Origin of the sequence: Alistipes sp. An54 (assembly GCF_002159375.1) — a bacterium.
GTDB classification, from domain to species: Bacteria; Bacteroidota; Bacteroidia; order Bacteroidales; family Rikenellaceae; genus Alistipes; species Alistipes megaguti.
On sequence record NZ_NFIA01000015.1, the window covers coordinates 1 to 57,671 of the forward strand.

The 57,671-nt window shown below is 58.9% G+C and carries 42 protein-coding genes, 1 tRNA gene and 1 pseudogene (1 of these 44 running past the window's edge); 10 read left to right on the forward strand and 34 right to left on the reverse strand.

The window, feature by feature from the left end; translation table 11 throughout:
- Positions 1-230, forward strand: a 230-nt coding sequence (locus B5G09_RS14215) for a hypothetical protein (protein ID WP_206384444.1), incomplete at its 5' end; no start/stop codon positions are given.
- Here B5G09_RS14215 and B5G09_RS11740 read toward each other — a convergent pair.
- Positions 206-508, reverse strand: a complete 303-nt coding sequence (locus B5G09_RS11740) for a hypothetical protein (protein WP_087405307.1) — start codon at positions 506-508, stop codon at positions 206-208. The genes B5G09_RS14215 and B5G09_RS11740 overlap by 25 nt on opposite strands.
- 106 nt (positions 509-614) lie before the next feature.
- Here B5G09_RS11740 and B5G09_RS14220 point away from each other — a divergent pair, with 106 nt between their 5' ends.
- On the forward strand, positions 615-827 hold the full coding sequence (locus B5G09_RS14220) for a hypothetical protein (protein WP_206384445.1): 213 nt from the start codon (positions 615-617) through the stop codon (positions 825-827).
- Positions 821-1,270 (forward strand): hypothetical protein, encoded by a 450-nt coding sequence (locus tag B5G09_RS14105; protein ID WP_087405309.1) that lies wholly within the window; start codon positions 821-823, stop codon positions 1,268-1,270. Before B5G09_RS14220 ends, B5G09_RS14105 begins: the two co-directional genes overlap by 7 nt.
- On the opposite strand, the gene B5G09_RS11755 is transcribed toward B5G09_RS14105, so the two are convergent.
- From B5G09_RS11755 to B5G09_RS11830, 16 genes and pseudogenes are all read right to left on the reverse strand, one after another.
- Positions 1,234-2,808: a BACON domain-containing protein gene (locus tag B5G09_RS11755; protein ID WP_087405310.1), complete on the reverse strand. Its 1,575-nt coding sequence runs from the start codon at positions 2,806-2,808 to the stop codon at positions 1,234-1,236. The two genes, B5G09_RS14105 and B5G09_RS11755, sit on opposite strands and share 37 nt — an antisense overlap.
- Before the next feature lie 39 nt (positions 2,809-2,847).
- A complete protein-coding gene (locus B5G09_RS11760; RefSeq protein ID WP_162608272.1) occupies positions 2,848-4,254 on the reverse strand; it encodes a DUF1735 domain-containing protein in 1,407 nt (468 codons plus the stop codon).
- 29 nt (positions 4,255-4,283) lie between these two features.
- Positions 4,284-5,522, reverse strand: coding sequence for a DUF1735 and LamG domain-containing protein (locus B5G09_RS11765; RefSeq protein WP_087405312.1), 1,239 nt, complete (start codon positions 5,520-5,522; stop codon positions 4,284-4,286).
- A 5-nt stretch (positions 5,523-5,527) separates the two neighbouring features.
- The gene (locus B5G09_RS11770) at positions 5,528-6,583 is read right to left on the reverse strand and encodes a glycoside hydrolase family 18 (protein WP_087405313.1); all 1,056 of its coding nucleotides are present in this window, start codon (positions 6,581-6,583) and stop codon (positions 5,528-5,530) included.
- 17 nt (positions 6,584-6,600) lie between these two features.
- Positions 6,601-8,172, reverse strand: a complete 1,572-nt coding sequence (locus B5G09_RS11775) for a RagB/SusD family nutrient uptake outer membrane protein (RefSeq protein ID WP_275531978.1) — start codon at positions 8,170-8,172, stop codon at positions 6,601-6,603.
- A 9-nt stretch (positions 8,173-8,181) separates the two neighbouring features.
- A complete protein-coding gene (locus B5G09_RS11780; RefSeq protein WP_087405315.1) occupies positions 8,182-11,532 on the reverse strand; it encodes a SusC/RagA family TonB-linked outer membrane protein in 3,351 nt (1,116 codons plus the stop codon).
- Positions 11,533-11,768: 236 nt separating this feature from the next.
- Positions 11,769-12,800 (reverse strand): FecR domain-containing protein, encoded by a 1,032-nt coding sequence (locus tag B5G09_RS11785; protein WP_087311301.1) that lies wholly within the window; start codon positions 12,798-12,800, stop codon positions 11,769-11,771.
- Positions 12,801-12,872: 72 nt separating this feature from the next.
- Positions 12,873-13,466, reverse strand: coding sequence for an RNA polymerase sigma-70 factor (locus B5G09_RS14110; RefSeq protein ID WP_162608273.1), 594 nt, complete (start codon positions 13,464-13,466; stop codon positions 12,873-12,875).
- A 164-nt stretch (positions 13,467-13,630) separates the two neighbouring features.
- Entirely contained in the window at positions 13,631-15,112 is a 1,482-nt protein-coding gene (locus tag B5G09_RS11795; RefSeq protein WP_087405316.1) for a BACON domain-containing carbohydrate-binding protein, read from the reverse strand.
- Positions 15,113-15,137: 25 nt separating this feature from the next.
- A complete protein-coding gene (locus B5G09_RS11800) occupies positions 15,138-16,571 on the reverse strand; it encodes a DUF1735 domain-containing protein (RefSeq protein ID WP_087405317.1) in 1,434 nt (477 codons plus the stop codon).
- A gap of 30 nt (positions 16,572-16,601) precedes the next feature.
- Complete coding sequence (locus B5G09_RS11805; RefSeq protein WP_087405318.1) at positions 16,602-17,792, reverse strand: LamG-like jellyroll fold domain-containing protein; 1,191 nt, start codon at positions 17,790-17,792, stop codon at positions 16,602-16,604.
- 8 nt (positions 17,793-17,800) lie between these two features.
- Positions 17,801-18,895: a glycoside hydrolase family 18 gene (locus B5G09_RS11810; RefSeq protein ID WP_087405319.1), complete on the reverse strand. Its 1,095-nt coding sequence runs from the start codon at positions 18,893-18,895 to the stop codon at positions 17,801-17,803.
- Positions 18,896-18,907: 12 nt separating this feature from the next.
- Positions 18,908-20,476: a SusD/RagB family nutrient-binding outer membrane lipoprotein gene (locus B5G09_RS11815; RefSeq protein WP_087405320.1), complete on the reverse strand. Its 1,569-nt coding sequence runs from the start codon at positions 20,474-20,476 to the stop codon at positions 18,908-18,910.
- Positions 20,477-20,488: 12 nt separating this feature from the next.
- Positions 20,489-23,777: pseudogene (locus tag B5G09_RS11820) on the reverse strand (SusC/RagA family TonB-linked outer membrane protein).
- Positions 23,778-24,047: 270 nt separating this feature from the next.
- Positions 24,048-24,995: a FecR domain-containing protein gene (locus tag B5G09_RS11825; RefSeq protein WP_087405321.1), complete on the reverse strand. Its 948-nt coding sequence runs from the start codon at positions 24,993-24,995 to the stop codon at positions 24,048-24,050.
- Between the two features lie 142 nt (positions 24,996-25,137).
- Positions 25,138-25,755 (reverse strand): sigma-70 family RNA polymerase sigma factor, encoded by a 618-nt coding sequence (locus B5G09_RS11830; RefSeq protein WP_162608274.1) that lies wholly within the window; start codon positions 25,753-25,755, stop codon positions 25,138-25,140.
- Positions 25,756-25,935: 180 nt separating this feature from the next.
- On the opposite strand from B5G09_RS11830, the gene B5G09_RS11835 reads away from it, so the two are divergent.
- Positions 25,936-26,532: a YqiA/YcfP family alpha/beta fold hydrolase gene (locus B5G09_RS11835; RefSeq protein WP_087405323.1), complete on the forward strand. Its 597-nt coding sequence runs from the start codon at positions 25,936-25,938 to the stop codon at positions 26,530-26,532.
- A gap of 195 nt (positions 26,533-26,727) precedes the next feature.
- Here the strand turns inward: B5G09_RS11835 and B5G09_RS11840 are convergent, their stop codons facing one another.
- From B5G09_RS11840 to B5G09_RS11885, 10 genes are all read right to left on the reverse strand, one after another.
- Positions 26,728-28,971 carry a GH92 family glycosyl hydrolase gene (locus tag B5G09_RS11840; RefSeq protein ID WP_162608275.1) on the reverse strand — a complete coding sequence of 748 codons (2,244 nt, stop codon included), beginning with the start codon at positions 28,969-28,971 and terminating at the stop codon, positions 26,728-26,730.
- Between the two features lie 8 nt (positions 28,972-28,979).
- On the reverse strand, positions 28,980-30,485 hold the full coding sequence (locus B5G09_RS11845; protein WP_162608276.1) for a glycosyl hydrolase family 28 protein: 1,506 nt from the start codon (positions 30,483-30,485) through the stop codon (positions 28,980-28,982).
- A 60-nt stretch (positions 30,486-30,545) separates the two neighbouring features.
- Positions 30,546-31,964 (reverse strand): hypothetical protein, encoded by a 1,419-nt coding sequence (locus B5G09_RS11850; protein WP_143256549.1) that lies wholly within the window; start codon positions 31,962-31,964, stop codon positions 30,546-30,548.
- Positions 31,965-31,972: 8 nt separating this feature from the next.
- Positions 31,973-33,082, reverse strand: coding sequence for a hypothetical protein (locus B5G09_RS14115; RefSeq protein WP_162608277.1), 1,110 nt, complete (start codon positions 33,080-33,082; stop codon positions 31,973-31,975).
- 12 nt (positions 33,083-33,094) lie between these two features.
- Positions 33,095-34,174: a hypothetical protein gene (locus B5G09_RS11860; protein ID WP_143256552.1), complete on the reverse strand. Its 1,080-nt coding sequence runs from the start codon at positions 34,172-34,174 to the stop codon at positions 33,095-33,097.
- Between the two features lie 12 nt (positions 34,175-34,186).
- A complete protein-coding gene (locus tag B5G09_RS11865) occupies positions 34,187-37,315 on the reverse strand; it encodes a hypothetical protein (RefSeq protein ID WP_087405329.1) in 3,129 nt (1,042 codons plus the stop codon).
- Between the two features lie 44 nt (positions 37,316-37,359).
- A complete protein-coding gene (locus B5G09_RS11870; protein ID WP_162608278.1) occupies positions 37,360-39,021 on the reverse strand; it encodes a RagB/SusD family nutrient uptake outer membrane protein in 1,662 nt (553 codons plus the stop codon).
- A 35-nt stretch (positions 39,022-39,056) separates the two neighbouring features.
- Positions 39,057-42,341 carry a TonB-dependent receptor gene (locus B5G09_RS11875; protein ID WP_162608279.1) on the reverse strand — a complete coding sequence of 1,095 codons (3,285 nt, stop codon included), beginning with the start codon at positions 42,339-42,341 and terminating at the stop codon, positions 39,057-39,059.
- Positions 42,342-42,572: 231 nt separating this feature from the next.
- The gene (locus B5G09_RS11880) at positions 42,573-43,577 is read right to left on the reverse strand and encodes a FecR family protein (protein ID WP_087405332.1); all 1,005 of its coding nucleotides are present in this window, start codon (positions 43,575-43,577) and stop codon (positions 42,573-42,575) included.
- A 90-nt stretch (positions 43,578-43,667) separates the two neighbouring features.
- Positions 43,668-44,297 carry a sigma-70 family RNA polymerase sigma factor gene (locus B5G09_RS11885; protein WP_206384446.1) on the reverse strand — a complete coding sequence of 210 codons (630 nt, stop codon included), beginning with the start codon at positions 44,295-44,297 and terminating at the stop codon, positions 43,668-43,670.
- 188 nt (positions 44,298-44,485) lie between these two features.
- Between B5G09_RS11885 and B5G09_RS11890 the strand changes: the two genes are divergently transcribed.
- On the forward strand, positions 44,486-47,461 hold the full coding sequence (locus tag B5G09_RS11890; protein WP_087405334.1) for a sialate O-acetylesterase: 2,976 nt from the start codon (positions 44,486-44,488) through the stop codon (positions 47,459-47,461).
- Positions 47,462-48,372: 911 nt separating this feature from the next.
- A complete protein-coding gene (locus B5G09_RS11900) occupies positions 48,373-48,762 on the forward strand; it encodes a hypothetical protein (RefSeq protein WP_087405336.1) in 390 nt (129 codons plus the stop codon).
- Positions 48,763-49,087: 325 nt separating this feature from the next.
- Here B5G09_RS11900 and B5G09_RS11905 read toward each other — a convergent pair.
- The 7 genes from B5G09_RS11905 to B5G09_RS11935 form a co-directional block, all read right to left on the reverse strand.
- A tRNA-Ser gene (locus B5G09_RS11905) sits at positions 49,088-49,175 on the reverse strand.
- Positions 49,176-49,340: 165 nt separating this feature from the next.
- On the reverse strand, positions 49,341-49,955 hold the full coding sequence (locus tag B5G09_RS11910; RefSeq protein ID WP_087311287.1) for a flavodoxin family protein: 615 nt from the start codon (positions 49,953-49,955) through the stop codon (positions 49,341-49,343).
- Between the two features lie 226 nt (positions 49,956-50,181).
- Positions 50,182-50,382 carry a hypothetical protein gene (locus B5G09_RS11915; RefSeq protein ID WP_241147666.1) on the reverse strand — a complete coding sequence of 67 codons (201 nt, stop codon included), beginning with the start codon at positions 50,380-50,382 and terminating at the stop codon, positions 50,182-50,184.
- Between the two features lie 119 nt (positions 50,383-50,501).
- The gene (locus B5G09_RS11920; protein ID WP_239403304.1) at positions 50,502-50,969 is read right to left on the reverse strand and encodes a hypothetical protein; all 468 of its coding nucleotides are present in this window, start codon (positions 50,967-50,969) and stop codon (positions 50,502-50,504) included.
- Positions 50,966-51,475 (reverse strand): hypothetical protein, encoded by a 510-nt coding sequence (locus B5G09_RS11925; protein WP_087405338.1) that lies wholly within the window; start codon positions 51,473-51,475, stop codon positions 50,966-50,968. The genes B5G09_RS11920 and B5G09_RS11925 overlap by 4 nt, the downstream gene beginning before the upstream one ends.
- The gene (gene ubiE / locus B5G09_RS11930) at positions 51,472-52,188 is read right to left on the reverse strand and encodes a bifunctional demethylmenaquinone methyltransferase/2-methoxy-6-polyprenyl-1,4-benzoquinol methylase UbiE (RefSeq protein ID WP_087405339.1); all 717 of its coding nucleotides are present in this window, start codon (positions 52,186-52,188) and stop codon (positions 51,472-51,474) included. Before ubiE ends, B5G09_RS11925 begins: the two co-directional genes overlap by 4 nt.
- Positions 52,185-53,429, reverse strand: a complete 1,245-nt coding sequence (locus tag B5G09_RS11935; RefSeq protein ID WP_087405340.1) for an FtsX-like permease family protein — start codon at positions 53,427-53,429, stop codon at positions 52,185-52,187. The genes ubiE and B5G09_RS11935 overlap by 4 nt, the downstream gene beginning before the upstream one ends.
- A 77-nt stretch (positions 53,430-53,506) precedes the next feature.
- Here B5G09_RS11935 and B5G09_RS11940 point away from each other — a divergent pair, with 77 nt between their 5' ends.
- The 4 genes in view from B5G09_RS11940 to B5G09_RS11955 are tightly spaced (at most 12 nt apart) and all read left to right on the forward strand, a layout consistent with a single transcriptional unit that may run on beyond the window.
- On the forward strand, positions 53,507-54,256 hold the full coding sequence (locus B5G09_RS11940) for an SDR family NAD(P)-dependent oxidoreductase (protein WP_087311282.1): 750 nt from the start codon (positions 53,507-53,509) through the stop codon (positions 54,254-54,256).
- 12 nt (positions 54,257-54,268) lie between these two features.
- Positions 54,269-55,033 carry a zinc metallopeptidase gene (locus B5G09_RS11945; protein ID WP_087311281.1) on the forward strand — a complete coding sequence of 255 codons (765 nt, stop codon included), beginning with the start codon at positions 54,269-54,271 and terminating at the stop codon, positions 55,031-55,033.
- Positions 55,034-55,042: 9 nt separating this feature from the next.
- Entirely contained in the window at positions 55,043-56,677 is a 1,635-nt protein-coding gene (locus B5G09_RS11950; RefSeq protein ID WP_087405341.1) for a hypothetical protein, read from the forward strand.
- Positions 56,674-57,671, forward strand: partial view of an MBOAT family protein gene (locus tag B5G09_RS11955; protein WP_087311279.1) — the 5' portion only. It continues 508 nt past the right edge of the window; only the first 998 of its 1,506 coding nucleotides appear in the window; its start codon is at positions 56,674-56,676; its stop codon lies beyond the right edge, outside the window. The genes B5G09_RS11950 and B5G09_RS11955 overlap by 4 nt, the downstream gene beginning before the upstream one ends.

A 57,671-nucleotide genomic window follows, 5' to 3' on the forward strand; every position in this document is an offset into this window, starting at 1 on the left:
GTATAAAATGTTTTGTTAAATCTTTAGCTCAAATCTCAAAGGTATTGTTTGAAATCACTCTTTTTCAAGAGTGGAAAACTTTAGCTGCTCAATCACTTCAAAGAACGCTGTTCGTATATCGCTATATGAACATTTCCTTATTCCTCCGGGGTTCCGATCGCTTCTCTCAGCCCTCCTTCGCCCCTGGACCGACCGCCGTTTTTTTTCAGCGGAAAGTGGTGCAAAGATAAACACTTTTTTTGAAACCTCCAAATCTTTTTTCAAGATTTCTTTTCGATTCGAAAACTTCCAGAACCCTCTCACTCGCATCTCGGTCATCGCTGACCTCCTTGCGGGCTGCAAAGGTAACAACCTTTTCCGAATCTTCCAAATCTTTTCGAAAGATCTTCTCAAAACGTCTCAGAACCTCGTCACTTCGGTCGAAATCCCGCGGCTGCAACCGCCGTCTCTCTCTCAAAGCGGGTGCAAAGATAAACACTTTTTCCCGTCCCCTCCAAATATTTTCCACACTTTTTTTGCCCCTCTTTTCGCCCAAATCGCAAACTCCACTATCCGTCAGGCAGTTACTTATGAAAATTTTTTAATATCTTTACCCGGACTAAACCTCGCAGAAAATGAAACGGACACTTATATATATAGCGACCTTGTGCGCGGCTTTTGCCTGCACGGCATCAGAGCCCGAAATCCGGACCGGCGATCTGTTGTTTGAGGTCGGCGCCACATCGGAGATGAGCGGAGCAATCACCGCCGCAACCGGAGACGACACCCAGGACATCAACCCCCTGCAGGCGCTCTCGCCAACGAAAACGAGTCGATCGACGTGCTGAAGGATGCTTCGGCCACGGCCATCTACGGGTCGCGCGATGCCAATGATGTGATCATCGTCAAGGCCAAGGGCGGCCATCGCGGAGAACAGACCTCGGTGGAGTTCGGCTACACGGTGAGCATCGCCAATCCGGTCAAGACCTACCGGCCGCTCAACAACGCCGAATACCTCGCCTTCCAAAGCGAAACGCTCCGCGGCGCCGCAGCCGCCCTGAAGGAGCAGGACCGGGAGGTGCAGCCGCCCCTCGTGGAGGGCTCCGTGCAGGAGGATCTTCACAGGCAGCTGGAGGGGGGGGGAGCAGATGGACTGGACGCCGCGTTGTCCCGGAGACAAAAGGGCCGGCAGCAAAAGCTGCCGGCCCTTTCCGTACTTCCGGAGAGTCACTCCGGGATTTCACCCGCCGGGCATCAACGCACGATGATCTGGAGCGTCGATGTCGGGTAGTTGCTGTCCTGAATAGTGATCGAACCGCCGTCGATGGCCTCCTTCTGCTCCTGCGTCACATAGAGGGTCTTCAGGTAGTAGCTGTGGAGCATGATGGTGGTGATGTTCGGGCAGCCCGTCACGTCGAGCCACTGCACCTTGAAGTAGGAGGAGGCGAAGGGCGTATCCAGTTCGATGGTCTGCACATTGGTTCCCGACACGGTCAGCGACTGGCTGAAGACCTTGTACGACGGATCATAGAACGTGGAGTCGAAATAAACATACCCGTCGGTGATCGGAGCATCGCCCAGAATAAGTTTCTCAAGCGGGTTGTTTGTCAAATACGACTTCTTTTTATTATCGTACGAGGTATAGAAAAGTTTCATGAAATTCGGATTACCGCTCAGGTCAAGCTCCGTGATATTGTTGGAACCGATTCCATCGGCGCTCAGATCGACCAGATTCTTAAACGCCTCAATACCCTGCAAAGATCCGATACCCTTCCTGTAGAGTGAGGGGAGCGTCGTTGCATTCTGCCCCTTCTCGGTAATCTGGCACTCGTCGCCCGAGATGAGCGTCACGTAGCCGTTGTCGATCAGGATCTGACGGAACGCCGCATCGGGGAAGTGCACACCCTGGGGCTTTTCGCCCTGGTTGACAAAGACCTCGACCAGTAGCGACTCGTCCTCGGGCGAAGTGATGCGGATGGTTCCGTTGCGGAAGGTCTCCGAGGTCGACTCGACGCGGAAGTTGAGCGTCTGCTCGACCAGATCGCCCGTATGGTCGGGATCGGACAGCAAGACGATCCACTCGTCGGACTCGACCGCCAGTTCGACGTTGCTGCGAAGCTGAAAGCCGATCTCCTGTCCCTCGACAGGCACCGCGAAGGTACTCTCGCCGATGAGTTCGAGCACCAGATTCTTGTGCTGGGTGATGACGGCCGTCCGCTCGTCACCTTCGGCGTTGGAGAGGATCAGACGCGCCTCACGCGCACGTCCCGTGGTGTTGGGATCGACCATAAAGTAAAGGAACGAAGGCTGCAGTTCGCTGCGCGAGGCCGCCGTCACGGCCGGATGCATCCAGTCGACCTCCTCCTCGAAGCGGCAGGAGGTCTGGCTCGACGACCACATCTTCACCCGCACATCCCCGCCTTCGGGTCCGAGTTCGAGGGTCCCCTCCCCCTCCAGATCGAGGACCGAACCGCCCAGCTGCGTGACGGTGAGGCGCTCTTCGCGGCTGCCGCACATGAAGGTAAAGGTTACGCTCCGCGACTCGAGCGACTCGTTGGGCTGCACCGTAAAGTTCACCTCGTCGCCATCCACGCCCTCCACGGCCGAGGGTTCGCACCACAACTGCCTTCCGGCGAGGCGCCATTCTCCGCTGCTTGCGACCGTCACGCGGCCGGCAGACTCGCCGCTCACCTCTCCGTCGGCCTCGAAGAGCAGCGTTCCGGTCGAGAGCGAAAGGGAGGCCACCGCCGTCGGTTCGTCGGTTCCGTTATCGTCGCCGCATCCGGTCCAGGCCACTGCGGCCAACAACATCCAAAATATCCTTTTCATCTTGCATTCCGTTTATAATTTAGACATTCCGGGCATCGGTTACCAATCCTTGGCGTGCGACTTGCCCGACCACACGACCTCATCGTCGTAAATATACTTGGCCACATCGCCCAGCGGCGTCTTCTGGCCGTTTCCGGCCTTGAGGTTGTAGACCATCTGCAGGCCATATCCCTCCCGGCGGTTGTATTGGATATTCTCAGGATTCGACTCTCCCTCATAGGTCATGTCGAGCGATCCGACACCCCACTGGCTGCGGGTCATGCCGAGGTGGAGCACGTCGTAGAGGGCGCCGTAGTCGGTATAGGCATAGTCGATGAAGTCTCCGGGGCGCACGCCGTCGATCATCATGTTGAAGCCCCTGCCGTCGCGGCCCATCGCCTGGCCGATCTGATAGACCGTCACCAGTTTGTCGGGCATCAGCCGCTTGACCTCGTAGAGCAGCCGCGCATAGGGAGCCGCTCCGTATTCGACGCATCCCGGGCGGATCGGGAACTGGCTGTAGCTCGAATACTCGTCGTCGAAGTCTACGCCGTCGAGGCCGTAGCTCTCGACGATCGCCCGCAGCTCCTCGGCGAAGAGACGCGCGGCCTCGTCCGAAAGGTTGGCCACTCCCGTACCGTCGCCGTTTCCGAGGATCGTCAGGCTCACCCGCATGCCGGCATCCTGCAGCGGCTGGATGTACTTGTCGCGGTTGGCAAGGATGTGCTGCACGTTGGGGTTGAGCACCACGCCGACACGTCCCTCCTCCTCGATCCAGTTGATGTTGGCGGCGAAGAGGTTGACAATGTCGAAGAGCGGTTTGTCATTGCGTTTGCAGCTCCATTCGAGGGCGTTCAGCGGGTTGTTCCCGTTGACCTCCACATAGCAGACCGTGATCATACCCGTATCCTTCTGCGTCGAGGGTCGTTCGCCGAGGACCTTCACCCAGAAGATACAGGAGTCTTCGGATTCGGAGATCCCGACGCCATCGGTCTCGGAGGTCAGCCTCAGGGGCAGGCCGTAGGTCGTGCCGACGGCCAGGTCGTCCGACGGGTCGACCCACACCTGCAGCGGATCGGAGAGGGTGGTCTGCGGGCCCACGAGCAGCGCTCCGTCGGCTTCGAGGCGGACGGCCGAGGTCGGCACGGCATCGAAATCGGTGGCATTTGCCTCGTTGTATTCCTCCAGGAGCGTTTCGTCGTAGACGAGTTTCAGGTCGACGGCCTGCCCGGCGGCGGCGCTCAATACCACGCGCACCTCGCCCGTAACGGGTTCGGTCCGCAGTTCGAGCGTGGCCCCGGCAGCCCCGGCGGGGTTATAGAGTGCGCAGATGTTCTTCCCGACGATCTCCATACGCCCCTCGTCGACCGAGCTGGGGATGATCTCGTCGCTCGTACATGCGGCCAGGGCCAACCCTGCGCCGCAGCCGAGCCACAGATTCCAGATGATATTTTTCTTGCAGTTCATAGCGAAACAATCCATTTTAGGTCCATCAATCAGTTTTCATCGGCACCGCCTTCGGGAGTGCCTGCAGCCTCGGGCAGCGACACGGAAGTCCACTTCAGCGCAGCATGGGCCTTTCCGCTGTTGCCGTTTCCGGTGTGGTCGCGGATGGTCTCCCCGGTAGCCTCGTCAAATTTCCAGTAGGCGACCAGCCCCTCGCTCTCGGGATCCACCTCGTAGACGTTGGCGGCAATCTCCTCCTGCGAGCGGACGACGTTCCAGACGCGGCACTCGGTGATGTCGCCGTCGAGTTCGCGGCCCGAGGTGTAGGAGTAACCGATGTTGAATCCGTAGACCTCCCTGCTGGGGTTGACGTAGGGGGTTCCCAGATTGACCGCCTTGAACGTATTGCCGCTCTTGTCGATGGCCACCTGCCCGTCGATGTAGAGGATCATGCGTCCGGAGGCGACGTCGCACGTCAGGGCGATATGGGTCCACTTCTCGGCGGGGATCAGACAGGTCGCCGCCTCGCTGAAGTTGCTCGTTCCGTAGGGGGTCGGCAGGACGACCTGCAGCTGGTTGGGAGCCAGCCCGTTGTCGCTGATACGGATCAGGCAGTGTCCCTCGATGCCCATGACGGTCTTGATGCCGGCGTCGAGCACCGTGCTGCGGCAGCGGATGAGCGCCTCGAGGGTGAAGGCCTCCAGGTTGTCGAGGACCTTGCAGGAGGCGGACTCGCCGTCGAGCACCTCGTCGAAGGCGATGTAGTTGCCCTCGGAGAGCGTGGCCACGACGTTGATGATGGCGGCGCCCTGCAGCACGTAGTAGACCGTGCGGGCGCTTGCGAGCCGGGCCAGTCCGTCCGACGAACTCATCGAGACGGGCAGCACGTGAAGCGCTTCGGTGTCGAGGCGGTCGAGGTCGTGGAAACGGACCGTGACCTGCTCCGAGCGGTTCGTTCCGGCAGCGATGAGGGCTTCGGCCCCCTCGATCTCGTAGAAGTCGGCGGGGAGCATCGCGGCCGACGCCCCGTACCGGCGGTTGTAGTCCGCCACGCGGCTCTCGTCGGCGGCAAAGAGGAGCGTCACGTCGCGGTCGACGGGTTTGGGCGTCGTGGCGTAGAACGAGCGTTCGTCGGAGAGCGTGGTCTGCTTGACGAAGATCGTCGAGACCTCGGAGCTCTGCTCGATGGAGACGCGGTTTTCGAAATCGCCGAACGGTGCGGGTTTGTCATCGCAGGCCGCCAGGACGAGCAGCAGCGCCAGCGGCGCAAGTATTTTCATGGATTTCATGGAATTCAGTTTTTGGGCGAAGGATTAAGCATGTCGATGGCCTCCTTGGTGTATCGGTAGATCATCGAGGAGTTGAAATAGTCGTACTGCACGTTCATGATGCCGATACCGTTCTTGTCGACCTCGCCCGGGAGGAGCATCCACTCGGCGAGGGCCCCGACGGCGCGGACCGAGGCTCCGGAGGCGTCGGTGACATATCCGAAATCGGTCGAAGCGGGCTTGACGGCCGAGACGAGCCATACGAAGCGGTCGGTGGGCACACCGGTGTCGCACATCCGCCGGGCCAGCGTACCGAAGTCGTAGACCGTCGCGGCGGTCAGGCAGCGGACCACCAGCCAGTCGCAGTCCTCCAGCACCGACTTGTCGGTCAGGTTCTGGGGATTTCCCTCGAAGAGGAGCAGTTTGTCGGGATGCTGCTCCGTCCAACGCTTGAGCGCCTCCACGACCACGGCCTCACGGCCGGCCTGGAGTTGCCGCTCCTCTTCGGTCATGAAGACCGTACTCCTGGGTTCGTAGCAGACCGTCAGTCCGTCGAGTGCATCGGCCTCGATGTCGGCCATCCGGGCGGCGAGCTGCTCCCCGAGCCAGGGTGCGAAGCCATCGGCCGGGGTCTGCTCCCCGCCGTCGCCCTCCTCCTGCTGTGCGGCATTCTCCCGGGCTGCCTCCCAGACGGCATAAAGGGCGCTGCAGTCCACGGCCCCGATCACGCGGGTGCCCTTTTCACGGAGCGCGGCGACCTGCTCCGCTTCCGAGGCGGTGAGCCGGCCGGCATCCATCAGCGCCACGACATCGACGCTGTCGGGGACATCGGAGAAGAATCCGCCGCGGCTGGCGGGTTGTTTGAGCGAATTGTCGAACCAGACGATCGTCCGGCAGTGCTCTCCGGCCTTGTAGGCACGCAACGAGGCCAGATAGCGGGCGTAGAGTTCGGGATCGTTCTCGCCGAAGGCGGGATCCTTGACTCCGATTTTCTCGTTTTCGGTCCAGTCGTCACACGAGACGGCAAACAGAGCTCCGACCAGGAAAACGACGCTGCAAAGGTTATAGATCGTTCTTTTCATGATTTCCAGGATGCGTGTTAGAGTTTGTCTTTACAATCCCACCAGAGGCGCGTGGCCATGTTGTCGGGGCCGCCGAGCATCTCGTTGACGGCGGCGTTGACATGCTCGGAGTTCTCGCGGTACTCCTCGTCGGGATAGGGCATGCGGCGAGCGAATCCGCCCTCGGCGATGATGCCGCCGCTCCGGTTGTTCGTGGCGGGCATCAGGCGCGGATATCCCGTCCGGCGGAATTCGCACCAGGCCTCGAATCCGAGGGGATAGATCGCCAGCCACTTCTGGGTGATGATCTGCTCGAGATTGATCTCGAAGTTGCCGCGCTCGTCCCACTTGACGGGGATGGTGGCCGTTCCGGAGGTGTTGCTCTCCTTGCCCAGCGGATCGACGTACGACTCGGGGATGCGGAGGCTCTGGGTATACTCCTGGGCCCCCGAGACGCCCCACTGCTCGAACGAGAGGGCGATGCCCTTCTCATACCAGGACTTGGCATCCTCCCGGGCGCCGTACCAGCCGCGCAGGGCCGCTTCGGCCTTGAGGAAGGCCACCTCGGCGGCATTCATCCACATCAGCGGCGAGGTGTAGTCGACGACCATGTTGGAGTACTGGCGCGACTCGCTGGGGATGCTGATGCCCGAGCGCAGGCCAATGTAACCGTTGGTGATCGACGAGGAGGTGAAGGTCGACGTCGTGAAGTACTTCTCGCGGCGGGGATCCTGGTATCCGTTCATGTAGGAGGTGATGTCGGCCGAGACGCGCGAGTCGCCGCCGTTGTAGTCGTACATGACCACGCGGAAGGGGTTCCGCTGGGCCGGGATGGCGGCGTTGTCACTGTTTCGGTCGATGACGCCTCCGGCATCGGAGAGGGCCTCGCGGACCTTGGCCTCGGCCAGTTCGGGCGCCACGTAGCTCAGCCGCATGGCGATGCGGAGCTTGAGCGAGTTGCCGAAACGGATCCACCGGGCGATGTTTCCGCCGTAGACCTTGTCGGCCGTCTCCTTGAGCGAGGCCGAGGCGTGGGCCGTCAGGACGGAGAGGGCCTGGTCGATCTCCTCGAAGAGGCGGTTGTAGACCTGCTCCTGCGAGTCATAGGGGGCCGTAAGGCCGCCGTCGGCGCCGATCTGCGAATAGGGAATCGGGCCGTAGGTATCCGTCACGCGGTGCATGGCCGCGGCGCGGACCAGAGCGGCGACCGAAAGGGCCACCTCGTCGTCCGAATTGGTCTTGAGCTTGGTGTAGGCGTTGTAGACCTCGACGACCACGCGGTTCATCATCACGCGCGTCCAGTCGTTCGTGGGGTTGAAGATCGAGATACGGGTCGTGTGGCCGGGGTTCGAGTCGGCGGTGAAGCCGCCGAGGGCCCCGCCCAGCAGGATGTCGGTGAACTGGTGGGTATTGACATCGAGCGGAATGACCCATCCCTGCATGCCCGAGAGCGTGGAGGTGACGACGTAGTTGTCATTTCCCATGTCCTCCTTCGAAGCGGCATAGGGATCCTTGTTGATATCTTCGAAGCCGCCCGTGCAGGCTGCCAGACAGCAGGCCGGCACCAGCACCAGCCGACGGGCGATATTCCGGAATTGTATCATGGTCATAAGCGTTTTTTAGAATTTGAGACGGAGGTTGAACCCGATGTTTCGCGTCGAAGGCATCATGAAGTAGTCGATACCCTGGTAGTAGTTGCCCGTGGTGGCCACCGATTCGGGATCGAACGGGGCCTTGCAGTAGATCATCCAGAGGTTGCGGCCCACGAGCGAGAGGGTGATGTCGCAGACGTTGCCGAGCTTCTCGCGGGGAATGGTGTAGCCGATCGAGGCCTCCTGCAGGCGGAAGTTCGTGGCCGAGTAGGTGTAGTACTGGGGCAGGCTCTTTCCGCCGACCACCTCATACCAGTTGTAGGCCGGGATAAGCGAGTTGCCGTTGATCCACACGCCGCCGGCATCACGCGCCGCAGCCGAATCCTCCGAGACGCCGAAGTAGTCGAGATAGGACTGCGTGGCCGAGTAGACAATGCCGCCCAGCCGGGCCGTGAGCATGAACCCGAAGTTGAAGTTGCCCCACTTGAAGTCGTTGCGCCAGGCCATGTTGGCCTTCGGGAAGACCGAACCGAGCTTGATGTCGTCGATGTTCTCCGAGACGGTGTAGATCTTGTTGTTCTCGTCGACATAGATGTTTCCGTTGGCATCGCGCTGGAGGTCGATGATCGAGTAGAGGTCGCCGAGCGACCCGCCCTTCTTGAGGATGAAGTGGGCCTGGTTCAGGCCGCCGACATCGAGGCGGTCCTTGGTGATGATCTGCCCGGTCTCGGGGTGGCGGTAGTTGTCGACCAGTTCGAGGATGCGGTTCTCGTTGGAGGACATGGTGAAGTTCGACGACCACGAGAACCTGCCCCACTCGTTGCTGTAGCCCAGGGCGAGCTCGACACCGCGGTTGCGCACCGATCCGGTCTGCACGTAGAGGGTCGAGTAACCCGACGAGACGGAGATCTGCGGGTCGAAGGTCTGGTTGTAGGTCTTCGTGTTGTAGTAGGAGACGTCGAGGTTGAAGTGCCTGAGGAAGCGCATCGTCAGACCCACCTCCCACGAATCCGTACGCTCGGGCTTGAGGTCATAGAACGGGTAGTTGGTGTTGGTTTTCCACACCTTGTTGTCGGCATCCCACACATAGACGGGATTAGCCAGGAAACGGGCGAAGGGAAGGCCCACCGAGGCCCACGAACCGCGGACCTTCACGTAGGAGAGCTCCTCGGGCATGTTGGGGATCAGCTGCGAGACGACCACCGAGGCGCCGACCGACGGATAGAAGAACGACGACTTGACCGACTGCGGACCGGCCAGCTGCGAGGGCCAGTCGTTGCGGCCCGTGAGGGTGAGGTAGTAGGTGCCCTTGTAGCCGATTTCGGCCGAGGCGAAGAGCGACTGATACTGCTCGCGCCATCCGGACTGTTCGCGGGAGACACGGGTGTCATCGAGTTGGAAGACGTTGAAGACGTTGGCCAGACCCGATTCCATGATGGGGCCGCGGTTGAGGAACGAGTCCTGCTCGATGTTGGAGATGACGGCACCGACGTTGGCCTGGAGCGTCCAGTCGTCGCCGAACGACTTGTTGACGTTCACCAGCACGTCGCCGTAGGTCTGCTGGTCCTCGGTCTTGGTGATGCCGTAGAGTCCGTTGCTCGAACCGTCGATGATCGTCGAGTTCGACGTGGCGTAGAACTTCTCGGTGTAGTTGTTCACGGCGTTGTCGATGCGGATACGGCCCGACACCGAGAGCCAGTCGAGGATCTGATACGAAAGGTTGGCGTTGAGCATGTAGCGGCGCCGGTTGTTCTGACGCAGGTTGCGGTAGTTGATCCAGTAGGGGTTCTGCATCGTGAGGTTGCCGTCACCGATCCACTCGTCCCAGTCCTGGACGTAGATGCGGCGGTCGGCATCGTAATGCTCGAACATCCGGGCGCGTTCCCAGTCGTTGCCGCGCGGGAAGAGGTAGGCCGAGACCAGCGGGTTGGCATAGGTACCCTGGTTGGTCATGTTGAGATCCTTCTGGAGGATGTACGAAGCCCCGATGTCGAGGGTCATGCGGTCCTTGAGGAACGACGTGGTGTTGCGGGCCGTGAAGTTGTAACGCTCATAGCCGTTGTTGGGTACGATGCCGCGCGAGTTGACGGCCGAAGCCGAGAGATAGGTCTGGTTGCGGTCGGTACCGGTGGAGAGCGAGACGGTCTCGGTACCAATCACGCCGGTCTGGAGATAGTCCTGGCGGGGGCTGTAGCCGAGCCGGTCCTGCGGATCGAGCAGGCTGCCCCAACTCATGTATTTCTGGCCTTCGGAGGCATAGATGTTGCCCGTGCCGTAGCGGTTCTGGAACTCGGGCATCCAGAATGCCGACACCACTTCGGTATTGCTCGTGACGGTCACCGAGGTATGCCCGGCCTTACCCTTCTTGGTGGTGATGACGATGGCGCCGTTCGAGGCGTGGCTGCCGTAGAGGGCCGCCGCAGCGGCACCCGTCAGCACCGAGATCGACTCGATGTCCTCGGGGTTGATATCGGCCACGGCCTCCGACGTACCGGCCGAGTCAAACTCCGTACCGCCCTCCCCTGCCAGGTTGTACATCGGCACACCGTCGATGACGTACAGCGCATTGGACGACTGGTCGATACCCTTCGTTCCGCGCATGACCACCTTCGAGGCGCCGCCCACACCCGACGACGAAGCATTGATATTCACGCCGGCGACCTTTCCGTTGAGCGAATTGATGAAGTTGACATCCTTGTTTGCGACGATATCCTCCGAGGCGACCTGCTGGACGTTGTACGACAGGGCCTTCTCCGAGCGCTTGATGCCGAGGGCCGTCACGACCACGGCATCGACGGCCTGCGCCTGCTCATGCAGGGTGAAGTCGATGCGCGTCCGGCTCCCGACGGGGCTTTCGGCAGGCTCATAGCCCAGGTAGTTGACCGCCAGCACGGCCGTAGCCGCGGGGGGGGGAACTTGCAGGGTATAGGCACCGTCGGCATCGGTACTGCTGCCGATGGTGGTCCCCTTGACCAGCACGGCGGCCCCGATAACCGGAAGCCCCTGCGCATCGGTCACACGGCCCGAGACCGTCACCGGTCCCTCAGGAGTCTTCTTGGCGGGGGTCAGCATGATGTGACTGCCGGATAGCTGCCAGGCCAAGCCGACCTGGGCCGTGAGCTGGTCGAGCACTTCGGAGAGGGGTTTCTCCTGGACGCGGAGGTCGATCCGGCGAGCCGGGTCGATATCCTGGTCCTTGTAGAAAAACATGAGCGAAGTCTGTTTTTCGATCTGAACGACGGCGTCATAGAGTGTCCCGTTGTCTACGGTGACACTTACGGGACGGGACAAGGGTCCGTCCTGGGCCAGAGCCGCCGGATTGCCTGCCAGGCAGGAAAAAATCAAGACCAGGCAGACAAGATTCCAAATTTTTTTCATAAATTTAAAACCTCTTTAAAGATTACGGAGATGCCACACACCACCGTCGTAGCAGCGACAGTGTGCATGAGCGTGATTTTTATTGGGATCGGGGCCGGTCGGGAATTCAGCAGTTCGACCGGCTTTTTTTTCGAATCCGCGGGAGCGGGATATGAGCGATCTGTCAAAGGATCATAGGCAGGTAAGGTTTAAGGTTCGACATTGTAGGCAGGTTATCGGATTTGGAGGCGTTTTTATCAGCGTTTGGAGAGGTAGTAGGTATCCCCGTCACGACGGATCGTCAGCACGTTGTCATGGTTCAGGATGTCGAACACTTCGCCGAGGCGTTCGTTGAGCGAGAAACTTCCCGTGCAGCAGATCTGCCCGACGGATTCGTCGGCCAGCACGATCTTCACCCCGTAGTAGTTCTGCAGGCGGGATGTGATCTGCGCGAGGGTCTGATTGCGGAAACGGTAGACCCCGTCGCTCCAGGACCGCTGGCGGTCGTAACTGTCGAGTTCCGAGAGGACATAGGAACCGTCGCGCCGGTCGTAACGACACTGGCGGTTGGGTTCGAGATTCACGGTCTGCACGACGCGCCCCTGGTCGTCGAGCAGGTCGAGCCCCACGGCGCCGGTCAGCAGGCTGACCGTATTGACCTGTTCGTTGGCATAGGCCTGGACGTTGAACGTCGTGCCGAGCACGCGGACGTTCTGCCCCCGGGCGTGTACGACAAAGGGGTGCCGGGGGTCGTGCTCAACCTCGAAATAGGCCTCGCCGTCGAGCCAGACCTCACGCAGATCGCGGGTAAACTTGGCCGGATAGCGGAGTTTCGAAGAGGCCTTCATGGTGACGCGGGTTCCGTCCGAGAGGACGAGGTCGGATTTGGTGCCGGCAGCCACCTGGATTTCGTTGTAGTGCGCCGTTCTGTCGAACAGGTCGCCCTGCCCGACGAACATTCCGACGGCAATCAGGGCTGCTGCCGCCGCGGCATACCCGCCGAGCCGCAGCCACCAGCCTCTTTTCGGGGTCTTGCCGGCCCCGGCACGCGGGGTTGCGGAGCATGCGAACTCCGGGCGGGCCATCAGGCGGCGACGCATGGCCTCGACATCCACCCCGGCATCAGCAGCCGACGGGCGGCCGGCATAGAGATGCTTCAGGCCGTAGAGCCATTCGGCGTTGTCGGCATCCTCGCGGATCCAGGCCTCGAGAAGGTCTGCCTGCTGCGGGGTGCAACAATCCTGCACGTAAGCGATGATGGCGGATTCGATGTCAGAAGAGAGGTTCATGCCGGTTTGGGTGTTGTGTTTATCTTTATAACACCCGAGCGTCCGGATTTTCGTATCGTTTTTCGGAAAAAATCAGAAAAAAGTGCAGAAAAGGGCTCCGATGGCTCCCACAAGCAGCAGCATTCGCCGGCGGAGGAACTGCAGCGCCTTGTAGAGTTGGGTATCGACGGTTCGGCGGGAGATGCGGAGCCGTTCGGCGATCTCGTCGCTCCTGAGGTTTTCGAACCAGGACAGGAGGAAGACCTCGCGACAGCGCTCCGGGAGGGAGTCGATCAATCCGTGGAGTCGGTCGGTGAGGCCATCGTGCTGTTCGTCGAGGATGCGGAGTTCGTATTCGACCTCTCCGAGTTGAATCTTCTCGAGGGAATTCCGGGCATACTTGTCGGCGACGAGGTTATGGCGGATCAGATTCCGGCAGGCATTCAGGACGCTGCGATAGAGGAGCGGCTGGAGCTGCGCCTCGGGGAGGCGGAAATGCCCTTGCTGCCAGCATCGCATGAAAACATCCTGCACGACATCCTCGGCATACTTCCCGTCAACGAATCGCCGGGCATAAACGACCAAGCGGGCCGCATACCGATAATATATGCGGTCGAAGTCGGCGAACTCGGGATCGAGGGGCCGATTCTCGTCATCCGGATATTTCCGAGGTTGGTCCAGATTCATTGCCCCACAAAAATACGTAAAATCCGGACATGCGGAAGCATTCGCCACATATTTTCGCCGGGATCTCCGCAGGGAGGGGGGATCGGGGAGTAACAGAAAGAGGCCGGCCCATTGCAGGGCCGGCCTCTGCCGTCTCCGGTCAGTTCTGCGGGAACCTGTCGGGATCAATCGACATATTCGATCTTGGCCGTATAGTCCTTGTCCACAGACACGGTTCCTTCCTGCGCACGACGCATCCTGATGACCATCTTGCCGTACTTGCAGTTGCGGGCCTTCACCGTGGTCAGGGCCGGACAATCCGAGACGTCGAGCAGCGTCAGCTGGGAGTTGTTCGACACGTCGACGGTCTGGAGTTTCGACGACGACACCCGCACGCCGCTGGAGTAGATCGTCGGATACCCCTGCGTCATCAGGCTGCCCGACAGGCTCAGCGTCGTGAGGTTCACATCCCCGAGGATAATCTCCTCGAGCGGGTTGTAGGACATCATGACGGTCTTCAGTGCCAGGTTTTTGCTCAGATCCAGATGCGTGATCTGGTTCATGGCGCAATAGAGCGTTTCGAGATTCTCGAACGCCTCGATACCGGTCAGATCGGCGATCTGGCATCCCGGGATGAAGTCGATCGAGGTGGCGGCCAGGCCGACTCCGGTCAGTTCGCACGAGGTGCTCGAGGCATCGAGGATGAAGCCTTCGCTGAACAGCGCATCGCGGAAGTTGGCATCGGGGATCTCGACGAGCTGCGCATTGGGGTTGAACTGGCTGATGAAGAGCGAAGCCTCCAGGTCACCGTCCGTCTGCCGGAAGGTCACCGTGGCATTGCGCGACGACTTGCCGGCCGCCACGTCGAAGGTCAGGACTTTGGACTCCAGCGCCCGTGTTCCGGGCTGCTCGACGAGCGTCACCCAGTCGCACGTCTCGGGAATGTCGATCGTATAGGGGACATTGGCCAGCACCTCGACCTCGATCCGATGCGCCTCAATGTCCTGGAACTCGAAGCGGTCGGGCGTAAGACGGATCCCGACATTCTGCTCTTGAGAGACATCGACCGTCACCGGTTCCATCCCTTCGGCCTCAAAGATGATCCGCGCCTCACGCGGCCCGTAGGTGTCGTTGGCCGGTACCTCGAAGTAAAGCCAATCCTCCGATACGCCGCGTGTCAGGTCGCCATTGTGGTCCACCAGCCAAGGAGTCTCGCTCTCGACGCGGTACGTATAGTCGAGATTCGACGCTACGACCAGCGTCACGTCGCCGCCCTCGGGTCCGAATCCGAACTCGCGCTGTGACCCTGCATCGAACAAACTGCTCGGCTGCTGGCTGACGGTCAGATCGACCGTGCGGCTGCCGCAGACAAAGGTGAAGGTTTCGCTGCGCAGGTCGTAACCGGAATTGGCATCGGCCGTGAAGGTAACCACATCGCCGTTCTGGCCGCGCTCCACCGAGGGATGGCACCAGGTTTTGCGGCCGGCAAGCCGCCACTCGCCCTCCGACTGAACCTTAACGTCGAACGATTCGCCCGCCGCCTTGAAATTCAGCTCCGTACAGTCGATCTCCACCCGGCCGCCATTGTCGTTGGCGACCTTCGAGTCATCGTTGCCGCAGGCGGTGGACAGAAGCGCCGCGGCCAGGAAAAATATCCATCTTTTCATTGTGATTCGCAGTTTTAGGTCATTACTACCAGTCCTTGGAGAAGAGTTCGCCGGTGAAGAGGATCTCGTCGTCGTAGAGCTCCGCGGCCATCATGCCGAACATCTCCGTATAGTCGTAGGGGCGCATGTTGTAGAGCAGATTGACGCCATAGCCGTCGTTGCGGAGCTGACGCATGCGCAGTTCGCTCGGGATCTGGTTCGAGGCGCCGCTCGTGATCGAGATGTCGTACGGGAAGGGGCCCCACTGCGACTTCTCCATGCCGAGGAAATCCTCCCAGCCGTCCAACAACGTATTGCCGTACATCGAATAGTAGGCATAGTCGACAAAGTCGCCGGGAGTCATGCCGCCGATCCGCTCGCTGAAGTTCAAGTAACGGCCGACATGGTATACGGTCAGCAGTTTATCGGGCATGGCGCGCTTGACCTCGTAGCACAGACGCGCGTAATTGGCGGCCGACGGCTCCTCAAGACCCTCGGGAGCAGTCCAGTTCGAATCCTCGTAGTAGCTGGCATACTCGTCGTCGAAGTCAATGCCGTCGAGCCCATAGGCGTCAACCACGCTGCGCAGCTGGGCCGCAAAGTCGGCCGCCTGCGCGGCCGAAAGGTTTGCCGGTCCCACATCGGTGTGGTTGCCCAGAATCGAGAGGCAGACCTTGATGCCCAAACGCTGCAGCGGAGCGATGTAGGTCTCCCGATTTTCGAGAACATGGGTCACATTCTCGTTCATATGGATGTAGGCCCGCTTCGAGACGGCATCGTAGTTGATGTTCGCCGCGAAGATGTTGACGATATCGACGATGGGCTTGCCGCTGTTTTTCAGCGTATACTGGGCAGCATTGAGCGGCGAGCAGTCGTTGACCTCGACATAGACGATCGTCCGTATGCCGCTCTCCTTGGCGCCGTCGGGACGGGCGCCGCCGTTGCGCACGACAAGCAGATGCCAGTCGGCGCCTTCATCCATGGCCACCCCGTCGGTTGAGACACTCGCACGCAGCGGCACGGCATACTCCACGGCGGGATCCACCCGCTCGTCCGTACGAAGCGTCACCGCCATCGGATGGGGCCGTTTGCCGGGAGCGACAACCAACTGTCCGTCGTCCTCGATCGAGAGCAGCTCTGCGGGGAAAAGTTCGTAATCGGTCCCCTGCTCCTCGTTGTAGCTTTCGAGCAGAGAGGGGTCGAGCTCGAGGCTCGCATCCACGGCCTTGCGGGGATTGCCCGTCAGCCCGAACTGGAATTCCACGACGGCCTTTCCGTCGTAGACCTCTACCGACGAGACGCTCTGCGAAGCATCCGAACGCCGCAGATAGCCGAAACTGCGATCCGTTTCGTTCCATCCCGCCGTATCGCCGCCCGGGAGCTGAATCTCCTCCGAGCAGGCCACCATCGCCACGGCCAGCAGCGGCATGAACCGCGCTGCTGCCGAGACGATTGCATTCTTATCTATTCTGAAGATCATGTTATGCTGTTTTAGGAAGTTTCCGACACACTATTTTTCGGGCAGTTCGACCTGCGTCCACTTCATTCCTTCGGGAGCCGTGGCATCGTTGCCATAGGGCGACCAGTCGCGGACGACATTGCCGGCTCCGTCGTTGAATTTCCAGTAGGCCACCAGATTCTCCGAGGCGGGATCGACCGTATAGAAGTGGTCGGGCGCCGCGATCTCGTCGGCCGTGAGCACGCGGTTCCAGATGCGCACCTCGGCAATCTCACCGGCCAGTTCGCGTTTCCGCTCATAGGAGTATCCGATGTGGAAACCGCGCGTGGACTGCTCCTGATCGATGGCGGCATAGGTACCCCAGTTGACGGCGCCGTATCCACACGTGCCCGAGGACTGGAGTTTTCCGTTGACATAGATGCAGAGCCTGCCGCTGTCGTAGGTCACGGCGATGTGTACCCACTCGTTGACCGGCAGGGCATTGGCGGCATTACCCACGGTGGGGAATTTGGCATAGGAGCCGTTGGTCACCTGAATCTGGTCCGAAGGGAACGAACTGTCACCGACGCGGATCAGGAACTTGCCCTCGACACCCATCAGGGTGGTGATCTCGCGGTCGAAGTTGCGGAAGCGGACCAGCGCCTCGGCCGTCATCTGCGTCATGGACGAGACGGGCGACGGATCCTTCCATTCGACATCGAGATAGCTGCCCTCGATATCGCCGACGACATTGATGAGGGCCGCTTCGCGGATCACGAAGAAGTTCACGCTGCGCGACGTGAGGATGTCGACGCCCGAGGCTTCGGTCAGCCGGACGGGAAGCACATAGGTCTGATCCTCTGAGAAATCCAGGGCGTCAAGGCCGACGAAGTTCACCGTACACTCCGAGGCGGAGACTCCACCGGCGGGAATCTCGGCCGTAGGATCGTCCATCCGGAAGTTCTCGGCCGGCAGCGGCAGGGCCGCGGCGGCATTTGCATCGTTATAGAGAGATACGAGGCTCTCGTCCGCGCTGTAGGTGAGCGCCACGGGCTCGTCGACGGGCTTGGCCGTGCGGGCAGCCAGAAGCCCCTCCAGTTCGGAGGTCTCTCGCTCGACGAGCAGCCGGACGGGCGTCACGTCGGTCATGAAGACGCGGTTGTCGAATGGCGTACGATCGGGATCCTCGCGCTTGCACCCCGACGCCAGCACGGCGGCCGTCAGCACGACCGTGCCACAAACAGTTGCATAGGATGATTTCATCGGATGAGTCAGTTATTGGGTGAAGGATTCAGGATGTCGATCGCCTTCCGCGTATTGCGGAAGATGAGTCCCGTATCGAAATAGTCGTTCTGGATGTTGTCGATCAGCATGCCGCCCTTGCGTCCCGTGCGGGAGGGTTCGAGCAGCCATTCAGCCGTAGCCGTCAGGGCGCTCTGCGAGCCGAACTCTCCGCCGGCGCCCAGCGCATCGGGAGCCGACACGGCCAACAGGATGCGGTCGGCCGTAAATCCGGCGTTCTCCAGCCGGAAGAAGGTCTCGGCGGCCGATCCCATGGCAGAGGCACCGCGGCCGTCGGCCAGCAGATAGTCGCAGCCGTCGGTCAGCGTGCGGTCGTCGAGCAGATCAAGGCTGCCTCCCAGCAGCAGCAGTTTTGCGGCATGACCTTCGCGCCACCGGGCTACCGGACCCAAGAAGGCCTCGCGGCGCGCCTCGAGACGGGCTCGTTCAGCCTCGCCCACGAAGTCGAGCGACGGACCGTCGAACCAGACCACCACGCCGTCGTACCCCCACTTGTCGCACAGACCGAGCGCATAGTCGACATACTCCGCACAGAAGGCCGGGAATCCGTCCGTCTGCGGTTCGTCGGCGGTCGGCCCGCCTTCCCCGCCTCCGCTCTCCCCATCGGCCACGGACGTTTCGCCGTCGGGCTCCCCACCGGCATTCTCTTCGGGCTCTTCGGCCGCCTGAGAGTCGTTCCAGAGGGCCTCGACGTAAGAGTAGGTCACCTCGCAGAGATACTTCGTGGCATAGGCCTCGCGCATTTCGCGCATTTCATCCAGCTCCCGTTCGCACAACGAGTCGGGACGGGCCAGGATAACCATGTCGATGCTGTCGGGCAGCGCGTCAATATGCTGCGGACGCAGCGAAGGCATCTTCACCGAATTGTCAAAACGACCGAGCACCAGTTGGTGATCCGAGGCGCGGAATTCGCGCACGGCCGCCTCGTACATGGCCTCGGTGGCCGCATCGGGGCGCTGCGATCCGGTATCGAGCGGACGGATCTCCGTCCAGTCGTCACACGCGGAGAGGGCGACCGTCACCGCGAGCAACAGCGTTTGAGATATGATGTATTTCAGATTCATAAGGGCAGAGTTTTATTGCTTGTTGGTCGTATCCCACCAGAGTCTCGTGGCCAGGTTGTCGGGACCTTTCAGGTACTCCGAAATGGCCTGCATCAGATACTGGCGGTTCTCCTGATATTCGCTCTCGGGGTAGCGCATCCGTCGGGCTCCGGCCTGTTTGTCGGTAATCTCGCTGCCATAGCTGTAGACGGCCCCCATCAGACGGGGATAGCCCGTACGACGGAATTCGGCCCAGCCTTCCTGCCCCAGCGGGAAGCAGGCGATCCACTTCTGAGTGATGATGCGTTCGAGATTCTCCTGCAGGGCGGCCCCGTCGTCCCACTGCACACAGATCGACGTGCCGGGAGTCCCGTTGTTGGCCGGGGTCTTCGGATCGATGTAGGCCTGCGGAGCCGACGTTCCCTTGAGATAGGCATCGACGCCGGTGGCGCCCCACTGCTCGAACGAGAGCCGGACCCCCGTCTCATACCACGTCCGGGCGTCGGACGGAGTGCCATACCAACCGCGCAGCGCCGCTTCGGCCTTGAGGAAGGCCACCTCGGCGGCATTCATCCACAGCAGGTGCGTATAGAGGAACGAGCCCTCCTCGATATTGACGTTCGAGAAGCTCTTGGCCTCGGAGTAGGTCGGCAGGCCGGTGCGCACCCCGATGTAGTCGTTCTCCTCGTCGGTGAAGGTCGAAAGGGTGAAATACTGCTCGCGGCGCGGATCGTTGTAGCCGTTCATGAAGGCCGTGATGTCGGCCCCGACACGCGAGTCACCCTTGTTGTACTCGTAGGCCACCACGCGCAGCGGGTGTTTGGTGACCGACATCCAGGCATTGTCGTCGTTCGAGCTCATCGTTCCGACCGAATGGGTGATGGCAGCCACGGCCTGGGTCTTTGCGGTCTCGGGCTCCACCGAGGAGAGACGCATGGCCAGCCGCAAGCGCAGCGAGTTGGCCAGCTTGATCCACTGGATGATTTTTCCCGAATAGACCTTGTCGGCATAGGCGCTGAAGGTTTCGTCCTTATGCGCGGTGAGGACCTCGATGGCATGGTTCAGCTCCTCGAAGAAGCGCAGGTAGACGTCGCGCAGCGAATCGTAGGGGGCCTCGGTCTTGCCGTCGGCACCGATCTGCGAATAGGGAATCGGGCCGTAGATATCGGCAATGCGGTGCATGGCGGCGACCTTCAGGATGTCAGCCACGGCCAGCAGCACCTCGTTGTCGGTTCTCGACTGGAGATTGCCCAGATTGATGAAGACGTTGGGAATGGTGTTGTTGAAGGTGTACTGCACCCAGAACTGCTGCGGGTCGAAGGTCGAGAACTTGCCCGTCCAGGCTCCCGAGTCGGCCAGATAGCCGCTGTAGGATCCGCCCATCAGACACTCCACATACTGATAGTGGTTGGCGTCGGTGGGGATCACGCATCCCTGCATGGCTACCAGCGTCGAACGGAGCATGTAGTCGTCCTTGGCCATGTCGTCGGCCGTGGCCTCATAGGGATTGGTATTGTCGTCCTGATAGTTGGCCGTGCAGGCGCCGAGCAGCATCGCCGCACAGCAACCCGCCAGGGACCAACCGTATAATCGTTGTTTCATGGTCCGGAAGGTTTAGAATTTGAGACGGAGATTGAAGCCGATGTTCCGCAGCGAAGGCATCATGAAATAGTCGATGCCCTGGTAGTAGTTGCCCGTGGTGGCCACCGATTCGGGATCAAACGGCGCCTGGCAGTAGATCATCCAGAGGTTGCGGCCCACCAGCGACAGGGTGATTTCGCACACGTCGCCCAGCTTCTTTTTCGGGATGGTGTAGCCGATCGAGGCCTCCTGCAGGCGGAAGTTCGTAGCCGAGTAGGTATAGTACTGCGGTACGCCGTCGCCCTTGGCCACCGTATCATACCAGACGAAGGGCGAGATGCGGTCTCCGCCGTTGATCTCGACATAGCCCCGGTCGCGGGCCTCGGCCGAGGACTCCGAAACGCCGTAATAGTCCATGGCAGCCTGCGTACGCGAGAAGACCACGCCGCCCAGACGGGCCGAGAGCATGACTCCGAAGTTGAAGTTGCCCCACTTGAAGTCGTTGCGCCAGGCCATGTTGGCCTTCGGGAAGACCGAGCCGAGCTTGATGTCGTCGACGTTGTACTCCACCTCGATCGAGCCGTCGGCGGCCGTGTAGATGTTTCCGTCGCTGTCACGCTTCAGGTCGGCAATCGAGTAGAGGTCGCCCAGCGAACCGCCCTTCTTGAGGATGAAGCGGGCCTGTCCCAGACCGCCGATGTTGAGCCGGTCCTTGGTGATGAGCTGTCCGGTCTCGGGGTGGCGGTAATTGTCGACCAGTTCGAGGATCCGGTTCTGGTTCGACGAGAGGGTGAAGTTCGACGACCAGGCGAATTTGCCCCACTCGTTGCTGTAGCCCAGCGCCAGCTCGACACCGCGGTTGCGCACCGATCCGGTCTGCACGTAGAGGGTCGAATATTTCGACGAGACGGAGATCTGCGGATCGAACGTCTGGTTATAGGTCTTCGTGTTGTAGTAGGAAACATCCAGATTGAAGTGGCGCAGGAAGCGCATCGTCAGACCCACCTCCCAGGAGTCCGTACGTTCGGGTTTGAGATCGTACATCGGGTAGTTCGACTTGTCGACCCACACCTTGTTGGCATTGTCCCACTCGTAGGTAGGGTTGGCCAGGAAGCGGGCGAACGGCAGACCCACCGAAGCCCACGATCCGCGGACCTTGATGTAGGAGAGCTCCTCGGGCATGTTCGGGATCAGCTGCGAGACGACCACCGAGGCGCCGACCGAAGGATAGAAGAACGACGACTTGACGGATCGCGGGCCGGCCAGCTGCGAAGGCCAGTCGTTGCGGCCCGTGAGCGTCAGATAATAGGTGCCCTTGTAGCCGATTTCGGCCGAGGCGAAGACCGACTGCGTCTGTTCGGCCCATCCGGCCTGCGAACGCTGCGTGGTGGCGTCGTCCAGCTGGAAGACGTTGAACAGGTTCGGGATCCCGTCGTTGCGGATCGGGCCGCGGACCTTGTCGGCATCCTGCGACATCTTCGAGAAGGAGCCGCCGATGTTGGCATTCAGCGTCCAGTCGCCACCGAACGACTTGTTGATCGTCACCAGCAGATCGCCGTAGGACTGTTGATCCTGCGTGACGGTCTTGCCGTAGAGGCCGTTGTTCGAGCCCTCGGTGATAGTCGTATTCGTCGAGGCGTAATACTTCTCCGTGTAGTTGTTCACGGCGTTGTCGATACGGATTCGCCCGGCCACCGACAGCCAGTCGAGAATCTTGTAGGAGAGCGAAGCGCTCAGCATGTAGCGTTTGCGGTCATTCTCACGCAGGTTGCGGTAATTGATCCAGTAGGGATTCTGCATGGCGTAATCGTCAGACTGGACCCAGTTCTGCGTGTAGATCTTGCGCGAGGGGTCATAGAGTTCGAAAAGACGCATGTACTCCCAGTCCTCGCCGCGCGGGAAGAGGTAGGCCGACACCAGCGGATTGGAGTAGACACCCTGGTTGGTCATGTTCCGGTCGGTCTGCATGATGTACGAGGCGCCGATGTCGAGAGTCATGCGGTCCTTGAGGAACGAGGTCGTATTGCGGGCCGTAAAGTTGTAACGGTCGTAGGCATTGTTGGGCACCACACCGCGCGAGTTGACGGCCGAAGCCGACAGATAGACCTGGTTGCGGTCGTTACCCGTCGAGAAGGAGACGGTCTCGGTACCAATCACGCCGGTCTGGAAATAGTCTTCCAGGGGATCGTATCCCGAACGTTCGGCCGCCGAGAGGAGCTTGCCCCAGCTGCGGTCGGTGCTGTTTGCGCGGAGGGGGGGGGGTGCCCGTGCCGTAGCGGTTCTGGAAGGCGGGAGTGACCAGCGGCGTGGAGACCTCGGTGGTGCTCGTAACGGTCAGCGACGTAAAGCCGGCCTTTCCCTTCTTGGTGGTGATGACGATGGCGCCGTTCGAGGCGTGGCTGCCGTAGAGGGCCGCCGCAGCGGCACCCGTCAGCACCGACACCGATTCGATATCCTCGGGGTTGATATCGGCCACGGCCTCCGACGTACCGGCCGAGTCAAACTCCGTACCGCCCTCGCCCGCAAGGTTATACATCGGCACGCCGTCGATGACATAGAGGGCGTTCGACGACTGGTCGATACCCTTCGTTCCGCGCATGACCACCTTCGAAGCGCCGCCCACACCCGACGACGAAGCATTGATATTCACGCCGGCGACCTTGCCGTTCAGCGAATTGATGAAGTTGACATCCTTGTTTGCGACGATATCCTCCGAGGCGACCTGCTGGACGTTGTACGACAGGGCCTTCTCCGAGCGTTTGATGCCCAGGGCCGTCACCACGACGGCATCGACCGTTTGGGACTGTTCACGCAGGGTAAAGTTCACCTCCGAACGGTTTCCGACGGCCATCTCCACGGGTTCGTAGCCCAGGAAGTTGACCACCAGCACGGCGGGGGTATCCGATGCAGGGATCTGCAGTTCATAAGCGCCGTCGACATCGGTGCTCACGCCCACGGTAGTCCCCTTGACAAGGACCGATGCCCCGATGACGGGCATTCCCGTCACGTCGGTCACCACACCCCGTACGGACGCCGGGCCATAGCTCGGACGGGCCGAGGGCGAAAGCAGGATCACCCCGTTGGGTTTGATCTGATAGGAGATGTTCGTTCCCGCAAAGAGTTTCCCGAGAGCCTCCTCCAGCGGACAATCGGTTACATGGATGTCCTCCAAACGACTGAGGTCGATATCGGGATTGGGAACAAAATGGTAGTTGGTTTGCGACTCGATCTGCCGGATGAATTCCGTCAATTCGGTTTGGGTGCCCTGAAGAGTCACCCGGGTTTTGCGCTCCTGGGCGGCGGCTTGTCCACCGCACAACATCAGGGCCAGCAGACAGAATGGCATGAACAGCTGTTTGATTTGAAGAATCAAATTATTATTCATACTTTTGTATTAAAGTTCATTAGTAGGTTTCACTTTGACTATTGGACCTTTTTCCGCGCAGATCCCCCAATGTGACAGCATTCGGGGATCTGTTTTTTCCGACGGCAGGTCCCTTGCAACTCAACTCCGTCTATGCATAGGCAAATTCATTGATTATAGGTTCGACATTCATTTCGGGTATCTTCGTTTTTTCCATCCGACGCGGGGTCAGCGGATCACGATTTCATTGGTTTCGATATTGCGCGTATAGGTAAACCGATAAGAGGCCTGAAGGATCTCCAGCGCATCATCCACACCGTCGGCAATGCGGATCTTTCCCCACTTGTAGCGGCGGTCGGCACCTTCAATATGGCCCTGGACTTCGATCCAGACGCCGAAGACCTGGCCAAACTCCTCGACAAGATCATAGAAATTCTTGTTCTTCAGGTTGATATATCCCTCCGTCCAGAGGTATTCGTCCGGATCGTCGATATGCGACAACCGAAGTTTGCCCTCTTCGAGGCTCACGACATCGTCGGGTTTCATGAGGATCTGCTGACCGTCAATCCGGCTTGTGATGCGCACCTCGCCCCGCAGCAGGGCGGTCGAGAAACGATTGTTTGCCTCGTCGGCCACAACATTGAACTTCGTACCGAGGACCTCAATGTCACACGCATAGGTTTCGACGATGAAGGGGTGGTTGGGATCCTTCGTCACGTCGAACATCATCTCGCCGGAGACCTTCACCCGACGCTCGTTGCGACCGAAAAGAACCGGATACTCGATACGGGCCCGGGAGTTGAGCCAGACCTGCGTACCGTCGGCCAGCGTGGTATTCATACGCTGGCCGGCCGGCGTCTGGATTGCGAGGGTCTGTTCGGCCAGCGCATCGATCCTGCGGGTATAGAGAAGCGTTCCGACCAGACACCCCACAACAATCACGGCCGCCGCCTGCAGGGCGATGCGCGCCACACGGCGCCACGAAATCAGACGGCCCCGCGGAGCGGAGGTATCCGCAACCGACGTTTTCACCTCGGGGAGGTGCCAGGTCAAAGCCAGATAGAGGCGGCGCTCCTGCTCCAGCTCCTTGAAATGCTGCGGATCGGAAGCGGCCCAATCGGTCACCAGCTTCCGCTCCTCGAAAGAGGCCTCGCCTCTCACGTAGCGTCTTATCATCTCTTTTTCCACACTTATAAGACAAGCAGCCGGACGGAATTCGCCGGAAAAAGGAGGAAAAAATGCAAATAAATCTTTTTAAGAATGCGGACAATGATACAATCCGCAGATAACGCACGGAAAATCAATACGTTTTCCCCGGTTAAAAAAGAGAAGGGGCAAAATACTGCAGATCGGAAAGGATCCGTTCGACAAGCACCTCCGCCATCGAACCGTATCCCAACATGACGAGCAGTCGGGCAAGTGCCTCGCGAAGCATGCGGATCGCCTTTCGATTTTCGTGGTCGATCTTGGCCGTCGAGATCCCGAGCCGGGCGGCAATCTCCTTGTAGCTGCACCCTTCGTAACGGAACAGCCGGAAGATCTCCCGTTGTTGATCGGACATCTGTTCGAGGGTTTGCCGGATGACCGTTTCGATCTCCGGAGCGAAAAGTTCATCGACATCCAAACTGTTCAACGACCGGATTTCGAGATCGATCTGACGGATTTGGTCATCGTGCAGCTCCCGTACGATACTCAAGGTACGTTTGCGGCGGTTGAGCCAGTTCAGACACTGATTCCTGACAATGGCGAAGATATAGGCCGGGAGATTGGGACACGCTCCGATTCTGCCCTCCCGGGAGCGTTCCAGATAGATGCAGAAACTCTCCATGACCAGATCTTCGGCGACACCGGGGTCACAGACATAGCTTCGGGCCATGGCTTCGAAACGCGGCTTGCAACGTTCGAACAGGTCGGTAATTTTTTCAGGTTCCGTCATCTGCTGCAAAGAGAGCAAACAAAGATACAATAAAAATCTGCAAACAAAGAATCGACATTCGACGGCAATCGGTATCATATCGAAACAAAAAAGCCTGAATCATCCGATTTTTTTCAGCGGAGGCGGACAAATTCAGCAAAACCATGCCATCTTTGCAGCGACATACGAATCATCAGACTTATGACCAAGAGAATTCTCTTTCTGCACGGCTTCTTCGCCTCGGGCGACTGCGCACCGGCCCGGGCTCTGCAACAATATTTCGACGGGAAAGCCACGATTCTGGCACCCGATCTGCCGGCCCATCCGAAACAGGCCATCGAACTCATCGACCGCATCTGCCGCACGGAGCAGCCCGATCTGCTGGTCGGCAACAGCAACGGATCGTTTCTGGCGCAGATCGTGGTATCGGAAAACGGGCTTCCGGCCCTGCTGGGGAACCCGCATCTGGAGATGACGAGCTTCCTCTCCGAACGAATCGGCAGCCACGAATACAAGACACCGCGGGCCGACGGCCGCCAGCAGCTGACCATCGACCAGGCCCTGATCGACGAATTTGCCGAGGTTCAGCTTCATCAGTGGGACCACTGCCGCCCGGAGTATCGTGATCGGGTATGGGGACTGTTCGGCGAGCACGACACGGTAGCACACTACGAACCGCTCTTCCGCCAGCACTACACGCAGATCTACCACTTCCCGGGAGGTCATACCCCCACCGACGAGGAGGTTCGCACCTACTACGCCCCGCTAGCCGAACGGCTGCTTGCTGATATGCAGTAGTTTCGGTTTCCGAATCGGCTTCGAAGCCGGTCGCAGCAGGCCGGGATCGGTCCCGGAAACAATCAAAGGGAGAGGCCTCTTTTTTAAGAGGCCTCTCCCTTATGTCGCTACTGACGCCATGCTCCGCATTGCTTTCAGTCGACATGCCGAGTCCGACTGTTCCCTGCGTCCGCCAATCTGAAAAGCAACGGAGATTTATTCGTCAGACAACGAAGGCGGAGGCAGCGTTTGGCCCCACTGCGAAGGGGTCGGCCCCATTTCAAGGAACAGTTCTCCGCCATCGACCAGATCCGCATGCGTAAACCAGTTGCGGTTCCACTCCTTGCCATTCAGCACGGCCCGCCGCACATATTTGTTCTGCCGCGAAGCTCCGGGGGCCTTTACCGTAAACCGGGCACCATTTTCCAACATCAGGGTGCTCTGCTCGAAAAGGGGCGAGCCGATCAGATAGACATCCTGCCCCGCAACGGGAAAGAACCCCATGGCCCCGAAAAGATACCAGGCCGACATGGCACCCGAATCATCCTGTCCGGGCAGCCCCCGCCTTCCGACGGTGAACTCCTCCAACAGATTCCGCACCCGTTCAGCCGAGCGGTCCGGACGTCCTGCATAATGATACAGATAAGGAGTCAGGAAACCGGGTTCGTTCCCAATCTCGTAATGTCCCCCGTCGAAAAGTTCATCCAGGAAGGCCACGAACGGTCCGGCGCCTCCGTGCAATCCGATCAACCGCCGCATGTCATGCGGGACATAGGTCGCATAGTTCCAGGGAGTGCCTTCGTAGAAATAAGGGCCGTTCCAATAGTCCGGGCGGCGAAAAGTGGGAGAAAAACCCGGAGCCCATTCTCCTTCGATATCCTTGGCCCAAAAGAAACGGGTCTGCGGATCGAACAGATTCAGCCAACAGTCTGATCTCTGCATATAATGATCCCGCTCCCACTCTCGACCGAGACTGGCGGCCACCTGCCCCACGCAGAAGTCATCATACGCATACTCCAGCGATTTGGAACTTCCATTCTTGACATGCGTCGAGAGATACCCGTACTTTTCATATTCATAGAGATCCCGGCCATACTTGTAGGGGTCGTCCGACATGACATCGGCATTTTTCTTCACGGCTTCGTAAGCCCTTGCCACATCAAAGCCTCCGAGATGCTTCACCACGGCATCCGCAATCACCACATCGGCATTACTCCCGCCCTGCACATAGGCATAATCCCCGGCAGTCCAGGCATCCGGCAACCAGCCCCGATGCTCGTAAATATCCAACAGACAGCGGATAATCTCGCGCTGCCGTTCGGGAAGGATCAGCGTATAGAGAGGCATTACGGTACGATAGGTATCCCAAATCGTATAGAAATCCCAGAAATGGCGTTCGTCGCTCTGCCATTGCGGATTTTCATCCTTTCCCAGATCGGCCGGCATCGTCAGAGCGTGATACAGTCCCGTATAAAATACGGTTTTCTGTTCGGGAGTTCCTCCTTCCACGCGAATCGAATGGAGACTGCGGTTCCAGATACTGTCCGCACGATTACGCACGAGATCGAAATCAGTCATCCGTTCCTCATCCAGATTCCGCCAGGCCTGTTCCGTACTGATGTAGGAGATGGCCACCTGCAACTCAACCTGACCGCGTTGCGGAAGGAGAAACTCGCACCATCCGCCCACCTGCGTACCTTCGGCCAACGAATCCTCCGAGAAGCGGGAGTCCTTCCAGGTTCCGCAGGCATCGAACGGGCGGGCAAAACGTGCGGCAAAATAGATTGCATAGGGATTCTCGCCGCCCCAACCGCCACGGAACCGTCCATACCCCTCCATCTCTCGGTCGGAGCGGATACGAACCGCACTTTTGACATTGTGCGTGGCCTCCGCCTCGACCATATTGATGATGGCCGAGGCGTCGATGAGAATCCGGCCCCGAATCGTGGCATCGGGGACATATCCCCGCAACAACTCCTCCGAAGTCATGGATCCGGCCGGTTTGGAAAAGGTATACCGATGAAATCCGACCCGCCGGGCAGCCGTCAGTTCACAACGGATCTCCGTGCCGTACTCCCTCAACAGGACGGAGTAGTATCCCGGACGGGCATATTCGTCGACCTTTTCGGGTTCAGGGAAGAGATCGGCCGGTTCGGTTTGCGGGATAACGAGGACATTCCCGTAGCGGGCGCCGCCGCCCGTACCGCTGAGATGGTTGTGGCTGAATCCCCGAATGGGACGGTCCGAACGGTAACCGGTCGTATGGTTCGGAGGGGCGACATCGGGACTCAACCGCACCATCCCGAACGGGAGGGTGGCCCCCGGCAGGGTGTTCCCGATCTCCACTCCGATGAAGGGATCGACCCACGCCGTCAAAGCGCGATCCTCCCCAGCAAGGGGCACATTCCGCGTACAACCCATGGCAAAAAGGGTAAAGGCAATCAGGACAAAGGCTCTCATATGACTTCTCAATGTGATAAGATAATTGTAGAGTCGGCCACGATTCTCCGACACGCATCGGTGCGCATCACAACGGCGGTTTCCTCCGTATCCCCGCGAAGACGGGCGATCCGGGCCTCCGAGACATCCTGCAGGACGAGCTGCGGACGGGCATCCGCACGCCGAAGGCCCAATCGGACCTGCTCGATCTCCAGCCCCGCGACGTGTCGGGCCCAGAGTCCGCTGGCCGGAAGTGTAAATCCGAACATGTTGTTTTCGGGATACTCCGTTTCGCACTCCGGGAGGGTTTCGACCACCTCCGTCTCCGGAGTTCCGCCCGACGACAGGATCCCGATGTTGGACAATACGACATGCTCGACCGGATGCCCGGGCCATCCCGTAATGCTGCTGCACATCCGGCTGTAGCTCGTGGCCCGGACATTCGAGAGACGAATATTCCGAAGTGCGGTTTGGCGGCCGTCCTCACGACGAGTCATCCGATTCCCCAGTTTGATGAAAATCGGAGTCTGCACCCCCTCCATATGGAGATTCTTCGCCTCGATATTCTCGGTGATGCCGCCGTCGACGGTTTCGATCGCCAGTCCGGCCAACATCGTATGGGGAATATCCACATGCTCCAGATCGCGCTGCCAATGCCGGATCCGGTTTTCAGAGGCCGCCCGGAGCAGGATGTTTTCAATGAGCACATTGCGGAAGCCGCCCAACGAACCGGTTCCGAGTTTGACGCCGTTGCAGTTGGTTCTCACCGTGCAGTTGCGGATCACGACATTCTCGCACCACCGATCGGGATCGTGGCTCTTCAGACAGACCGCATCGTCATCGGTATCGAATTCGCACGCTTCAATCCGGACATTCCGGGAATCGATATCGATACCGTCGTTGTTGAAATTGCAGTGGTTGAAGACCTTGATTCCGTACGCCGAAACGCCGTCGCAGGCCAAATAGCACTGCATCCAGTAAGCGGAGTTCCGCAAGCGGACGTTCCTCAACGCGACCTGGCGACAATCGATCATCAGGATCAGAATCGGACGTTCAAGACTGGCCTTCGACCCGGCGTCGTTGCCCAGCTGGAACACCGGAGCCTCTCCGCTTCCATCCACGCAGCCATCGCCCGTCAAGGCGACATTGCGACACCCTTCGGCAAAGATCAGGGCCCGGTAACGCAACCTCTCCCGACGCCCCGTATAATAGCTTTTGTCCGTAAAACGGCTCTGATAGCGCACCTCAAGGAAGGGATAATCCGCCAACCGGTCACTCCCCTTCAGCAGAGCGCCCCGACACAGATGCAGCTCGACATCGTCCCGCAGAATCAGCGTGCCGCAACGGAACGTACCGGGCGGGACCACCACCCGTCCGCCGCCAGCGGCACTGCAACTGTCAATGGAACGCTGAATGGCCTGCGTCGAAAGGTCCGTACCCGCCGGCGAGGCTCCGAAATCAAGGATATTGAAATCCCGTGCCTGCAGGGATCCGATCCAGAAGGCACAAAAGGTCCAAAAGAGGATTTTTTTCATACGTGATCCGAAAAACGGTTGCCGGAGGTTCCTGCGCATCCTCCGGCAACCGACAAACAGTTACTCATTCTCGTCGGCCGGCGGCGTATAGCCCTCGATCGGGACGTATACGGGCATGTCCGTAAACGGCACGACAACAGACCGGGAGAGCCCCAGGATCGGCATCAGATCGGGAGAGGTCTTTTCGACCCCACTCTCGACGGTCCATACGGCAACCTTGGCCTCACCGGTCAATGGATTGCGGAAAACCAGACACCAGTCCTTCGAAGAGTCCAGCACTCCTTCGTCACCCATGTTCACCCGCTCGACATAGCCATATCCACGCAGACTCTCGGTAAACTTGGTCACGGCACTCACCGAGGGTTTCGCCACCATCATCTTGTGGAAATTCTCGCCCGTCGTGTAGAACATTCCATAGTGTTTGGCCAGAATGTCGGACCGCATATCCTCATTGCGGGCATCGTCGAGCGAATAGATGCAGTTGATATTGATCCCGATATAGTAACCCATGATCAACATGCGCACATGATACTTGGCCTGAGTTTCGTAATCAATGGCTCCGGTCTCAAAGGTCGTGGGCAGACTCGTCGACCATCCCCATTCGGTAAACACGATCGGGAATCCGGGATGTCCGCGACGTGCCAGCTCCTCCTTCATGGCTTCCGTCGAGGAGACGATATTTTCGGGGATACGGCGATCGGCCGACGAACTCAGATCCGTGTAAGGATGGTAGGAAACCCCGTCCACGACATCGAGCAGTCCTGCATCCAGACACCGGTCGAACATATTGCCCCGGGCCCAACCGTTGGATACCACGGGCCCGATGATCAAGGGTTTCTCCAGACCGTCCGTATTGCGGTCTTCGCTCCAACCCTCAAGAATCGCCGCCCGGCATCTGCGGACCAACTCCACATACTGCTCGGCCGTGTAACTTCCAAAACCCGAAAGATTCGGCTCATTCCAGATTTCGAATATCGGGTTGTAATCGCGATACTTTTTCATCATGGCCTTGCAATAATTCGCAAAGCCGGTCAGCCCTTCTTCGGAGGTAATCGGTACGGTCTGGCTCTGGCCATAGAGCGTATTTCCGAATCCAACATAGAAGATGGGGCGGATTCCGCGCTTGAAGAAGGCCAGAAAGGCCCGATCGTAACCAGGCTGGTAGGAGGAGTTCCCGCGGAAGCTGTAGACGCCCTTGATCGTCTCGACATCATGCCACGGGGCACCCATTCGGACGAATTTGTATCCGGCTCGCTGGAACTGATTCATCGCCGTGGAGTTCCAATAGGAGCTAAAATCGATATAGGTATTGAAATGAGCTGCGGCACCGTTCAGGTTCGGAACTACCGGATCAGGCCATCCGCCGGGCAACATTTCGGCCTCAAGCGGCGGGATGTTGGAGGTGGGTTCGGGAGTCTCCTCCTTGCTGCAGGAGATCATCACAAGCAGCGGCAAAACATATAACCAATGATTTTTCATGATTCAGGCTATTTCAGGATAACAAAATAAGGCGACCGGACATTCGACTGGTTGGAGTTGGAGTGCAGTTCGACGACACCGGCCTCGAAATGCTTCTTGTAGATGGAGTATTTATCGGTAGTACCAACCTCGATCTGCACCCGTCCATCTTCACCAATGGTCATCTTCTCCCAGTCGGCGAGCCACCGGGCCCAACCGACCGTACCCTGATTGTAGGCAATGTAGACATCGCATCCGCGATTGATGCGGAACGATACGAGCGGTTCCGCCTCGTTGATATAGGCCCGACTGTCCACAGCCGTACTGATCCAGAGAGAACCCTTGTAGAATTCGGGAATATACGCGAAAGTCATGGTCGTCCGATCGACGTAGACATAATCCCCCTCCTGGAGATTCTCCTTCACCTGCCAGGGCGCATACGAAACATCGGGCAGGTACTTGAGTTCGGTCACCACCAGCGGTTCCTCGGGATCATCGGGGTCGTCGGGCTCCTCCGGATCGGGTTCTTCGGGGACTTCGGGCGTGATGGAGGCTTCGCCACTGAGCGTCACGACACTGATATCCCCCTTCGAAGGATCATATCCCTCGGGAACGGTCACTTCAACCGCCGATCCATCGTCCGAGGGGGTAAAATCGGTTACGGTAAAGATTCTGCGCCCCGGGAAATTGATCTCCTGGACATAGAAAAGGCATTCACCCCGAATGACGATCTTCTCGCCGACTTCAGGCATCGGATTGCTCAAGGCGTGGAGAACCGGTTCGGGCGGCAGCAGAATCAATTGGGCGCGGGCCTCACCGCCATCGGTCTTGACAACCACATCATCGGTCACTGGACCGTCGGCAATGGTCGGAGCCTCTTCGGGAACCGCCAGCAGAATCCGCTGCTGAGCGATGACCGCCACACTCAGATCCGCTTCACAGCCATTGAAGGTCACGGAATTCACCTTGATCAGATTTCGGCCTTCAATCTCCACGCTCGTACCCCGTTTGGCATAGGTTATCGTTCCGGCCTCGGTCCGGATCCGGGTGATGGAAGGAGTCCCGAGCGCCGACTCATTGTCATCCTTGCCGCAGGCCGCCGTCAACAACAGAGCGGCATATATCAACCATTTTTTCATAGACACTGGAAATTATTTGAGAATGATGAAATAGGGAGAACGGCCCGTATTGCCGTTGCGGCCCACTTCGACGGTACTGCCGGCCGGGAAGGTCTTTTTGTACATCCAGAACTTGTCGGTTCCCACGCTGATATAGTTCTCATCGTTCGAGCCCCGGGGCATCTCCTCCCATCCGGCGAGCCACTCCTCGATGGTGGTGCCTGTTCCTTGATTTCGTGCGATGTAGACGTCCGTGACCCGGTTCACCTTGAAGGAGGCAAGCGTCTCTCCGACGACATTGAACGCACGGCTGTTGGTTGCCGTACTGATCCAGGTCGCACCGACATAGAAATCGGGAATCTGACCGAAAACAGCCGTCCGATCGACATAGACCAGGTCTCCCGTCTGGAGATTCTCCTTCACCTGCCACGGATCGGCGTTCACCGAAGCCACATATTTCAACTCGGTGATCTCCAGAGGAGGACGCGGAGCCTCAAGCACGGCATTTCCACTCAACGTGCACACCTCGATGTCGCCTCCGGCCAACGGATCATACCCTTCGGGAACGGTAACCTTCAGACTGAGTCCGTCCTCGGCGGTTTCGAATTGCGTCGTCTTTACGGGTGTTTCACCGGGGAATGAAACCCACTGCACGTAGTAGAGATTCTTTCCGGTGAGCGTAACGACATCCCCCACGGCCGGAGAGGCATTATCGGAAGCCGAGAGGGTCGGCGCCTTGGGCAGGATGATGAACGGTATCGAGGCAGTACCCGCAGTTGTGGTCACCTCCAGCAGATCGCTTACCGGTTGATCCTCGATCGTCGGAACGCTCTGCGGAATGACGATAAGAATACTGTTCGGCTCGATCGTCGCCGTATGGATATTGGCTTCATAGCCGTTGAACCGGATGGACCGGGTCGTTCCGAGACCCGACCCCACGATCTGGATTCCATTGCCCCGCGAGGCATAGGTAACCGGACCGGTCGAACGTCTGACCTCCGAAATGACGGGACCACCCTCGTCGGATTCATCGGCACAACTCCAGCCACCGACAGCCATGAAGGCCAACAGTAGCCCCATGCAAACTTGGAAAATAACGGATGATTTGTTCATAGACGGAAAATTTTAATCGTTGTTTACTTCGGTAATTCGGAAAGCATGCAACTGCATGGGCCCCGATTCGATATCGAACCGGAGTTGTTTTCCGGTGCAATCGACAGGCACTTTGCCGCCGCAGACCATGTCCTCGACCGATACGGGCCCCGACGGGGTGATCTTATCGAGCGGGACCGACACCCGGATTGTTTTCGAGACATAGGATTTCGACGCCACGCCGAGATATACGGCCTTCGGCGTGCGATAGATCCGGATACGCGTATCGGGATCGCCCGCGTCGACGCACTCGCCGCAAATGGCCGGAAGGGCCAGGAAGGCCTGGGCAAAACGCCGGTGTGCAGCCGCAAAGCCCCGGGCATAGGTATACGTCGTGTAGGTCAGGGTCCGGGCGTCACCGTGGAACCACGACAACAGCTCCAGCGCCATGCTGAACGGAGCTCCGGCCGGGATCGACATGTTTCCTTCGAACTTGGGATTTATGAACCGGGAGCAGGCCTCATCGTAAACCACCGGATTGCTCACCGACAGGCCTTCCGCCGTGCGGAAATAATTCAGGAAGACGGAATCCCGTGCCGTATACAGGGCATTGATCGGAGCAAAGAGCGAGACCCCGGGAATATCGCGATAGAGCCAGGGACGCAAGCCGTGATGGGGCAGATACCCTTGGGATTTCACACCCAGATTACCCGTGCGCATCATTTCGAGATAGTCCTCCGTCGTATACCGGTCTCTTTTTTCGATATTCCGGAGATACATCTCCCTGACCCGTTGCGGATCCTTCTGGGCCAGACGGACAGCGGGACCCAGGAAATCCCATCCCGTGAAATCGTGCATGCCCAGCGAGAACTTGTCATTGTCCCAATTGTAGAACCACAACTTCAGATCCGAACGGTACCCATCCAGCAATCGGGCGACACGACCCTGGAATTCGGCCCGTTTGCGGTGCCACCAGTCCGTATAAGCCGAGGCCGCCGCACCTTGTGACGCCCAACGGGCCAGCTCCCGATCGGAGACGGTCCCGGGAGGGGTTGTCCCGGTCTCACGGGCGAACATCTCGATATCGGCCCGGCTGTAACTGATCGGCATCCGATCACTCCGGATCCGCCACAGAACGCCCAGCAACTGGGGATTCCGGGCGGCATATTTCCCCACCAGAGAGTCGAGCAGCCGCGAAAAATCGGCAAAGGTCGCCGGATGCAGCAGATCTCCGCACCAGGCAGCAAACCGATTGGGCTTTGCGACGTTGCCCTCGCCGTCAATGGCCCGGGCCTCAACGGGCAGCAACTCCGAACCTCCATACTCGATCCGGGGGATATAGCCCATTCCGGCACGGGCCGTAGCCTCAAGATAGCGCACATGGATGCTTTTCCGGTCCGGCACGGCAGCACGCGGCATTTCGCCCGCCGGTGTCACGAGCTTGTCCCAATACCCTCTCGAATCGTCGTTATAGGATTCATATCCCGGAACGGGATCGGCATAGTTCATCATGGCCCACTTCATGATGACCGGAGCCACGGCATTGTACCCCATCTGCCGGGCATACTCGACCACATCGCGGGGCTCCATGAGCGGCTGCCGCTCCCAATCGAGCATCAGAATCCGGCGAGGGGCCGCTTCCGGATAACGGATCACCGGAAGATGCCGCTCCTCCAGTTCGTAGAGACGAATCCGGGCAACGGCCGGTCCCCCTTCGAACAAGGGGAAATAGGCCGGCGGATTGTACTTGTTCATCACATAAATCCAGAACCCGGCAAGCGAGGAGGCACCGTTGGCACCCGACGTTCCCGTTGTTTCATCGTCCAGCGGCACGATCGTGTCGAACCAGCACCATTGACCGCTCAGGGGCCAGTTGTCATAGGGGCTCTGCGGGGAGACGCCGCTTCGCCAGGCCACGTTCTGATAATTCTCCCCCGTCTGAATCTCGATGGGGCAGTAGCGAGGCTTGTCCTCAGGATACTCGATTCGCACCAGATAACAGGTATGAGGCTTGAGTTTTCCCCGTCCGATGCGATAAGCAAACCAGCCATACCCGCTTTCCCGGGCCTTGCGGCCGAGAATCTGCGGAGTATTCATTTCGACCGGGGATCCGGGCGTGGCGTATTGCTGTCTGGGGTCAAACCCGCTCTGCATGTAGGGATGTGGATCGAGAGCGACTTCCCGAGCACAGTCGATCTCGTCGACCAAACGCAGACGACCGTAAGGCGTATCGTGCACCACCCCCTGGAAACATTCCGGCAAACGCATCGTATCCCGAGCCGCAAAAGAGAGATGATCGACCGTATCCGTACGCTGGGCCAGCAGCTCTCCTCCGGGGCCGAACACTTGACTCGATGCAAGAAAACGACCGGCCAGGCCAATCCGGCGCGCCGTCAGGCTATCCACCGGGATCACCACCTCAGGCAGCCCCCTCTCCGTCTGCACAAGCGAGGTCTTCCCCTTGAGGAGCTCCGATCCGTAGAGATCGGACAGACGGTAAATAACCGAGCGTCCTGCAGCAACCGGAAGCGAGGGATCCAGATGCTGAATAACCTCAAAGGTCATTCCCCATTGGGCATCGCTCAAATCAAAGAGCGCGGGATGACAGGGTCTGTCTCCGGGACGGTCCGTACGTCGGAGCTGCACCTGCAAAGGATCGAAACGGGCCTCACACCGGCCGCTCGCCAGACCGAAACGATCCCCTTCAACCCCTTCACCGAGCATACCCCAGGCCCGTACGGCAACAAGATTCTTCTCTCCGAAGCGTATCAGGGAATCGGGAACGGCATAGAGCCGCGAGATCAGATTGCGATATTTATAAGGGCCGCGCAATCCGCCGATACGAACCCCGTTGAAGAAGACGTCGTCATCGTAACAAATCTCGCCGAAGGTTAGCGACAGGGGAATTCCCCGGCAATCGTCGGGGATATCGATCCACTTGCGATACCATCCGAATCCGGAATGCTCGACACCCTGCTGTTTCCAACCGGCGTCGGAGCGCAGTTCGCGCCATGCTCCATCATCGAATCCGGGCGAGGCCCACTGACGGCACGATACGCCGTCGGCCGGTTCGGGAGCGAACCTCCAGATTCCGTCGAGATCAATTCGATGAAGAGCCGGTGGAACCGGTGCCGCGGCACAGAGCCACAGCACACCGAGCAATCCACCGAGCGTTTGCAATAACCGATATGGATATTTCATGATCATCATTCGTATCCGGGATTCTGTTCGAGAACGGCCTCCGTATTGCGTTCTATTTCACTGTAGGGAATGGGATAAAGGTTGTTGTACTCCGAGATGGTCTCGCCCTCGATATAATCGTTGTAACGGCTCACCCGGTCGTAAACCATCTCCAGACGTGCAAGTGTCAAAATCCGGGTCTCCTCGAAGGAGAGTTCCCGCAACCGCTCGTCGAGAATGTAGTCGATGGTCACATCCGCCGCCGAAATGGGATGGGCCCCCACCCTTGCACGCACCTCGTTGATGTCATTGGCCGCCTTGTCCGGATAACCGTCCCTCAGGTAGGCTTCAGCACGAAGCAGATAGGTCTCGGCCAACCGGGCGAAATACTGATCATGATAGGTCTTCATGGCCGATGAAGTCAGCAGACCGATCGCCATATCCTCCTCACTGGCATACAGATAGGCAGGATGATCCCCTCGTTGGGTGATTTTCGACTGGAACGGATAGCAGTAATATTTCGTATCGTAATTGGTTCCCTTGTTTTCACTGACCTTTTTGCCGTAATACTTCGATTTGGGGTTGTCGTAGACGAAATCCCGAATCATGTTCGGTTCCTGATTCCGCTGATCGTTATCCCAATCGCTGCGCCAGAGTTCGTCGGCCCAATAAGTCGTCGGGCCCAAATAACCGGCACCGCGGCCGCCGTTCTGCGTCGTGGGGCCAATGAAGCCTTCGACTCCGTCAGGGTCCTTGAGTTGATAGTAGACGCAACCGCAGATTCGTTCGATCTTGTAGTTTCCGACACCCAGACGACCGTCGTCGGGTTCGATCTGGGCCACCCAAATGGCCTCGGTATTTTCGGCCAGATTCTGATTCCCCATCTGGAAAAGATCCCACCAGGGATTTCCGGGATCATCCTTTCGATTGCCGAAACGTACTTTCATCAACCCAAAGGCTGGATCGTCAATGACGGCACTGGCCGCTTTGACCGCATTGTCAAACTCCTCCAACGCCAAATACATCTCGGCCAGGAAGTGATAAGCCGCCGAACGATTAAGCCGACCGGGAGCCTTGACATCCTTCTTTTCGGGGAGATTCTGAGCTGCAAAGAGCAGATCGGTTGCCGCCAAGCGATAGGTCTCCTCGCGGGTCGCACGTACGAAATCGCGACGGGGCGTCGTTATCTCATGCTCGATCAACGGCACGCCGCCGAACAGACAGCCCAATGCCCGATAGGCAAAGCCGCGGAAGAAACGGGCTTCGGCCAACATCTGCGTCCGGGCCGTTTCATCGGAATACTCGGCGGCACCGATCCGGTCGATGATGACATTTGCCGCAGAGATAATGCCGTAGAGCTGACGCCACCAGTAATCGGGCTGTGCGGAGCTGGGAGTCAGCAGACGATAGTCGCCCATGCTGAAGCTGCCGTCATTGCGGGCATCGCGCAGGTAGTCCGAACCGGATATCAGCGAAAAACCCTTTTTGTCATCGTTGTTGTAGAAGACATTCCGCGTCTTGTCGTAAATATAGGTAATTGCGGCCTCAAAGTGTTCGGGTCTCGTATAGGAGTTTTCGGGGCTGTAGAAGTCGAGAGGGACCTCCTCCAGGATCTTGACCTCGTTGCATGCCGCCAGCATCGTAACGGCCAATGCCACGAAGAAAGAAGAGCGAAACAGTCTGTTCATATTCATAATCGTGAAGTTTTACAGGTTAAAGCATATCAGAAACCGATTTCGACACCGAATGTCCAGCTGCGCAATACGGGGCTGCCGTTGAGCGTCAGGCCCTGTCCGGTTTCGGGATCCCAGCCCTGCCAGTTGGTCCAGGTGTAGAGGTTCTTGCCGCTCACATAAAGTTTCAGATCGCGCAGACCGATCTTGCTGAGCAGTTCCCGGCTGAAACGATACGACAACGAGACATCCTGCAGGCGGATGAAACTCCGCTGACGATAGACCGTAGTCACCGTCGGGGTGGCATAATAGATCTGAGCGTATTCGGCATCGGGATTTGCCGGAGTCCAGTAGTCATAGGCGAAGGCATTGCAGTTCGTCGCGGCGTCGTTGTAGCCGACGTTGGGAGTGTTGGCCGACATATAGCGGTTACGTCCGCCCTGTATCGAGTTGATGAAGACTCGCAGCGTGAAGTTCCTGTAGGTAAACGTATTGGCGATACTGAAGCGATAACTCGGCTCCGAATATCCGATAATCTTGCGGTCACCGTCGGGTGTAATCTTGTCGTCTCCGTCGATATCCTCCACCCGATATTGACCGGGACGGTATCCGGCCGGAATATCATCGTCATCAAGTTGATAGATACCCAGAATATTGTAGTAGTAGATCGATCCCAGCGGCTGATCGATGAAGAGCGAACTGGAGACCAGGTCATCCTCCCGACCGTCGCCGTCGACATCGTTCTGCGGACCGAGGATCGAGACGATGCGATTTCTGTTGAGCGAGAAGTTGAGCGTCATGTCCCAGGCGAAATTCTTGGTTTGCACGTTGCGGGAATTGATCGAGAACTCGAAACCGTGGTTGTGAATTTTGCCGATATTGCTCTTGATGCTGGAAAAACCGGTCATCTGCGGGATGTTGATGCTGTAAAGGATATTGCTGGTATTCGTATTGTAGTACTCGAAATTACCGCTGACACGCCCCTTCAGGATGCTGAAGTCCAACCCGAGATTGAGACCGAGCGTCGTCTCCCACTTCAGGTCCTCGTTGGCCATCGACGAAATGTACTGGCCGATCGAGGGCGAATTGTTGTCGCCAAAAATATAGGAGGGGGTAGCCGTAACCCGGGCCAACGTGCTGTAACGGCCCAGCGTGCGGTTTCCGGTTGCGCCATACGACGCGCGCAGTTTGAGGAATTCGATCGTAAGCGGTTTGTTCTTCATGAAGTTTTCACCGCTGATGACCCAGGCCACAGCCGCCGACGGGAATACGCCGAATTTATTCTTTTTGGAGAAGCCCGAGAAACCGTCCCGACGCACGGTGAACGTTCCCAGATAACGCCCCTTGTAGCCGTAATGGGCACGGGCCATGTAGTACAGACTGCTCTCATTCCAGGCGCTGGAGGAGGTTTTCTGAATCGTAGCGACCCCGAGTTTGTTGTACCCCAGATCCATATTCGAGAAGTCGCTTGCCACGGCACTGGTATTTTCATATTCGTTCTCCTCGCGACCGGCCAACAGCGTCACGTTGACATTGTGATCCTCATTGAAGGTCCGTTCGTAGGTCAGAATATTGTCAATCGTCCAGTCGTGAGCCGTTGCATTGTACTTGGTGGCTTCACCCTTGTAGTTGTTGCCGTTCGGGTCGCTGGTATATCGGCGCGAGATCCGGTAATCGTGCGAATAATTCACCCGATAGGAGAGGCCCTTGACATAGGGGATGTCAACCACGGCATAGACGGTACCCATCAGATTGAGCTCCTTGTTCAGATCGTCGATCTCGGTCGGCTCGAAGGGATTCGGAATATTCTGATCCATCGGCTGGCGGATCAGATTGCCCTCTTCGTCGCGCGGAACGCTCAGCGGACTCATGCGCATGATGTCGCCCATAGCCGGGGTCTGACCGCTGTAATCGCCCGAGGCAACCATGCTCTGCACACCGACCTTGAACCAGGAGAGGATCTTGTTTTCGAGATTGATACGCCCGGTCCAACGTTTGTACTTGTCGTTCATGATATACCCCAGCTGATCGGTAAATCCGGAGGAGATGAAGTAGGAGGTACGATCGGTAGCACCTCTGACACTCAGGTTATGGGTCTGTATATGCCCGGTCTGGGTTGCGGCATCCCACCAGTCGAAATCGGTACCGTTTTCGAACCCCTTGATATTGGCCGGAGCGATCCACGCCGAGGTAATATCGAAATCGGGATTGTACTGGGTATAGTCGGGAGCCAGATAGGCCTTGTCCCACAGGGCGTCGCGCACACGGCGCAGGAACTGCTCCCGATTCAGGGGTTTGAGCCGATGGGCGGGCGTCTGGATCGAATAGGAGGCCGAATAGGTGATAACGGGTTTGGAAGGTTCGCTGGCGCCGGTCATCGTCGTGATCAGGATCACGCCGTTGGCGGCCCGGGATCCGTATACGGAGGCGGAGCTGGCATCCTTGAGGACATCGATCGACTTGATGCCGGCGGGGTTCAGATCCACGAGATTTCCCTTGTAGATGATTCCGTCGACCACCAGAAGCGGAGCGGTATTGCCACCGTCGAACGTGTTCTGACCACGCACGGTGATGCTCGGGTTTGCACCGGCGGAGGTTACCTGCCCGACATTCAGACCGGGAACGGAGCCCTGCAGCGACTGTACGATCGAGACATTCGGGGCTTCGCGGAAGGCATCGAGGTCTGCCGAAACGATCGAACCCGTCAGATCGGATTTGCGCATCGTACCGTAACCGACCACCACTACGTCGTCGATACCGATCGAGCTGTCCTCCAGCGCGACATCCACGGCCGTACGTCCGGCGACGGGGATTTCAACACTTTTCATTCCGATGAACGAAAAGCGCAGCGTGCTTTGCGGATCAATGTTGTCGAGCCGATAGGAGCCGTCCGCAGCGGTGATTGCACCTTTCGAAGGGTTCCCGACGACGATGACCGTCACACCGGGGATTTTGTCTCCCGAGGCATTGGTCACGCATCCGACCACGGAGAGCGTACCGTCGGCATTCTGCACGGTTGCGGGCTTTGTCTCCCGGGTGAAGAGTACGATGTGCCGGCTGTCGATCTTGTAGGTCAGGGAGGTTCCTGCAAGGAGTTGATCCATGACGCTCTCCATCGAAGCGTTTTTCACCTGAATGGACCGACGGCCCAGGCCGCGAAGCTGCTCATCGCGATAGAAGAAACTGTAGCCGTAATCCTGCTCGATCCGCTTGAAGATCTCGGGGATCGTCAGATTCCGCACACGGAGCGTTATCAACTCCTCGTCGGAAGGTTCGGCCGGATAGGCCGGATAGCCGAGCAAGAGAGCGAATAAAACGAGGAGTGAACGTGACAACAGGGTACGACAGTACCGTGGAAGGTTGCAGAGAGGCAGTTTTGGGTTCATACTTTACAGTCTTAGGTACAATTTGGAAGGGTTGAGAATATCCTGACGGCACTCGGAGAGAGCCGCCTCAACAGATTGGAAAAATGAGGGAATAATCAGACTATACGCCTGATTAGTAGTAACTTGAATAGATCATAGGCGCGAGGTTTCAGGTTGTTATCATTAGGGTCAGGATCCATTTCAACGGAGGGATTTTTTCCGGAACTGGGTTTTGTCCAGCCTCAGATGAATCGTCTTGTTTTCGATCGAATACCGGATGGGGATAGTCAGATCGATAAACTCCAAGACCTTGTAAATGCTCAGGTTGTTGATCGAGCCGGTAAAGTGGATATTCTCGAAATCGGATTCATCGTAAAACAGCTCCACATCGTAACATCGCTCCAGGGTTTTGACCAGCAGATCAAAGGGTTCATTCTCAAAGATCAGGATTCCGTTTTGCCAGAGGATATCATTGTTGGTGTTGAGATGGGATTTGGTAAAGGTTCCGTCGAGTTCGTTGTATACGACCTTTTCTCCGGGCATCAGATCGATTTCGTCATCGAATCCGGGAATGCGCATGACAATATGCCCGGAAAGCAGCGAGGTTGCGATCCGCCGGGTTTCGGCATAGTGCCGGACGTTGAATTTGGTACCGAGGACCCGAATCCGGGCATCACCGGCTTCGACAAAGAAGGGATGGCGGGTATCATGTGCGACATCGAAACAGGCCTCACCGACGAGTGAGACATACCGGGCCTGCTTGTCGGCATGGAACTCGACGCGCGACTCGGAGTTGAGCCAAACAAGACTACCATCGGGCAGTTCGACACAGCTTTGCTGACCGGCCCGGGTTGAAACGGCCAACTGCTTTTCGGAGTCGAAATAGCCGGCCAGATCAGCCACGCGGATCGAAGCCCAGCTGACAAGGATCAAGATGGCCGCAGCAGCAATTCCCCGCAAGAGAGGATGAATCTTTCTTCTTTCGGGGAGGCTTCGTTCATCGATCCTTTCAATCAGGCGATTGCGGAGGATCTCCCGGCGCGGATTTTCGGGGCGCGGAGCCGGATTGTTCCACCAGGAACCGAGTGCCTCAAGCCAGGCAGCATTCGTCGACTGGCGATCTTTCCAGTCGTGAATCCGTTTCCGATCACGAGACGTGGCCGAAAAGGTGAGCCATCGAACGATATTGTGGTGCAAGCCTTTCATGATTTACAAGCGATTTCACTATTAGGACACGGGGCAGAGCGATTTTCCCCAAAAGATTTCACAATATTTCGAACTATTTTGTTCCGGCACTCAGAATGAGAGCAGGAAGCACAAAAAGATCTTCGACCTGCGGGGATCCGACAGGTCTATATTCAACTCTTCGGCAATTTTCCTGACGGCAATGGCCAACTGGTTGTCGACGGTTTTCACCGATATTCCGAGGACCTTTGCCGTTTCGACACGTCCGAGTCTCTCTTCGCGCATCAGACGGAAGACAATTTTGCAACGGGCCGGGAGTTTTTCGATTGCCCGCTCCAGCGCCTCCATCATATCCGTTTCAATCAGGAGATCATTCCCCCGAGGAGCGCTGTATCGGGCCAGCGGGATATCTGCGTCATCGATCATTTCGAAACGGAAGCGTTTGAAATCCCGCAATTTGTTGACAGCGGCATTCCGTACGGCAATAAAGAGATAGGTATCCAGCCGATCGATTTTCTGAAGATTCTGACGCTGCCACAATTTGAGAAACACATCCAGCACCGCCTCTTCGGCCAACGTTTCGGAGCGGGTGATGGTCCGGGCAAAGGCTGTCAGGCGGGTAAAATAGCGGTCAAACAACAAGGTCAACGTCTCTTTCGAAAAATTTCGCTGCGAGTAATCCATGCTATTTCCAATAAGTCCAGAAGAGAAAACCCATCCGTGGTCATGGAGACCGATCATCCGTAAAAAAGAGTTTGCAAATGGGAGTTATCGCCTCTGTTCCACATCAAAGGTAACAAAATAAAAATGGAAAAGAAGTCTTTTCCGAACACTTCGACACGATTATTTTTTATTCTGCAATTAATCGGATTTTGTTTGGTAATTTATCCCGAAAATGGTGTCTTAAATAAAATCAAACCGGCCAATCCATGAAAAAACTACTGATTCTGCTGCTTGTCATGCTCGGAGCCGTGCCTCTGACGGCCAAGGTCAAACTTCCCTCCCTGATCGGGGATCACATGGTCCTGCAACGCGACACCGTCGTCCAGTTGTGGGGAGAAACGGCGCCGGGACGATCCGTACGGATCCGTCCCTCCTGGAGCGGAGATCGTCTGCGAACAACGGCCGACAGCCTGGGGCGATGGCTCGTCCGAATACCTACTCCCGAAGCAGGAGGTCCCTACCGGATCGAGATCGACGACGGAGACAAGACATGCCTCGACAGCGTCATGATCGGAGAGGTCTGGGTATGCTCGGGTCAATCGAACATGGCCCTGACCATGCACGGCGAACAGGGTGAGCATACCGAAGGATCGCTTCAGGCCCTGCTCGAATCGAGTCGTTATGCCTCAATCCGGCTCTTCAAGATGGGGAACGTTTCGGCACCGGCCCCGCGTGAGGATTGTCCGGGAGAGTGGGCCGTTCCAGACTGGGAGCGGATCAGTGACTTCAGTGCCATCGCCTACCATTTCGGCCGCACGCTGACCGATGCCCTGCAGATCCCCATCGGGCTGATATCGGCAAACTGGGGCGCCTCCTCCATCGAGGCCTGGATGCCGGAGGAGTCGCTGAAAAAGATCGAGCGGGAGTGCGGCGTCATGTTTCGGGAGCGTCCGGGCATGATGAAGCAGAAGATTCCGTCGGCTCTTTACAACGGCATGATCCACCCTCTGGAGCGATATGCCGTCCGGGGCTTCATCTGGTATCAGGGCGAAGGGAATCGGGCCGACTATCGTATATATGACCGGATGATGAACGAGATGGTCCGGGCATGGCGGAGGGGATGGGGGGATACCTCCATGCCGTTCTACTTTGTCGAACTGGCACCGTACCGCTACGACGACCCGCAGGGAATCGATCGCCCGCTGCTGGTGGAGACCCAACACCGTGCGGCGCAAACCATCCCCCACAGCGGAATTGTCGGGACCCTGGACCTGGGAGACTCCACGACCATCCATCCTCCCCGCAAACAGGAGATCGGACAACGTCTGGGATTGCTGGCGCTGACCGACAACTACCGAATCCGAGGTCTTGAAGCGCACAGTCCCCGATTCCGATCGGTTCGTTTCGGGAAGGACAATGCGGCGGTCGTCTCATTCGAAGGGGCTCCATACGGTCTGCGATCCGAAGGGACGATCACCGGGTTTGAACTGTGCGGGCAAGACTCCATATTCCAACCGGCCGAAGCGCGGATTCTCCCGGGGCAAAGTGCAGTTCGTGTCACTTCACCACAGGTTCCGCATCCGGTGGCCGTACGATACGGCTTTCGGAACTGGAGCCGCGGGAATCTCTATAATACCTCCGGCATTCCGGTTCTGCTGTTCCGTACGGATACCGGGGAGCAATCGTTCTCACCCGATTCCGTTCCCGAGTGGGACAATCCGCAACAGGGCACATGGGTCGGATTTGATGAAGTTGAGATTCCATCCTCGCTGGGTGGGACACCGCAACGGGCCTATTTCCGCAAAGCGACGGGTCCCCGCCGCCGACCGCTTGTCGTAAGTCTCCACACCTGGAGCGGGGACTACACCCAACAGGATCCGCTCGCCGCAGAGGCTGCGGCCCGGAACTGGAACTACATCCATCCCGATTTCCGGGGTCCGAACAACCGCCCACAAGCCTGCGGCAGCCGGGAAGTAATCGCCGACCTTGAGGATGCCGTACGATACGCCGTGGAACACGGGAATACGGATCCGGAGGATGTCCATGTCATCGGGGTTTCGGGAGGCGGTTACGCGACCCTGCTGGCCTACATGACCATGAAATATCCGGTAAAGAGTTTTTCCGCCTGGGCGCCGATCTCCGATCTGAAGAGCTGGTACGAAGAGTCCGTCGGGCGGCGGCAGCACTACGCCGAAGATATTTTGCGCTGTGCACCGGCTGACAACGAACCCGACACAATCCAACTCCGCCAGCGGTCGCCCCTGCATCTGCCCTACCCGACCGCACTGCGCCGGGGTGCAAGACTGTGTATCTACGAAGGCATTCACGACGGCTACAAGGGCTCGGTTCCGATTACGCACGCCATCAACATGTACAACTACGTGGCCCGTACACTGGGGGCCGCAGATTCCAGTCTGGTATCCGACCGCGAGGCACTTCGACTGGTTGCAGCGCGTCAAAACCCGGACCGGGATATCCGACAGACGCTGTGCGGAAGAGCCGTTCATCTCAGCCGAAACCACAGCACTGTTTCGCTGACGCTCTTCGAAGGAGGCCACGAGCAACTGCCCCAGGCCCTGTCATTGCTGCCCGTCGAGGAGTCGGAATACGATATGGCTCCAGGAATCTGGACATTGGGCGACTCGAACGGGGAGAAACGCGACGGTTGGGTCGATCAGCTTCAGGCCCTGCTTCCGCAGGCCGATATCCACAACAACTCCCGCAGCGGCCGCACCATCGGATTCGACAACAATGGAGATTCACACCTCAATGCGCTCCACACACTTCAACAGGATCTCGATGAAGCCAACCGCTATTTCAGGAAGCGGCGTTGCGACGTGATCGTCGTCTGTCTGGGGACCAACGACACGAAAGCCGTCTATTCGGATCACCAGCAGAAGGTCGTCACCCATTTCAGGGAGTTGATCGAACGAATGAACTCCTCGCCGCTGGTCCGACGCTACCATCCGTTATGCCTCTTCATGACCCCGCCGCCGATGGACGATGCAAAGGTCGGAGCAAAATATACCGGCGGGAATCGCCGGCTTCGGGCACTGGTTCCCGTTTTTTCGGCCATTGCGGAAAAATCCGGTTGGCAGGTCATCGACCTCTACCATCCGCTGCAGCCCGTCTTCAAAGTCTATACGAGGGATGGCGTTCACATGGATGGAGCCGGTCAGCGAATTGTGGCTCGCAAAATCATAGATGCACTTCTCGCTCAGAAGAGCGAACCGCAACGTTGAGGAGCCTCGCTCAAGATTGCAGGTAAGGAACCGATCCAAATGAGGCTTGTCGTCCGGATCCAACCGTCGGGGAGATCCGATCGGAACAGCATTTTCTTCGGGACGGAGATCTCAACCGTCCCGTTTTTTCAACTTTCCCATATACGGGAAGCATCGCGGTTTGCTCCTATTCGGCCGCTTCTCCTTCCGTCCGAAAGCAAAGAACATCTCCATTCCGAGGTCATCATAACGGGCGAACTGCCGAAGAAACGGTCCGAACACCCCGGATAAGAGCTATCGGTACGGAACGGGACCACCGGTATCCACAAACGCCTTCCTCCGGCCGTACCGGCACCTTCTGTCCGGGTCCTCACCACAGATCGGCCCGCAAGGTTTCCGACCCGATAGACGGGGCAATCACACTGATGAGCGGGCAAACGGGCTATACCCTATTTCCGTTTTGAAAAATTCGCCTCTTTCCGGATCCGTGCAACCGATATCCGATCCCGGCGAATTGGATCGGCCAATCATTGCAACGTTCAACCAAACAGAGGGGAGGGGCATCGCTACTTTCTCGCATGCAAGGCACGCCGTACGCCGAAATCATCCGCAAGAAGAACGGCGTCCACTTATCCAATTGCTGCTCATCGAGAACCTTATCTCCGAAGATCTCCATTTTTCAGGAAAGGCCATGATCATGGTTCACAGGAAGCCATAATCTACAATTTATTATTGTATATTACCAATATTTATTTTATCTTTGCTTCCAAACCATGGGCTCAATTTGACGAAACGGGAAGCAAGCACCTCATTGTCGAAGAGACAAATCCGGCAAGCACACCTCCTCAAGAAGCAGGCAAGGCCAATGTCCCGGTACTCATTTCGGCTCAAGCCGGTTTCACCGGAAATAAGAGCATTAAAAACTCGAACATATGTACGTACCCAACCACCTGAAATGGCGAATTCTTCTGGCGCAAGAGCTGAAACAGGCCTACTTCGAACGAGAGAACTCACTCCGCAACTGCAAACGGATCTTCGAACTTTACGGCCGTTACCTGCTGGGAACGACCTACGACACGTTTCTGACCTACCTCAACCAGCGGAAATACCGGATCGACAATCTCCGGATGCCGCCCTACATCGTGGCAGCCATCGGACTACTCGAGCCGCTGCGTATCGCCAGCGAGCGTCTGCGATTACGCAAAATGGGTTCTCCGTGGACCCTGCAGGAGATTGTCGAGGAGGTGCTGACGATTCTCCGTGAACGCTCCTCAACCCCGCTGGACCGGCGGATCGGACAGGCACAGCAACACGTCGAATAAGCGACGCTCGGGACCTGTACGACAACCGGCCCCATCAGCCGACAAGGCATGCCCACCCGCAACGGGAGGAGCTGCCGACAGAGCCCGTGTTCACGGCGTACCTTCACCCCGCCAACAGCCCACGGGATATTGTCGCGCCCCTTCCGCCTACCGGAAGCGGCGCCAAACACGATGCCGCACTACTCTACCGTCGACCGGAATCCACTCCGGTCTTCGGTCCCGCGCCATCTGCTCCGGGAGGAAACCGGGCAAACGCCGCATATGAGAACAACCAAAAAGAGCGTTGCAGAAATTCTGCAACGCTCTTCACAAACGTACCTTCGAGCGGAAAGAAGGGGATTCGAACCCCTGAAACCCTTTTGAGGTTTACTCGCTTTCCAGGCGGGCCAGTTCAACCACTCCTGCATCTTTCCGTGGGGATGGCGCAAAAGTACGCAATATTTCCCGATTCTGCAAATGACGGCGATTTTTTCTGCACGGCGCCGCCTGACACGGATTCGGACAGGCTCGAAAGAAAAGTCAGTCCCGCGGCATGAAAGGCCCGGTCCCGAGTCCGATTCGTGCGCCCCGAGAACCGACTAACGGATAAAACTCGTCATGATGCGGGGTTCGGCTTCGGGGATGTTCTCCGTAGCGAGCAATCCGGCCTTGAGCACGCGGGCCATGTTACGCCCCAGCACACGCATCGTCTGCAGACCTTCACCGTCCTGACTGGCCTCGCCGGGAGTCCGTCCATGGACGCTGTTCCAGTATTTCGACGAGACGACCGGCATGTTCGTTATCATGAAATACTTGTTCAGACGGTCGAACGCGGCGCTGGCTCCTCCGCGGCGGCACACGACCACGGCAGCAGCCGGTTTATAGGCCAGGCGGTCGACGCACGAGACAAACAGACGGTCCAGCAGCGCACACAGCGAACCGTTCGGGCCGGCGAAGTAGACCGGCGAACCGACGATCAGGGCGTCGGCCGTGGCCAGTTTTTCGCGGATCAGCAGGTAGAGATCGTCGTTGAAGGCGCAACTGCCGGTCTGGGCACACTGCCAGCAGCCGATGCAGCCCGGAATGGGTTTGGTACCGATCGAGACGATTTCGGCCTCTACGCCCTCGGCCTCGAGCGTGCGGGCAACTTCGTTCAATGCGATGAAGGTATTGCCCTCGCGATGGGGGCTTCCATTGATAAGCAGGACTTTCATAGCTGATATTTTTTAATGTCGTTGGTTTTCGCCACCCAAAGATACAAAAAAAGGGGATGCGGAGGAGATCGCATCACCCGATTTTATCGGAAGGCCGCCTGCGCAGACGCCTCCGCCCGTCTAATCTCGGGGGGGGGCCGGACTGCAGCCGCACGCTCCGATCCCGAGAAGACAAAAAAAGGGGAGATTCCCTTCGAGGAATCTCCCCAATCTTCAGAGGGCAAAATTATTTTGCAGCCTCAACCGTCTCGGCAGCGGTCGAATCAGCCTGCTCGCAAGCAGCCGTCGAATCGCACTTCTCGGTGCAACCCTCGCAAGCCGAAGCCTCGGTAGCAGCAGCTTCCGTAGCAGCGGCATCAGCAGCTGCCTTCTTGTTGGCGTTTCCACCACAGCTAACCATGGCTACGGCAGCCAGAACGATGACCAAAGAGAAAATCTTTTTCATAGCGTCAAACGTTTAATTAACACTTCTTAAACGCCGCAAAGATAGATATTCGCCAAAAAAAAGCAAAGAAAAATCAAAAAATTTTCAAAAGCAGCCGCAAATCACTCCAGAAGGTCGCTCACGGAGATCACTTCGTTCTTCAGAAAGGCCTTCGGGAAGGTGGCCGAGACCTTGCCTTTCAGGATGATAGCCTCCTCGGAGGTCAGGCAGTTTCCGACCGAGACCGAGAACCACGGGCTTTCGTAAACCATGTAGACCCGGATACCGGGAAAAGTCTCTTCGAAGAGTTGTTTGGCAGCCAGCGCACCGTTGCGGGCATCGGGGCCGTTGTCGAAGAAGATGCAGACGCGATGGCCCTTGTAGGAGAGGCGCTGGGCACTGCGGGCGGCATCGGCCACGGCGCGGGCGGCATCCCCGTGTTCGGTGACCACGACGCGAGCCGGATCGAACAGCGCAGAGCCGGCTGTCGGTTGGGCCAGACGCTGCTTGAAGGCCTCGAGCGACTGGGCTCCGGCAACCGAAGCGACCATCAACAGAGCGCAGGTAAGGATCAGCGTACGGTATTTCATAACTTCAGATAATTTTGCACATCCTGAACGGAGAGCCCAAAGGTAGTCAAAAATTCGGACAAAGGCATCTTTTCGCGGGAAAAACGGAGCGGAGCCGGGCCGCCGCGGCCCTCGATCTCGAAGGAGAGGGCGATACGGTCCAACTCACCGGCCTTCACCTTGCGGTAGAGGACGAAGAGGGTCAGCGGATCGGAGATCTGCAGCCGCCAGAGCGTCCGGATCGAGGCCTGCGTCCGACGGTCGATCTCGACGGGCTCCTCGAGAATCAGCCGCCCCACGACCGCATCGGCGTAATGGATGTCGATCCGGGCCGAGGCGAGCTGGAGCCGATGGGCCGAGCCGTTGTCGATCCGGGCGACCACCTCGGCGGAGGTCAACCCCTGCAGCTGCACCCGTTCAATTCCCTCGAAACGGATCTTTTGAGCCGTCTTCTCAATCGAGCGCCGGCAGGAGCCCATCGCCAGGACGGCGAAGAGTAGCAGCGAATAAAAGAACAATCGTTTCATCGTACACCAATATAAATTTGGGCAATGCCGCAACTCTGGCTGCGGGCCTTGCAGTCGTGGAATCCGGCCGCCTCGAGCCGCCGCAGGAATTCGGCCGGGCGGGGGAATTCGCCGACCGAGGCCGGAAGATACTCGTAGGCACGGCGATCGTGGGAGACCATGCCGCCGATGCGGGGCAGAATCCGGTAGGTATAAAATTCGTAGAGGGTGCGGAACAGCGGGTTCGAGGGTCTCGAGAACTCCAGGATGACGACCCGCCCGCCGGGGCGCAGCACCCGGGCCAGTTCGCGCAGCCCGGCATCCAGATCACCGAAATTGCGCACGCCGAAGGCGACGGTGGCCACGTCGACCGACGCCGTCGCCACATCGAGGTGCTCGACATCGCCGTGGTCCAGCACGATGCGGCCGTCCAGACCGCGGGCCTCGACCTTGCGGCGGGCTACGTCGAGCATGCGCTCCGAGAGGTCGACACCCAGGACGTGAGCCTCTCTGATGCGGCGGGCCATGGCGATGGCCAGGTCACCCGTTCCGGTGGCCACGTCGAGGATGCGGCGGGGTTTCACACGGCACACGATCTTCACGACATGACGGCGCCAGAGACGGTCGATGCTCATCGAGAGCGTATGGTTGAGCAGGTCGTACTTCGGCGCGATGTTATCGAACATCTCGCGGACCTCCTCCTTCTTGGACTGATCGGTATTGTAGGGTTTCATTCGTAACGAATCGTTTCTTCGGGTTTGATACGGGAGACAATCGAGGCGGGGATCATCAGCAGGAGGACAATCACGGCGATGAAGCCGGCATTGAGTGCCAGCCACCACCCCCACCCCAGCGATATGGGGACTTCGGAGAGGAGATACCCCTCCGGGTTGAGTTTGACGAGATGGGTCGTGTGCTGCAGCACGCAGAGGCCCAGACCGACGAGGTTGCCCCACCCCAGACCGCGCAGCGCCACGAAGGCGGCCCGCCAGAGGAAGACGGCGCGGATCTGCCGGCTGCGCATGCCGAGGACCTTCAGCAGCCCGATCATGCGCGTGCGCTCCAGGACGAGGATCAGCAGCGCCGAGGTCATGTTGAAGAACGCCACGACGAGCATGATGCCGATCACCACGGCTGCATTGACATCGTGGGCCTTCAGCCAGTCGAAGATGTTGGCGTAACGCTCGGTGACGCTCTCGACGGCCAGGTTCTCGGTGCCCTCACCCTCGTCGTAGAGCAGCGTGCGGTCCAGCGTCCGGGCAAAAGCCGGAGCCTCGTCGAGCGAACGGACCCGAATTTCGTAGCCCGAGACCTCGTCAGCGCACCAGTCGCAGAGGCGCTGCACGTTCCGGATGTCGGTGAAGACCATCGAGCGGTCCATCTCGTCCAACCCCGAGGCGTAGATTCCCGACACCTTGAAGCGGTCGCGGCGGGGGCGTTCGCCGCCGTCGACGAACAGCATCTCGATGCGGTCCCCGACGCCGACCTCCAGCCGGTCGGCCAGCAGCTGCGAGAGGAGAATGTCCTTCGTGCGGATCGAATCGCCGATGCGGGGCATCTGCCCCCGGACGAGCCACTCCCCGAGCAGCAACGTGTCGTAATCCGGTCCGATGCCCTTGAGCACCACCTCACCCACGGCATCCGCCGTGCGGACAATCCCACCCTTGAGCGCATAGGGGGCCATCGCAACAAAGCCGTCGGTCGAACGGATCAACGCCTCGAGACGGGCGCTGCGATGCACGGGCCGGGAATCGAGCGCATCGACCCCGCGGATGTCGGTCACCGTGACGTGCGAGGCAAACCCCTCCATCTTGCGGGCGACCTCGCGCTTGAAGCCGATGACCACGGCCAACGTCAGAATCATCACCGCCACCCCGAGGGCCACCGACCCTACGGCAATGCGGTCCATGACCCCGGGGCGGTTTCCGGGCGTCGGACGGGCCGTACGGCGGGCGATGAAAAAGGCGAGATTCACGGGTGCTCTATTTTGTCCTGAAATTTATGCAAAGAAACATATAAATTTCGTATTTTTGCCCGAAATACGGGATTTTCATGAAAAAACGGGCTCTCATCACGGGTGCGACCTCCGGAATCGGCCGCGCAACGGCCCTGCGACTCGCCGCCGCAGGCTATGACATCATCGCCACGGGACGCCGTGCCGAACGGCTCGCCGAACTCAAGGCCGAGATCGAGGCGGCGGGCGGGAGCTGCACGACACTCGCCTTCGACGTCCGCTCCGAAGAGGAGGTTCGGCGCAACCTCGAACCCCTCGAGCAGATCGACCTGCTGGTCAACAACGCCGGACTGGCCGCCGGACTCGAACACATCGACCGCGGCGACACGCGCGACTGGGACGCCATGATCGACACCAACGTCAAGGGGCTGCTCTATGTCACGCGGGTCATCACACCGAAAATGGTGGCCGCAGGCCGCGGACACGTCATCAACCTGGGGTCGATCGCCGGCACGGAGCCCTACGAAAACGGCGCGGTCTACTGCGCCACGAAACACGCCGTGCACGCCATCTCGCAGTCGATGCGCGCCGATCTGCTCCCGGCCGGGATCAAGGTGACGGAGATCCGCCCCGGCATGGTCGAAACGGAGTTCTCCGAGGTGCGTTTCCACGGCGACCGGCAACGTGCCGCTGCCGTCTACGAGGGGGTCGAGCCCCTCACCGGCGCGGATATTGCGGAGGCAATCGCGTGGGTGGCACAATTACCGGCCCACATGAACGTTAATGACATGGTACTGATGCCGAGCCAGCAAGCCGGTTCGTACTACACGTATCGCAAGAAACAGTAAACACTTACGACTATGTATCAACCCCTTATCACCCTGCTTCAGGCAGGTTACTACGCAGAGCCGCATGCCGCACGCTACGACGCCGCCACGATGGGCATGTTCGTGCTGATCATCATCATCGGCGTCATCGGCTTCGTGGTGCAGGCGCGCCTGCAGTCGGTCTTCAAGAAGTATTCGAAGGTGCAGTTCCCGGGCGGCCTGACGGGCGCCGAAGTGGCCGAGAAGATGCTGCGCGACAACAACATCCATAACGTGAAGGTTACGCACGTGAGCGGCCAGCTCACCGACCACTTCAACCCGCAGACGATGACCGTCAATCTGAGCGACGCGGTCTACTCGTCGACGAGCGTGGCGGCAGCCGCCGTGGCGGCCCACGAGTGCGGCCACGCCGTGCAGCATGCCCGGGGCTATGCACCGCTGGTGCTGCGTTCGCAGCTGGTTCCGGTGGTTCAGTTCGCCTCGTCGGCCGCCACGTGGGTCATCATCCTGGGTCTGGTGATCCTGGCCACGACGCAGAACGAGGTGCTCTGCTGGATCGGCGTGGGACTGATCGCCATGTCGGCCCTCTTCTCGATCGTGACGCTGCCCGTGGAGTACAACGCCTCGGCGCGGGCGCTGGAGTGGCTGCAGGCCAGCCGTACGATCCAGGGCGTGCAGCTCTCGCAGGCGCGCGAAGCCCTCTCGTGGGCAGCCCGCACCTACCTGGTGGCGGCACTGAGCGCCATCGCGTCGGTGCTCTACTACGTCTTCCTGATCCTCGGACGACGCAACGACTGACAACGCGGAATGAACACTCCGGAGAAAGACTACACCCATCGCACCTGGCTGGCGGCCGCGGCACTCATCGCAGTGCTCGTGGCCGTAAGTTTCATACCTCCGCAGAGTATCGGAGGCATCCACCTGCGGCGCGCAAACATCCTCTCGGACCTCATGACGTTCGACGATTCGGCCCCGGCGGAGCAGGAGGCCGCCACGGGGCTCTACGACGAGGAGGAGTTCCGCGTCGATCTGGCGGAGGTGGCCTCGCGCATCGAGGCCGACACCGCGCACCAGGAGGCCCCGACCATCTATGAATGGCGGCTTGCGGACGACACGCCGGCCGACGACCGCTATGCGCCGCGCAAGGCGGACACCACACGATGGGTCGCCACGCTGACTCCGATCGAGGATTACAGCGACAGCGGCCGTCTGCGGGCCTTCTGCGACACGCTGCTGCTGGCGCGGCGTCCGGTGCGAATTGCCGTTCTGGGCGACTCGTTCGTCGAGGGCGACATCCTGACGGCCGATCTGCGCGAACGCCTCCAGACCGCCTACGGAGGACGTCCGGGCGGCGGTACGGGTTTTGCCCCGATGGCCTCGCCGCTGACGGCCTTCCGCCGCACCATCAAGACGCAGTCCAAGGGGTGGGCCACCTACAACATCATGCAGCGCAAGGCGGCTCCGGATTTCCTGCGCGAACACTTCTACATTTCGGGCTGGGTGAGCCAGCCCTCGACCGACGCCTCGACCCGCTGGGAGAACACCGACTTCCGGCAGCAGCTCGATGCCGTGACCGACGCCCGGATCCTCTTCCTCTCCCCGGCGGAGAGCCGCGTGGAGGTGACGCTGAACGACACGCTGCGGCATGAATTCACGGTCGAGGGCGATGCCACGGTGCGCCAGATCGCCGTTTCGGCACCGCACATCCACTCGCTGGGCTTCCGCGTTCTCGCCGGGACGAAGGACTTCATCGGCTACGGTGCGATCTTCGAGGGGCACGGCGTGGTGGTCGACAACTACTCGGTGCGCAGCAACAACGGCCAGGCGATGTTCTGGACCAATCCGTCGGTCAACGCCCGCATCCACTCCTTTGCACCATACGATCTGGTGATCCTCCAGTACGGACTGAACATCATGCAGGCGGGCGTGACGGACTATCGCGGCTACGCCTCGCAGATCGAAAAGATGGTGGCCTACGTACGGCAGTGCTTCCCGGGTGCCGCGGTGCTGATCCTGGGCGTGAGCGACCGCTCGGTGAAGACCGACTCGGGATTCGAACCGATGGACGCCGTTCCCTACATGACCGAGAGCCAGCGCACGGCGGCCCGCAACACGGGAGCCGCCTTCTGGCCCACGAGCGACGCGATGCGCGCCCAGGGTGGCATGGCGGAGTTCGTGCGCAACGGCTGGGCCGGCAAGGACTTCACCCACATCAACTACGCCGGCGGACGGCGTGTGGCGTGGGCGCTCTACGATGCGCTGAACGAGGAGATCCGCAAGGCCTACACGGAGATCCTCCTCACGCAGCGCCGCCAGGCCGAAGCCGCGGCCGTGATGGACTCGCTGCAGCGAATCCGCCTGCAGCGGGAGCTGCTTCCGGAGCTGACGCCCGAACCGCAGGGGCTTCCGGTCCCCGAATCCCTTAACCTGCCGCAACCATGACACTCCCCACAACGGACGGCATCTGGGAACGGCTCACGGCGCTGCTGACCTACGACGCCACCTCGCCGCTGATCTTCAGCAGCGGTCTTTTCCTGTTTCTGTTTGCGGGCTTCCTGCTCGTCTACAGTGCCTTCCGGCGGGCGCCGATGGCCCGCATCATCTATGTGGTACTCTTTTCGCTCTACTTCTACTACAAGTCGAGCGGCATCTACTTCCTGTTGCTCATCTTCACGGCGACGAGCGACTTCCTGATCGCACGGGGGATCTTCCACACGCAGAGCCGGCAGACCAAACGCTGGCTGGTGGCGCTGAGCGTGGCGGTGAACCTCGGCATGCTGGGCTACTTCAAGTACACGAACTTCCTGATCGACATCTCGAACCAGCTCTTCGGGCAGGGTTTTCTCCAGTTCCAGAACATCTTCCTGCCGGTGGGCATCTCGTTCTTCGTCTTCCAGTCGATGAGCTACACGATCGACGTCTACCGCGGACAGCTGCGCCCGCTGACCAACTGGCTCGATTACCTCTTCTACCTGTCGTTCTTCCCGCAGCTGGTCGCCGGCCCCATCGTGCGGGCCCGGGACTTCATCCCGCAGATACGCCAGAACCCGATCCGCATCACGCGCGAAATGTTCGGCACGGGGGTCTTCCTGATCCTCACGGGTCTCTTCAAGAAGGCGATCATCTCGGACTACATCTCGCTGAACTTCGTCGACCGGGTCTTCGACGAACCGCTGCTCTACTCGGGCTTCGAGTGTCTGATGGGCATCTACGGCTACGCGCTGCAGATCTACTGCGACTTCTCGGGCTACTCGGACATGGCCATCGGCATCGCGCTGCTGCTGGGCTTCCGCTTCCCGAAGAACTTCGACGCACCCTACAAGTCGGCCACGATCACCGAATTCTGGCGGCGGTGGCACATCTCGCTCTCGTCGTGGCTGCGCGACTACCTCTACATCTCACTGGGCGGCAACCGCAAGGGACGGCTGCGCACCTA

What these genes read in the sequence shown, in the direction of transcription:
- B5G09_RS14220 (WP_206384445.1), top strand. Translation starts at nt 615, where the DNA reads ATGAAACGGACACTTATATATATAGCGACCTTGTGCGCGGCTTTTGCC.
- B5G09_RS11755 (WP_087405310.1), bottom strand. Translation starts at nt 2,808, where the DNA reads ATGAAAAGGATATTTTGGATGTTGTTGGCCGCAGTGGCCTGGACCGGA.
- B5G09_RS11760 (WP_162608272.1), bottom strand. Translation starts at nt 4,254, where the DNA reads ATGAACTGCAAGAAAAATATCATCTGGAATCTGTGGCTCGGCTGCGGC.
- B5G09_RS11765 (WP_087405312.1), bottom strand. Translation starts at nt 5,522, where the DNA reads ATGAAATCCATGAAAATACTTGCGCCGCTGGCGCTGCTGCTCGTCCTG.
- B5G09_RS11770 (WP_087405313.1), bottom strand. Translation starts at nt 6,583, where the DNA reads ATGAAAAGAACGATCTATAACCTTTGCAGCGTCGTTTTCCTGGTCGGA.
- B5G09_RS11775 (WP_275531978.1), bottom strand. Translation starts at nt 8,172, where the DNA reads ATGACCATGATACAATTCCGGAATATCGCCCGTCGGCTGGTGCTGGTG.
- B5G09_RS11780 (WP_087405315.1), bottom strand. Translation starts at nt 11,532, where the DNA reads ATGAAAAAAATTTGGAATCTTGTCTGCCTGGTCTTGATTTTTTCCTGC.
- B5G09_RS11785 (WP_087311301.1), bottom strand. Translation starts at nt 12,800, where the DNA reads ATGAACCTCTCTTCTGACATCGAATCCGCCATCATCGCTTACGTGCAG.
- B5G09_RS14110 (WP_162608273.1), bottom strand. Translation starts at nt 13,466, where the DNA reads ATGAATCTGGACCAACCTCGGAAATATCCGGATGACGAGAATCGGCCC.
- B5G09_RS11795 (WP_087405316.1), bottom strand. Translation starts at nt 15,112, where the DNA reads ATGAAAAGATGGATATTTTTCCTGGCCGCGGCGCTTCTGTCCACCGCC.
- B5G09_RS11800 (WP_087405317.1), bottom strand. Translation starts at nt 16,571, where the DNA reads ATGATCTTCAGAATAGATAAGAATGCAATCGTCTCGGCAGCAGCGCGG.
- B5G09_RS11805 (WP_087405318.1), bottom strand. Translation starts at nt 17,792, where the DNA reads ATGAAATCATCCTATGCAACTGTTTGTGGCACGGTCGTGCTGACGGCC.
- B5G09_RS11810 (WP_087405319.1), bottom strand. Translation starts at nt 18,895, where the DNA reads ATGAATCTGAAATACATCATATCTCAAACGCTGTTGCTCGCGGTGACG.
- B5G09_RS11815 (WP_087405320.1), bottom strand. Translation starts at nt 20,476, where the DNA reads ATGAAACAACGATTATACGGTTGGTCCCTGGCGGGTTGCTGTGCGGCG.
- B5G09_RS11825 (WP_087405321.1), bottom strand. Translation starts at nt 24,995, where the DNA reads ATGATAAGACGCTACGTGAGAGGCGAGGCCTCTTTCGAGGAGCGGAAG.
- B5G09_RS11830 (WP_162608274.1), bottom strand. Translation starts at nt 25,755, where the DNA reads ATGACGGAACCTGAAAAAATTACCGACCTGTTCGAACGTTGCAAGCCG.
- B5G09_RS11835 (WP_087405323.1), top strand. Translation starts at nt 25,936, where the DNA reads ATGACCAAGAGAATTCTCTTTCTGCACGGCTTCTTCGCCTCGGGCGAC.
- B5G09_RS11840 (WP_162608275.1), bottom strand. Translation starts at nt 28,971, where the DNA reads ATGAGAGCCTTTGTCCTGATTGCCTTTACCCTTTTTGCCATGGGTTGT.
- B5G09_RS11845 (WP_162608276.1), bottom strand. Translation starts at nt 30,485, where the DNA reads ATGAAAAAAATCCTCTTTTGGACCTTTTGTGCCTTCTGGATCGGATCC.
- B5G09_RS11850 (WP_143256549.1), bottom strand. Translation starts at nt 31,964, where the DNA reads ATGAAAAATCATTGGTTATATGTTTTGCCGCTGCTTGTGATGATCTCC.
- B5G09_RS14115 (WP_162608277.1), bottom strand. Translation starts at nt 33,082, where the DNA reads ATGAAAAAATGGTTGATATATGCCGCTCTGTTGTTGACGGCGGCCTGC.
- B5G09_RS11860 (WP_143256552.1), bottom strand. Translation starts at nt 34,174, where the DNA reads ATGAACAAATCATCCGTTATTTTCCAAGTTTGCATGGGGCTACTGTTG.
- B5G09_RS11870 (WP_162608278.1), bottom strand. Translation starts at nt 39,021, where the DNA reads ATGAACAGACTGTTTCGCTCTTCTTTCTTCGTGGCATTGGCCGTTACG.
- B5G09_RS11880 (WP_087405332.1), bottom strand. Translation starts at nt 43,577, where the DNA reads ATGAAAGGCTTGCACCACAATATCGTTCGATGGCTCACCTTTTCGGCC.
- B5G09_RS11885 (WP_206384446.1), bottom strand. Translation starts at nt 44,297, where the DNA reads ATGATCGGTCTCCATGACCACGGATGGGTTTTCTCTTCTGGACTTATT.
- B5G09_RS11890 (WP_087405334.1), top strand. Translation starts at nt 44,486, where the DNA reads ATGAAAAAACTACTGATTCTGCTGCTTGTCATGCTCGGAGCCGTGCCT.
- B5G09_RS11900 (WP_087405336.1), top strand. Translation starts at nt 48,373, where the DNA reads ATGTACGTACCCAACCACCTGAAATGGCGAATTCTTCTGGCGCAAGAG.
- B5G09_RS11910 (WP_087311287.1), bottom strand. Translation starts at nt 49,955, where the DNA reads ATGAAAGTCCTGCTTATCAATGGAAGCCCCCATCGCGAGGGCAATACC.
- B5G09_RS11920 (WP_239403304.1), bottom strand. Translation starts at nt 50,969, where the DNA reads ATGAAATACCGTACGCTGATCCTTACCTGCGCTCTGTTGATGGTCGCT.
- B5G09_RS11925 (WP_087405338.1), bottom strand. Translation starts at nt 51,475, where the DNA reads ATGAAACGATTGTTCTTTTATTCGCTGCTACTCTTCGCCGTCCTGGCG.
- ubiE (WP_087405339.1), bottom strand. Translation starts at nt 52,188, where the DNA reads ATGAAACCCTACAATACCGATCAGTCCAAGAAGGAGGAGGTCCGCGAG.
- B5G09_RS11940 (WP_087311282.1), top strand. Translation starts at nt 53,507, where the DNA reads ATGAAAAAACGGGCTCTCATCACGGGTGCGACCTCCGGAATCGGCCGC.
- B5G09_RS11945 (WP_087311281.1), top strand. Translation starts at nt 54,269, where the DNA reads ATGTATCAACCCCTTATCACCCTGCTTCAGGCAGGTTACTACGCAGAG.
- B5G09_RS11950 (WP_087405341.1), top strand. Translation starts at nt 55,043, where the DNA reads ATGAACACTCCGGAGAAAGACTACACCCATCGCACCTGGCTGGCGGCC.